The organism is Actinomadura rugatobispora (assembly GCF_055379765.1).
This window is the reverse complement of record NZ_AP029191.1, coordinates 1996468-2053526: the sequence shown is the minus strand read 5'-3', so window position 1 is coordinate 2053526 and position 57059 is coordinate 1996468. Positions and strand designations below refer to the sequence as shown.

Annotated in this window: 51 protein-coding genes, 2 pseudogenes and 1 riboswitch (1 of these 54 running past the window's edge); of the genes and pseudogenes, 33 read left to right on the top strand and 20 right to left on the bottom strand. The window is 73.0% G+C overall.

Annotated elements, in window-relative coordinates:
• Positions 1-116: the 5' end (the start) of a DUF1622 domain-containing protein gene (locus ACZ466_RS08555; RefSeq protein WP_464043139.1), read on the bottom strand. Its footprint begins 238 nt before the window's first position; 116 of the gene's 354 nt are visible here — the first part of the coding sequence; it begins with the start codon at positions 114-116; its stop codon lies off the left edge, out of view.
• Positions 117-324: 208 nt separating this feature from the next.
• Between ACZ466_RS08555 and ACZ466_RS08550 the strand changes: the two genes are divergently transcribed.
• Positions 325-843 carry a hypothetical protein gene (locus tag ACZ466_RS08550; protein ID WP_378282548.1) on the top strand — a complete coding sequence of 173 codons (519 nt, stop codon included), beginning with the start codon at positions 325-327 and terminating at the stop codon, positions 841-843.
• 182 nt (positions 844-1025) lie between these two features.
• On the opposite strand, the gene ACZ466_RS08545 is transcribed toward ACZ466_RS08550, so the two are convergent.
• Positions 1026-2138, bottom strand: coding sequence for a hypothetical protein (locus tag ACZ466_RS08545; RefSeq protein WP_378282549.1), 1113 nt, complete (start codon positions 2136-2138; stop codon positions 1026-1028).
• Positions 2139-2412: 274 nt separating this feature from the next.
• Here ACZ466_RS08545 and ACZ466_RS08540 point away from each other — a divergent pair, with 274 nt between their 5' ends.
• The 3 genes from ACZ466_RS08540 to ACZ466_RS08530 all read left to right on the top strand — a co-directional run bounded on the left by ACZ466_RS08540 (position 2413) and on the right by ACZ466_RS08530 (position 5423).
• On the top strand, positions 2413-3183 hold the full coding sequence (locus ACZ466_RS08540) for a hypothetical protein (RefSeq protein ID WP_378282550.1): 771 nt from the start codon (positions 2413-2415) through the stop codon (positions 3181-3183).
• Between the two features lie 378 nt (positions 3184-3561).
• Positions 3562-3804: a hypothetical protein gene (locus ACZ466_RS08535; protein ID WP_378282551.1), complete on the top strand. Its 243-nt coding sequence runs from the start codon at positions 3562-3564 to the stop codon at positions 3802-3804.
• Positions 3805-4043: 239 nt separating this feature from the next.
• On the top strand, positions 4044-5423 hold the full coding sequence (locus ACZ466_RS08530; protein WP_378282552.1) for a carotenoid oxygenase family protein: 1380 nt from the start codon (positions 4044-4046) through the stop codon (positions 5421-5423).
• Between the two features lie 115 nt (positions 5424-5538).
• Here the strand turns inward: ACZ466_RS08530 and ACZ466_RS08525 are convergent, their stop codons facing one another.
• The 5 genes from ACZ466_RS08525 to ACZ466_RS08505 form a co-directional block, all read right to left on the bottom strand.
• The gene (locus ACZ466_RS08525; RefSeq protein WP_378282553.1) at positions 5539-5730 is read right to left on the bottom strand and encodes a DUF397 domain-containing protein; all 192 of its coding nucleotides are present in this window, start codon (positions 5728-5730) and stop codon (positions 5539-5541) included.
• Positions 5731-5846: 116 nt separating this feature from the next.
• Positions 5847-6251: a hypothetical protein gene (locus tag ACZ466_RS08520; RefSeq protein WP_378282554.1), complete on the bottom strand. Its 405-nt coding sequence runs from the start codon at positions 6249-6251 to the stop codon at positions 5847-5849.
• A gap of 103 nt (positions 6252-6354) precedes the next feature.
• A complete protein-coding gene (locus tag ACZ466_RS08515; protein WP_464044009.1) occupies positions 6355-7509 on the bottom strand; it encodes an ISAs1 family transposase in 1155 nt (384 codons plus the stop codon).
• Positions 7510-7714: 205 nt separating this feature from the next.
• Positions 7715-7909: a DUF397 domain-containing protein gene (locus tag ACZ466_RS08510; RefSeq protein ID WP_378282556.1), complete on the bottom strand. Its 195-nt coding sequence runs from the start codon at positions 7907-7909 to the stop codon at positions 7715-7717.
• Positions 7887-8717, bottom strand: a complete 831-nt coding sequence (locus ACZ466_RS08505) for a helix-turn-helix domain-containing protein (RefSeq protein WP_378282557.1) — start codon at positions 8715-8717, stop codon at positions 7887-7889. Before ACZ466_RS08505 ends, ACZ466_RS08510 begins: the two co-directional genes overlap by 23 nt.
• Before the next feature lie 124 nt (positions 8718-8841).
• Here ACZ466_RS08505 and ACZ466_RS08500 point away from each other — a divergent pair, with 124 nt between their 5' ends.
• Complete coding sequence (locus tag ACZ466_RS08500) at positions 8842-9258, top strand: ATP-binding protein (protein WP_378282558.1); 417 nt, start codon at positions 8842-8844, stop codon at positions 9256-9258.
• A 56-nt stretch (positions 9259-9314) separates the two neighbouring features.
• Here ACZ466_RS08500 and ACZ466_RS08495 read toward each other — a convergent pair whose 3' ends face one another.
• Positions 9315-10640 (bottom strand): tetratricopeptide repeat protein, encoded by a 1326-nt coding sequence (locus tag ACZ466_RS08495; RefSeq protein ID WP_378282559.1) that lies wholly within the window; start codon positions 10638-10640, stop codon positions 9315-9317.
• Between the two features lie 93 nt (positions 10641-10733).
• Here ACZ466_RS08495 and ACZ466_RS08490 point away from each other — a divergent pair, with 93 nt between their 5' ends.
• On the top strand, positions 10734-12335 hold the full coding sequence (locus ACZ466_RS08490) for an FtsW/RodA/SpoVE family cell cycle protein (RefSeq protein WP_378282560.1): 1602 nt from the start codon (positions 10734-10736) through the stop codon (positions 12333-12335).
• Between the two features lie 2 nt (positions 12336-12337).
• On the opposite strand, the gene ACZ466_RS08485 is transcribed toward ACZ466_RS08490, so the two are convergent.
• Positions 12338-13945, bottom strand: a complete 1608-nt coding sequence (locus tag ACZ466_RS08485; protein WP_378282561.1) for a serine/threonine-protein kinase — start codon at positions 13943-13945, stop codon at positions 12338-12340.
• An 85-nt stretch (positions 13946-14030) separates the two neighbouring features.
• Here ACZ466_RS08485 and ACZ466_RS08480 point away from each other — a divergent pair, with 85 nt between their 5' ends.
• Complete coding sequence (locus tag ACZ466_RS08480; protein ID WP_378282562.1) at positions 14031-14981, top strand: alpha/beta hydrolase; 951 nt, start codon at positions 14031-14033, stop codon at positions 14979-14981.
• A gap of 10 nt (positions 14982-14991) precedes the next feature.
• On the opposite strand, the gene ACZ466_RS08475 is transcribed toward ACZ466_RS08480, so the two are convergent.
• Complete coding sequence (locus ACZ466_RS08475) at positions 14992-16692, bottom strand: serine/threonine-protein kinase (protein ID WP_378282563.1); 1701 nt, start codon at positions 16690-16692, stop codon at positions 14992-14994.
• A 65-nt stretch (positions 16693-16757) separates the two neighbouring features.
• A complete protein-coding gene (locus tag ACZ466_RS08470) occupies positions 16758-17363 on the bottom strand; it encodes a TetR family transcriptional regulator (RefSeq protein ID WP_378282564.1) in 606 nt (201 codons plus the stop codon).
• A 270-nt stretch (positions 17364-17633) separates the two neighbouring features.
• Here ACZ466_RS08470 and ACZ466_RS08465 point away from each other — a divergent pair, with 270 nt between their 5' ends.
• The 3 genes from ACZ466_RS08465 to ACZ466_RS08455 all read left to right on the top strand — a co-directional run bounded on the left by ACZ466_RS08465 (position 17634) and on the right by ACZ466_RS08455 (position 21833).
• Positions 17634-17906, top strand: coding sequence for a hypothetical protein (locus tag ACZ466_RS08465; RefSeq protein ID WP_378282565.1), 273 nt, complete (start codon positions 17634-17636; stop codon positions 17904-17906).
• Between the two features lie 228 nt (positions 17907-18134).
• The gene (locus ACZ466_RS08460; protein ID WP_378282566.1) at positions 18135-18410 is read left to right on the top strand and encodes a DUF6504 family protein; all 276 of its coding nucleotides are present in this window, start codon (positions 18135-18137) and stop codon (positions 18408-18410) included.
• 6 nt (positions 18411-18416) lie between these two features.
• The gene (locus ACZ466_RS08455; RefSeq protein ID WP_378282567.1) at positions 18417-21833 is read left to right on the top strand and encodes a DNA polymerase III subunit alpha; all 3417 of its coding nucleotides are present in this window, start codon (positions 18417-18419) and stop codon (positions 21831-21833) included.
• Positions 21834-21855: 22 nt separating this feature from the next.
• Here ACZ466_RS08455 and ACZ466_RS08450 read toward each other — a convergent pair whose 3' ends face one another.
• The 4 genes from ACZ466_RS08450 to ACZ466_RS08435 all read right to left on the bottom strand — a co-directional run bounded on the left by ACZ466_RS08450 (position 21856) and on the right by ACZ466_RS08435 (position 24934).
• Positions 21856-22536, bottom strand: coding sequence for a DUF4328 domain-containing protein (locus tag ACZ466_RS08450; RefSeq protein ID WP_378282568.1), 681 nt, complete (start codon positions 22534-22536; stop codon positions 21856-21858).
• 118 nt (positions 22537-22654) lie between these two features.
• Positions 22655-22987, bottom strand: coding sequence for a hypothetical protein (locus ACZ466_RS08445; RefSeq protein ID WP_378282569.1), 333 nt, complete (start codon positions 22985-22987; stop codon positions 22655-22657).
• Positions 22988-23031: 44 nt separating this feature from the next.
• The gene (locus ACZ466_RS08440; protein WP_378282570.1) at positions 23032-23685 is read right to left on the bottom strand and encodes a response regulator; all 654 of its coding nucleotides are present in this window, start codon (positions 23683-23685) and stop codon (positions 23032-23034) included.
• Positions 23686-23698: 13 nt separating this feature from the next.
• Positions 23699-24934, bottom strand: coding sequence for a sensor histidine kinase (locus ACZ466_RS08435; RefSeq protein ID WP_378282571.1), 1236 nt, complete (start codon positions 24932-24934; stop codon positions 23699-23701).
• Positions 24935-25195: 261 nt separating this feature from the next.
• Between ACZ466_RS08435 and ACZ466_RS08430 the strand changes: the two genes are divergently transcribed.
• From ACZ466_RS08430 to ACZ466_RS08420, 3 genes are all read left to right on the top strand, one after another.
• Positions 25196-25438, top strand: a complete 243-nt coding sequence (locus ACZ466_RS08430) for a hypothetical protein (RefSeq protein WP_378282572.1) — start codon at positions 25196-25198, stop codon at positions 25436-25438.
• A 145-nt stretch (positions 25439-25583) separates the two neighbouring features.
• Positions 25584-26378, top strand: coding sequence for a class I SAM-dependent methyltransferase (locus ACZ466_RS08425; protein WP_378282573.1), 795 nt, complete (start codon positions 25584-25586; stop codon positions 26376-26378).
• Between the two features lie 143 nt (positions 26379-26521).
• A complete protein-coding gene (locus ACZ466_RS08420; protein WP_378282574.1) occupies positions 26522-27319 on the top strand; it encodes an alpha/beta fold hydrolase in 798 nt (265 codons plus the stop codon).
• 31 nt (positions 27320-27350) lie between these two features.
• On the opposite strand, the gene ACZ466_RS08415 is transcribed toward ACZ466_RS08420, so the two are convergent.
• The 5 genes and pseudogenes from ACZ466_RS08415 to ACZ466_RS08395 all read right to left on the bottom strand — a co-directional run bounded on the left by ACZ466_RS08415 (position 27351) and on the right by ACZ466_RS08395 (position 31329).
• Entirely contained in the window at positions 27351-28076 is a 726-nt protein-coding gene (locus ACZ466_RS08415; RefSeq protein WP_378282575.1) for a thiamine pyrophosphate-dependent enzyme, read from the bottom strand.
• A 90-nt stretch (positions 28077-28166) separates the two neighbouring features.
• Positions 28167-28847, bottom strand: a complete 681-nt coding sequence (locus ACZ466_RS08410; RefSeq protein ID WP_378282576.1) for a thiamine pyrophosphate-binding protein — start codon at positions 28845-28847, stop codon at positions 28167-28169.
• Positions 28848-28956: 109 nt separating this feature from the next.
• Positions 28957-29977: pseudogene (locus ACZ466_RS08405) on the bottom strand (LLM class F420-dependent oxidoreductase).
• A 312-nt stretch (positions 29978-30289) separates the two neighbouring features.
• Positions 30290-30496 carry a DUF397 domain-containing protein gene (locus tag ACZ466_RS08400; protein ID WP_378282578.1) on the bottom strand — a complete coding sequence of 69 codons (207 nt, stop codon included), beginning with the start codon at positions 30494-30496 and terminating at the stop codon, positions 30290-30292.
• On the bottom strand, positions 30487-31329 hold the full coding sequence (locus ACZ466_RS08395) for a helix-turn-helix domain-containing protein (RefSeq protein WP_378282579.1): 843 nt from the start codon (positions 31327-31329) through the stop codon (positions 30487-30489). The genes ACZ466_RS08400 and ACZ466_RS08395 overlap by 10 nt, the downstream gene beginning before the upstream one ends.
• Positions 31330-31548: 219 nt before the next feature.
• Here ACZ466_RS08395 and ACZ466_RS08390 point away from each other — a divergent pair, with 219 nt between their 5' ends.
• From ACZ466_RS08390 to ettA, 20 genes and pseudogenes are all read left to right on the top strand, one after another.
• A complete protein-coding gene (locus ACZ466_RS08390) occupies positions 31549-32334 on the top strand; it encodes an ATP-binding protein (protein WP_378282580.1) in 786 nt (261 codons plus the stop codon).
• Positions 32335-32505: 171 nt separating this feature from the next.
• A riboswitch (cobalamin riboswitch) is annotated at positions 32506-32631 on the top strand.
• A 153-nt stretch (positions 32632-32784) separates the two neighbouring features.
• Positions 32785-35067 carry a magnesium chelatase subunit D family protein gene (locus tag ACZ466_RS08385; RefSeq protein ID WP_378282581.1) on the top strand — a complete coding sequence of 761 codons (2283 nt, stop codon included), beginning with the start codon at positions 32785-32787 and terminating at the stop codon, positions 35065-35067.
• Positions 35068-35074: 7 nt separating this feature from the next.
• Entirely contained in the window at positions 35075-35677 is a 603-nt protein-coding gene (gene cobO, locus ACZ466_RS08380; protein ID WP_378282582.1) for a cob(I)yrinic acid a,c-diamide adenosyltransferase, read from the top strand.
• Positions 35674-37050 (top strand): cobyrinate a,c-diamide synthase, encoded by a 1377-nt coding sequence (locus tag ACZ466_RS08375; RefSeq protein ID WP_378282583.1) that lies wholly within the window; start codon positions 35674-35676, stop codon positions 37048-37050. The genes cobO and ACZ466_RS08375 overlap by 4 nt, the downstream gene beginning before the upstream one ends.
• Positions 37047-38387 (top strand): precorrin-2 C(20)-methyltransferase, encoded by a 1341-nt coding sequence (cobI, locus tag ACZ466_RS08370; protein WP_378282584.1) that lies wholly within the window; start codon positions 37047-37049, stop codon positions 38385-38387. The genes ACZ466_RS08375 and cobI overlap by 4 nt, the downstream gene beginning before the upstream one ends.
• Positions 38384-38617 (top strand): annotated as a pseudogene (locus ACZ466_RS08365) (SAM-dependent methyltransferase); the annotation flags it as partial. The gene cobI and the pseudogene ACZ466_RS08365, both read left to right, overlap by 4 nt.
• 88 nt (positions 38618-38705) lie before the next feature.
• Positions 38706-39206, top strand: a complete 501-nt coding sequence (locus ACZ466_RS08360) for a cobalt-precorrin-4/precorrin-4 C(11)-methyltransferase (RefSeq protein WP_464043128.1) — start codon at positions 38706-38708, stop codon at positions 39204-39206.
• A complete protein-coding gene (locus ACZ466_RS08355) occupies positions 39203-39787 on the top strand; it encodes a hypothetical protein (protein ID WP_378282586.1) in 585 nt (194 codons plus the stop codon). The genes ACZ466_RS08360 and ACZ466_RS08355 overlap by 4 nt, the downstream gene beginning before the upstream one ends.
• On the top strand, positions 39784-41166 hold the full coding sequence (gene cbiE / locus ACZ466_RS08350; RefSeq protein ID WP_378282587.1) for a precorrin-6y C5,15-methyltransferase (decarboxylating) subunit CbiE: 1383 nt from the start codon (positions 39784-39786) through the stop codon (positions 41164-41166). The genes ACZ466_RS08355 and cbiE overlap by 4 nt, the downstream gene beginning before the upstream one ends.
• Positions 41163-42920, top strand: a complete 1758-nt coding sequence (gene cobJ / locus ACZ466_RS08345) for a precorrin-3B C(17)-methyltransferase (RefSeq protein WP_378282588.1) — start codon at positions 41163-41165, stop codon at positions 42918-42920. Before cbiE ends, cobJ begins: the two co-directional genes overlap by 4 nt.
• A gap of 49 nt (positions 42921-42969) precedes the next feature.
• Positions 42970-43566 carry a precorrin-8X methylmutase gene (locus ACZ466_RS08340; RefSeq protein WP_378282589.1) on the top strand — a complete coding sequence of 199 codons (597 nt, stop codon included), beginning with the start codon at positions 42970-42972 and terminating at the stop codon, positions 43564-43566.
• Positions 43563-44516, top strand: coding sequence for a sirohydrochlorin chelatase (locus tag ACZ466_RS08335; RefSeq protein WP_378282590.1), 954 nt, complete (start codon positions 43563-43565; stop codon positions 44514-44516). The genes ACZ466_RS08340 and ACZ466_RS08335 overlap by 4 nt, the downstream gene beginning before the upstream one ends.
• Positions 44506-45543: an Rv2231c family pyridoxal phosphate-dependent protein CobC gene (gene cobC, locus ACZ466_RS08330; protein WP_378282591.1), complete on the top strand. Its 1038-nt coding sequence runs from the start codon at positions 44506-44508 to the stop codon at positions 45541-45543. Before ACZ466_RS08335 ends, cobC begins: the two co-directional genes overlap by 11 nt.
• Complete coding sequence (cobT, locus tag ACZ466_RS08325; RefSeq protein WP_378282592.1) at positions 45527-46681, top strand: nicotinate-nucleotide--dimethylbenzimidazole phosphoribosyltransferase; 1155 nt, start codon at positions 45527-45529, stop codon at positions 46679-46681. The genes cobC and cobT overlap by 17 nt, the downstream gene beginning before the upstream one ends.
• Positions 46682-46816: 135 nt before the next feature.
• Entirely contained in the window at positions 46817-48082 is a 1266-nt protein-coding gene (cobA, locus tag ACZ466_RS08320) for a uroporphyrinogen-III C-methyltransferase (protein WP_378282649.1), read from the top strand.
• On the top strand, positions 48079-49902 hold the full coding sequence (locus tag ACZ466_RS08315; protein WP_378282593.1) for a GTPase family protein: 1824 nt from the start codon (positions 48079-48081) through the stop codon (positions 49900-49902). The genes cobA and ACZ466_RS08315 overlap by 4 nt, the downstream gene beginning before the upstream one ends.
• A complete protein-coding gene (locus tag ACZ466_RS08310; protein WP_378282594.1) occupies positions 49899-51602 on the top strand; it encodes a P-loop NTPase family protein in 1704 nt (567 codons plus the stop codon). The genes ACZ466_RS08315 and ACZ466_RS08310 overlap by 4 nt, the downstream gene beginning before the upstream one ends.
• A gap of 87 nt (positions 51603-51689) precedes the next feature.
• The gene (locus tag ACZ466_RS08305; protein WP_378282595.1) at positions 51690-52157 is read left to right on the top strand and encodes a single-stranded DNA-binding protein; all 468 of its coding nucleotides are present in this window, start codon (positions 51690-51692) and stop codon (positions 52155-52157) included.
• A gap of 1999 nt (positions 52158-54156) precedes the next feature.
• Complete coding sequence (locus ACZ466_RS08300) at positions 54157-55233, top strand: GGDEF domain-containing protein (protein ID WP_464043123.1); 1077 nt, start codon at positions 54157-54159, stop codon at positions 55231-55233.
• 107 nt (positions 55234-55340) lie between these two features.
• A complete protein-coding gene (ettA, locus tag ACZ466_RS08295) occupies positions 55341-57005 on the top strand; it encodes an energy-dependent translational throttle protein EttA (RefSeq protein WP_378282597.1) in 1665 nt (554 codons plus the stop codon).
• The last annotated feature ends 54 nt before the right edge of the window (positions 57006-57059 follow it).

Genomic DNA, 57059 nt, shown 5'->3' with positions numbered 1-57059 from the left:
GCGAGCCCGCGAGCCGCGGACAAGGTGGCGGCGAGCACTCCCACGACGATCGTCGCCACGCCGACCGCGTCGATGCCGTTGCCCGCCAGGTCCACGACGTGTTGGAACTCCACCACTCCTCCTCCGTCGCCTGCCCGGCGTTACCGCGATCTCCGACCCGTACTCGTCGAAGGGCGGTGGACGCCTGTCAGTGCCGGGGCCATGGCTCGATCAGCTCCTGAGCTGCACGATTCCGGCCGACTGGCAGCGGGTACCCGTGCTCCAGGTGTGCAAACAAGCCGATAAGGCGTCGACCATCGGACCGGGTGCTCTGCACAATGAACCATGACCGAAGATCGTGAGCATGCCGACCGCGTCGACGCGCTCGTCGCGCGGGTCATGGACAGGCCCGGCCGAGCGATCACCTTGAACCTGCCCCCGTACGAGGTGGGGGAGTTCGTCCGGCGCCTCGACATCGCCCTGGACAAGGTGTACGGCGACGACGTCTTCGACATCGCCGCGCGGCTGGTGCTGGGCTCGGCGTGCACGACCGCGGCCAAGGCCGTCGACCAGTTCGTCGCCGCGCTGCAACTGCCGTACACGGCGGCGCGGGGCTGGGGCGACTTCATGGAAGCCCTGGCCGACCGGCCGTCCTCGCGGGGCGAGTGCGTCGTCGTCGCCGACGCCTCCCAGCTGCTCAAGTACGAGGACTTCGACCGGTGGCGGGAACTGGTGCAGAGCCTGCGGAGCGGCCCCTTCTGCATGGGCGGCGGCAGCCGCACGCTGGTGCTGATCGACGACGAGTTCATGTGGCAGGACTGGGCGTTCACGTCCATGGCGGACATCGCACGCGTCGAAGCGTGACCTTGGCGAGTCCGGCCGTCCCATCAGGACGGCCCGGACTCGCCCCGGACGCCTCGTACACGGCGGCCTTGTCCCGGGCGACTGTGTCGCGGGCGCAGGCGCAGTAGGGCGTGCCGCCATCCGGCATGAAGTCCACCCGGCAGGCCGAGTGATCACGGCGCCGGACGGCCGAGGAGGGTCCCTCAACGGCACCGCTGGAAGACGGAGACGATATCGCCCGCGTGGACGCCCACATGGAGTCCGTCGATCGTGCCCACCGCGATGCGCGCTCCGAAGTCGGTGATATGGGTGAGCGTTCCGCGTCGGCCGGATCCGCCGGTGAGGGCGGCGCTGCCTTTGACCAGCAGCGTCGAGGATACGGGCTCGCTGAGATCGTCCTGGGCGGAATAGATGGTGGCACGTCCCGCCGAGCCGCTGCACGGAATGGTGGTCGCGCCCTGAGGCATCGCAGGTGCGGCTTTCGGATCCAGCGTGCGGGCCATCGCGACGACCTGAGCGGCCGTCGCGGCGTCTCCGGGTGTGCGCTGCCGGTTCCCGGTGAAGCGGCGGTCGAGTTTCGGCGTGCTGATCGTCAGCGAGAACAGGTCGCGGGTGTCGCTCATCTGAAGTTCGACGACGATGTCCTCGTCCAGCTTGAAGGCCGCGCCCCCGGCGGCCGCCTTGTCGCTCAGCCTGGTCAGGCGGTGAGCGAGCCACGATTCCAGCGCCTCCCAGCCGGCGGGCTCCTGTCCTTTGGCGGGGACGATCACCCCGCCGGCCCGCAGGCCGAAGCTCTCGCCCGTCTTCCGTCCCTGGCCCGCGAAGGCGGGTCGTGCTGAGACCACCGTTCCCGGTGCGGCGGAGAGCGCGTCCACCAGCAGGCGGTCGACCCGTCCGGCCAGGACGTCGGGGTCGGTGCCGGTGTCGCTGTTCCGCCACGAGTCGGGCTCGCGCATCGTGTCGTAGAGCGAGGGGTGGAGGCCGGTGAAGGTGCCCTGGGAGACCAGCGAGACGAATACCCAGCTGAAGATCATCAGGGGGCCCAGGCCGGGCGCGCGGCGGAAGAAGCGGGGCAGGCACAGCACCGCGCCCGCGCCGGCCGTCAGCCCGCCGACCAGGATCGCCCATCCCAGGATGAGACCCGGGTGGAGCGGCGCGGGGGCGTCCTCCTCGCCGACGGCCAAGGCCATGTCCAGCCGCCACCACATCCAGGGCAGCGCGCAGAGGAAGATCAGAAACAGTGACCCGAAGCCGCCGATGAGAACGCCCGCCTGGGCAGGGAGCCTGCGGGCCGCCGTGGGGGGCGTGGTCGTCATGCTCTTGATCGTGCATCACGGGTGCGGCGCTGAGCGGGGAACGCGGCTCTGTCCGGAGAATGTCCGGTCGGAGGATGACGGAGCCTCCGGCCCGGCCGACCCTCAACCGTCGGCGCGCGTTGGTTCGGCCGGGTGACCAACGTGGTCGAGCCGAATTCGCGGGCTGGGCCGACGTGACCGCGCGGGCGGGTGGCCCGGCGCCGGGGACGGCCGACGGGGTGGCGCACAGTGTGTCGTGATCAGGAGTTATTCCAGGCGGCCGTAGGTTGGCGGTGTGAGCGAGCAGGAGACCCGGAGTGACTGGCGTGGCGGCGCCACGCACGTGATGGTGCTGTCGGTGCTGCTCGCGGTGCCGGCGCTGAAGCTGGCCTGGACCCTCGGCAGCGATCATGCCGCCCGGGAGGTGCTGGACGCGACGGGCCCGGCGAACTGGCTCGACATCGTCACCGGCATGTGCCTGGACCAGCCGCTGCTGGTGACCGCGCTGGCCGTGGTCGTCTCCCGCACCACCTACGTCTACTTCGCCGGCCGGGGCGGGGCCGCCGCCCACCAGGACGTCCCGCCGGCCAAGTCCGCCGCGTACGCCGCGATCGTCCCGGTCGGCCTGGCCGTGGCCGTCGGCGGCGTCTTCGGCCTGTGGTGGGGCGTGGCCTGCGGTGTCCTCGGCTACCTCATGCGTGTCGGCGTGGTGGTCGAGTTCGCCACAGGCCGGCGTGAGGCCGCCACCGGCAAACGTGCCGGGACACGGGCCGAGACCTCCGCCCAGCGCACGGCGGATGCCGTGAGGATCATCGGGATCGTCCTCAGCCTGGCCGTGCTGCCCGCACTCGCCTTCATGGCCGCTTTGGACGGACGGTCCTGGTCCAGCGTGGTGTGGTGCGACGTCAACCTTGGCGCCGGCCCCCAGCGGGACCGGATGATCACGCTGCAACGGAGGCCCAGCGGCGTCGTCGGCTGGGACGTCAACCACGCCGAAGTGGCCAACGGCACCAACTGCGCCGCCGATCCCGACGACGTGATCCGCGCCCCGTGGTGGCGCGGCTGAACTCCAAGAACATGCCCTGGTGCGCTGCTTCCCGCGACGCCCTTCCGGCCAGGGCCGCCAGGTCGGCGTCCGGCAGCGGTTCGTCCGTCGGCCGGTTCATGTAGAGGTACTTGGGGACGAAGTCGTCCCAGTGTCGGCCCCCGGAAGCGGGACGGACGCTCAGGCGTCCCCGGCCAGGTTCACCGGCCGTGGCTCCTCCCGGTAGGGGAGCAGCCGCGCCACGCACTCCGCCCAGGTACGTGTCCGCTCTCCCATGCCGCGGAGCCCGTCATGCCTTGTAGCCGCGGTTGCGTCGCCTCCATCGTCTTCCGGATCAGGGTGCGTGACTCGGCCGTCCCGGCGGGCCACATAGGGTGCTGGCTGTTGGAGGTGAGGATCATGGATCCGCGACGCATCGCACTCAACCGGCGGCACAGCCAGGAGATGGGGTCGCTGTTCGCGCGATTCCTCGACGCCCATCCGGATGTCGAATCCGAGGTTCACGGGGCTCAGATGACCGACGAGCAGGACGCCGCGTGGACGGAGTTCAGTGCCGAGACCCTTCGTCGTCACCAGGCCGAGCGCTCGGCTCTCGCGGACGAACTCGAAGCCGAACAGCGCCAACGCGAGGTCCGTGACTGAACGAGCGTGCGCGGAGCTTGAAGTCTTGGCGCAGATAACGGCCTGACATCTGCGGTACCGGTCACGTTGAGCTGCCGCGTTGCCGAACGGAGAACGGCCCCGCCCAGGGTTTCCTGTGCCGCCCTCACCTGGGCCCTTTTCGGGCAGCCGAGGCGGGCGGAAAGAACAAGACTGTTGTCCGCGGGATTTCTCATGCACGGTTGTCGGCGTCTCCACCGCTTGCCGACAGGAGTTCCAACGTGTCCGAAGCCGTGCCGCTGCACCTGGCGGGCAACAACGCGCCGGTCCCCGAAGAGGTGACCCTGGAGCCGTCCAAGGTCGTCGGCGAGATCCCGGCCGAGCTGAGCGGGCAGTTCTTCCGCAACGGGCCCAACCCGCGTACGGGCTGGTCGCCGCACTCCTTCGCGGGTGACGGCATGATCCACACCATCGCGCTCGACGGCGGCAGGGCGTGCTGGTACCGCAACCGGTACGTGCGCACGCCGCTGTACGAGCACCCCGGCGAGTCGCGCTTCGCCCTCGCCTTCGACCAGGAAACGGGCCGGATCGACTACCGCGTCACCACGGCCAACACCCACCTGATCACGCACGCGGGCCGACTGTTCGCCCTGGAGGAGGGCGGCTTCCCGTACGAGGTGACGCCCGGCCTCGCCACGATCGGGGCGCACACCTTCGACGGGGCCCTTCAGAGCCCGATGACCGCGCACCCGAAGACCTGCCCGATCACGGGAGAACTGCTGTTCTTCGGCTACCGGCTGCGCCCGCCGTACCTGACCTGCTACCGCGCCTCGGCCGCCGCCGAGGTGGTGCAGACGCGGGTCGTGGACGTGCCGCGGGCGACGATGATGCACGACTTCGCCATCACCCGCAACCACGTGATCTTCATGGACCTGCCGGTCGTCTTCGACGCCGCCCAGGCCGCGGCGGGCGGGCCGCCGTGGCGCTGGGACGACGCGCACCGCGCCCGGTTCGGCGTGCTGGCGCGTACGGCCGGCGACGACGCGCCCGTACGCTGGTTCGACGTCGCCCCCTGCTACGTGTGGCACACCATGAACGCCTTCGAGGACCCCGAAGGCGACACGATCACCGTCACCGGCACCCGCGTCCCCACGCTGTGGCGCGGCGGCGCCGACGACCTGGAGGGCGGGCTCCCGGTCGTGTACCGCTGGACGCTGGACCTGAGGTCGGGCGCGGTCGCCGAGGAGCCGCTCGACGACGCGCCCAGCGAATACCCCCGGGTGGCCGACTCGATCCTCGGGCTCCCCCACCGCTACGGCTACACGACGAGCTTCAGCCTTGACGCCGAACCCGATCGGTCACAGATCTACGCCTACGACCTCACCAGCGGCGGCGTACGGGCGGCGCACCGCCTGCCCGCGGGCCACACCTGCGGCGAGGCCGTCTTCGTGCCCCGGGCGGGGACCGGTGAGAACGAGGGCTACCTGATGACGTTCGCCCACGACCGCGGCGCCGGTACGAGTTACCTGGCCATTCTGGACGCCGCCGACCTCGCCGCGCCCCCGATCGCCGAGGTGCACGTCCCGGTGCGCATTCCCGCGGGCTTCCACGGCAACTGGATCCCGGTCCGAGCATCGGGACACCAACGCGCTGATCGGTGACGGCCGACATCCCATCGCCGCTCTACACGGCGTCCCGCTCCCGAAGGCGACCCCCACATCCGGAAGGCCCGTCCGCCGTCAAACGGCCACGCCGTACCACCCAGGCCAGAGCCCGTCACACCTTGTAGCCGCCAGCCTTGAGCGTACCGATGAGGTTGGCGAATTCACTCCGAGTAAGAGACAGCCGCGCCCCACCCGGGTCCTTGGAGTCGCGGATGAGAGTGGCGTTGGTGGTGTTGGCCGAGACCTCCACGCATTCGGTGTTGATCTCTTCCTGGTTGTGGGTGCTCTTCCGCCACTGGGTCACGTTGTGTCACCGTCGGCTTTGATGGCACGGCCGTTTCAAGATCATGAGGTGAGAAGGGGGCGCCGTTGGCGCTCGGCCCAGAGTGGAGTTGCGGCGGAGATTCTGCTGGGCCTCGGTCAATGGCGGGTGTAGCGGAATGCACCCAAATAGTAGGGGGGCAGGTCGTCGACCCCCTCGGCTCCGGTCGCTAGCTCGAAACGACCTGGAGAACCCATATACTCGTGGTCGAACAGCATCCAGACATTGTATGCCTCGGTGATACCTAGCCCTTCAGCAGCCTGTACTGCGGCATCGAGCCAGGTCTCCCAGTAACTGCCCCCGGAGATCAGCGCCTGGCGGATCGGCTGCGGGCGGCCGATGGTGCTACCTTCCAGATAGTCGTGGTCATACCAGCCAATGACTTTGTTGTCCTCCCCGAAGCCGACGTTCAGCCAAATCGACACCAAGCCCTCCCGCCCCACGAGGTCGTCGTTAAAGAACACCTCATCATCGTCGTCGGACTGTGCGGGATCGTCGGTCATTTCGCCTCCAGGTCGGTTGCGCGGATATCCAGCGAACCTATCGCAGGCTTCCGACAAATGCGCACGCCGCGACCGCGTCGAGAAGTAGCGCGGCCGTTTGAGATCAATAGGCGAGGCCGAGGACGGTGAAGGGCCTGGTCATGTAGCGGCCGGCCCAGCGGGTGGCTTCGGTGATGCCGGTGCGTCCGGACAGGCGGAGGGCGCCGATGGCCAGGTTGCGCAGGGAGGCCATGACACGGGGACCGGAGCGGGTGCGGATGGTGGAGTGGGCTTCGCGGTAGAGGGTGTCGCGGATCCAGTGAAGTGCCTCGATGGCCCACTGTCCTTGGACATATCGGGCCAGATCCGCTGGGGACGCCTGTTGGGTGGCGAGGCTGGTGACGCCGAGTTGGGCGACGGCCGAGATCGGGGTGCCGTCGGTGGCAGTGACGTGGCGTTCGATGAGGAACACCTGGCTGACGTGCGGGAACGGCAGGTTGTCGGGGACCGGCAGAACCTGGGTGGTGCGGGTGGTGATCCGGCCGTGCCCGCGGTCGGTGGCGGTGTGGGCAATGCGGGCCTGGCACCAGGGCAGTGCGTCCAGCGCATCGACCAGGGCTCGCCGGTTCTCCTTGACCGGGAGCACGAACTCGCCGCCGCGGTCGCAGATGAGCTTGGCGGTGGCCTTCACCGTGTGCAGGGCGTCGGCCGTGATGACCTGGCCACTGAGGTCGAGCTGGCCGAGCATGGCCCGGGCGGCGGCTGGTTCCTTGGTTCTGGCGTCCGGCACCTGGGCTTGAGCCGCGATCACCGAGGTCTGTGCGTCAGGTCCGGCCAGGGCCGCCGGCAGATGCAGCTGGTTCCCGTCGGCCTTCTTGGCGCCGCGCACAGTCTTGCCGTCCAGCCGGATCTGCATCAATGCCGTTTCACCAGGGTCTTGTTCACCAGTGTCCTGCAGGTCGGTGCGGGCGGCCAGACCGCCCATCAGCCACCTGCCGATCGCGGTGTCGAAGGCGTCGGGATCGGCGTCGGTGAGCACCCGCCAGATCGTGGACTTCGATGGTGGTCTCGCCGGCGCGGCACCGGCCCGCATGTACAGATCCGCCAGCACCCCAGCAGGCACATCGGCGACCCACCCGGTGATCGCGGTGTAGCCCCTCATCCCAGCCACGACCGCCGCCGCGGCCAGCGCCAGGACCGCCGCGACCGGATGATCCCTGCCCTGGCCCGGCCGCCCATCCGACACCCCGCCCAGCAGTTCCAGCAGGTCACAGCACACATCTACGACGGGCGTCGAAACAATCGCCGCCGCCAGCCCCGGCTCGGCGGCGGCAGTGACACACTGAACCACGACGAAGCTCCAGCAATGACAGGATCTGTGAGAGGACCCATGTCATAGCCGGGGCTTCGTCCCATTTCCGGCCCGCCACGCCGCACGGGATCAGATCGCGACATCCCGCGACACGGCACAGCTCACCCAACACTCACGATCTTGGAACGGCCCTGGCTTTGATGGTGTGGATGAGTTGGGTGAATTCGCTCCGTGTGAGTGTCAGGCGGGGGCCCTGAGGGTTCTTGGAGTCGCGGATGAGTGTCGTCCAGGCGAGATTGATCGAGACTTCGATGCATTCGCCCTGTGCGTTGCTTTGGCTGTGTCTACTCTTCCGCCACTGAATCATCTGCAATCGTCTCCATCGTCTTGCGGATCAGGGTGCGGGAGGCGTCCTCTGACAGAGCTCGTGCCCTGATCAGATCGAACCGCAACCCAAGTTTAGCCACCCTGGTCGGCTCCTCGAGAAGTCTGCCCCCGAACTGGGCTTCCACGTAGCCGACCGACGTGTTGTCAGGCTTGGTCAGGAAGACTAGGGCGCCGTCCAGGCCAAAATACCAGCCTGCCTGTTCTCTGACGATTTCGATCGTGACGTTGGGGAGCTCACTCAGTGTGAGGAGATGTTGGAGTTGCTTCCTCATTACCTCTGCGCCACCTATAGGGCGACGTATGACGGACTCGTCGAGTATCGCGAAGAGGAAGGCTGGGTCAGCTTCTCGGGTGAGAATATCGCGCCTTGCCAGTCGTTTGGAAATGTCATCCTCGATCTGAGGGCTGGGCATGCCGTTCGATCTGACATGTTCCTCGGTCTGAAGTAGTCCGGGCATGTGCAAGGGCTGGAAGGTCTTGATCTGGATGGCTTCGAGTTCGTGGGTGAGGTAGGCCTCGAACCACTCGTGGACGTGTTCGCGTTGGGCGTGGGCCCATTGGGCCTGGAAGAGTTCGCCGGTGCCGAAGAACTCGTCGAACTGCTTGCACGTGTCGAGGTCGGGGAAGTTGCGCTGGGTCTCGTACGCGGTGATGGCCTCGCGGGAGAGGAACAGTTCCTTGGCGAGTTGCTCCTGGCTGAGGCCCTTGAGAGTGCGCATCGTGCGGAGGGTGTAGGCGAGTTGGGCGCGCAGGCTCTCGCGAGGGTCAATATGCGTACATGGGGGCATTTGGGGGGCTCCTTGCAGGTACGGGGGTGGGTACCATTCGATTGCGTTCCCAGAGTACGACGCGGATCGTCATTGTGGGTGGCCCGAACGAAAAGGAACCCGGCTCGCGCCCAGGACGAAACGAATGACGATCATGTATCAGGAGCAAGGAACCCCGCCCTCCGGCCTTTATGTGGAACGCGAAGTGCTCGCGGCGCCCTCGTCCAATGGGGTGCTGCGGGATCTGGCCAATGCCCATCTGGACAAATGGGGGCTCAACGGACTGGCCGACGATGCGCTCCTGGTGATTTCCGAACTCGTCAGCAATGCGATCGCGGCCGCGCCCGGGACGCCGATCGGATTCCGCATGATGCGGTGGCCGACGATGCTGGTGATCGAAGTGCGCGACTCCAGTACGGGACGGGTCGTGTGCCGCGAGGCGGACGCGCTGGACGAGTCCGGGCGCGGGATGTGGATCGTGGACCAGATCGCGCGGCACTGGGGGCAGCGGCCCGAAGGGGACGGCACCAAGACCGTCTACGCGCTCCTCGACCTGCCCTGATCACCTCCGAGTGGGCGCGGTCGTCCTCCCCTCCGTTGCCCGCTCGGAGGCCCACGTCAGAAGGGCGGGTTCTCCGACAGGTCGGGTGGAGTCCAGGACGGGACGACGGTCGTCCGCTGGTGCAGGGCGGTCATGGCGTCCTTGACGTGTCCCTGGCGGATGAGCAGTTCGGCCAGGGCGGTCGCGTTCGTCCCGGCATCAGAGCCCGTTCGCAGGACCTCGATGGCCTCGTCCAGTCGACCGGCATCGGCCAGGAGGCCGGAGATGAGCCAGGCCCCGTACCAGGTGGCCGCCTCGGGGTGGGCGCGTAGTTCTGTGACCGCCTCATCGGTCCGGCCGCAGTAGGACAGCAGCCAGGCGCGTTCGTAGGCCAGCTCCCACGACCTGCCGTCGAAGGCGTCGATGAACGCCAGCGCCTCGTCGAGGCGGCCCTCGTCGGCCAGCAGTGTTCCGAGCTTCCGGACGACCCACTCGGGGTCGCCGCCCATCGAGCGCGGCACCGGCCGGAGGACCTCGATCGCCTCGTCGGCCCGGCCGTGCCGGGCCAGCAGTTCGGCGAGCGCGAACGCCGCGTTCGGTGAACCGTCCGCGAGCGGCCGCAGCACCTCGACGGCGCCTTCCACGTCTCCGCGCTCCTCCAGAAGCTCGGCCAGACAGTAGGCCGCCGCTTCGCCTCCTTCCCCGGCGACGTACTCCCGCAGTTCGTCGTGCCGGCCGTGCCGCACGAGGAGGTCGGCGAGCTGATCGCGGTTGTTGACCACGCCCACGTGGCGGGTGTGCAGGAGAGCTATCGCCTCGTCGATCCGCCCCTGCCGCTCGCGGACCGTGGCCAGCAGGTCGACGGCGTTCGACGGCTCGGCGTTCCAGGGCTCCGCTTCGAACCTGTGGACGTCGGCGACGTACGCCTCCAGGAGGTGGGCGACTTCTTCGTCCCGGTCCGTTCCTGCGGTCACGTCGACCAGGGCCTGTGCGAGGAACCAGTCCTTGGTGTGCGGGTAGAGGAGGTCGAACGCCTCGGCGGTCCTGTCGTGCCGGGACAGGAGTTTCGCCAGGTCCGGCAGGGCTAGCCGATCACCGGCGTGGGGGCGGAGCAGGGCGATCGCCTCGTCCCCGCGTCCCCAGCCGTCGAGGAGGTCGGCGACGCTTCGGGCCGCTTTTGACCAGCCCGCGTCCACGAACGGCGCCAGGACGGCCAGGGCCGCGTCTTGCTGATCCCGTTCGATCAACACCTGCGCCCACCCGCGCGCGCAGTACCAATCCCCGCCTTGCGCTTGGACGCGCACCTCGTCCACGTGGCCGTGCTCGATCAGCAGTGAGACCAGCTCGGGCGGGACCCATCCGTCGTAGGTGCGGGCCCGTCGGTCCAACTCGGTGGCGTTCACGACAAGGGACGATAACGGCGGCATGGGACGCGCCGCCGGAGGAACAACCGAACATGACCGACCCCCGGCCGTCCACGGGGAGGTTGATCGCGAGTGAACAGGATCGGGGAACGGGTCAAGGCAGGGCCGCTGTTCCAGAAGAGCAACGCCGCCTGCCTGGGGATGCTCGTCTTCGCGATGGCGCTGACGCTGGCGGCCTTCGCCGAGGTCGGGCTCGCACGGGACGGGCGGCTCCCGCTGGGCCTGCCCCTCTACGGGGGTGCTCTGGCGCTGCTCGCCCTGATCGCGTTCATGGCGCAGGCCAGGTTCGCGCCCTACGCCGATCCGCTGCTGCTGCCGCTGGCGGTGGCGTTGAACGGCCTCGGGCTGGCGATGATCTACCGGCTCGACCTGGACACCAGCGCGGACAAGCAGGCGGCGCTGGGCACCGGGGAGGTGGCCAAGGACGCGGCCGACGCGCCCAGCCAGTTGATGTGGACGTTCGTCGGCATCGCGCTCTTCGTGGCCGCCGTGCTCATCATGCGGGACGGCGCCAAGCCCGGCGCCCGGCTGTCGTTCACGCCCAAGTCCACGCAGCGCTACACCTACCTGATCGGCCTCAGCGCGGTCGTGCTGCTGCTGTTGCCGATCGTGCCGGGCATCGGCGCGTCCATCAACGGGGCCCGGGTGTGGATCCGGGTGGGCGGGTTCTCGCTGCAGCCGGGCGAGTTCGCCAAGATCATGCTGGTCGTCCTCTTCGCCGGATACCTGGTCAACAAGCGGCATGCGATGTCGCTGATCGGCCGGCGGATCGGGCCGGTCAGCCTGCCGCGCGCCCGCGACCTGGGCCCGATCCTGGTGATCTGGATCGTCTGCCTGGGCGTGCTGTTCGTCCAGAAGGACCTGGGCACCGCCCTGCTGTACTTCGGCCTGTTCATCTCGATGCTCTACATCGCCACCCAGCGGACCTCGTGGGTGCTGATCGGCGTCGGGCTGCTGGCGGCCGGGATCGCCCTCGCGACCGTGCTGCCGTTCATGAGCCACGTGAACCAGCGGATCGACATCTGGCAGAACCCCAAGCCCTACTTCGACGGCGGCTGCCAGATCGGCGCCAGGGTCATCCCCGTCAACCCGGACACCGAGCTGTACAAGCAGGAGGCCGCGGCCTCCGGCCGGGACCTGGGGGCGGGGCTGCGCGCCTGCACGAAACTGCATGGCAAGTACGCCGACAGTGCGCAGTTGTTGCAGGGCCTGTACGCGCTCGGCGCGGGCGGGGTACTGGGCACCGGACTCGGCCAGGGGCAGCCGTGGCGCACTCCGCTGTCGTTCAGCGACTTCATCTTCGACTCGCTCGGGGAGGAGATCGGGCTCACCGGCTTGATGGCGCTGCTGGTGATGTACGCGTTGTTCGTGCAGCGGGGGATGAAGACGGCCGTCGCGGCACGGGATCCGTTCCTGAAACTCTTCGCGGGCGGGGTGTCGTTCATCCTGGCGCTCCAGGTGTTCCTCATCGTCGGGGGCGTCACCAGGCTCATCCCGCTGACGGGCCTGGCGACGCCGTTCCTGGCCCAGGGCGGGTCCTCGCTGATGGCCAACTGGATCCTGGTCGCGATCCTGGTCCGGATGAGCCACGACGCGCGCAAGCCCGCCCCGCAGGCGATCCAGGAGGAGGGCATGACCCAGGTCGTGAACGTGCGGCAAGCGCCCGAGCCGTGAGGTCAGTAAAGGATCTCGGCCATCTCGAAGTCGTCGAAGTCGACGCGCACCTCGGCGGCCCCGGTCTCCTGGGCGGCGATCAGCCCGACGTTGCCCTTGAGCATCGGGCGGTCGGTGTCGTCGATGTCGGCGGCGAGCTCGCCGTTCACCCACATCCGCAGCCAGATCTGGTCGCCGTCGGGCTCGCAGGCGATCTGGACGCGGTTGGGGCCGGCGGTGTCGAAGCCCGTGACCTCGCCGATTCGCGCCAGCTCCTTGGAACCGCGGTCCTTGGTGACCTTGCGGACCACCGCGCCCTGGCCGTCGCGGCGGACCAGGAACCGGTAGCCGCTGGCGCCGTTGTCGTACTGCTCGGCGCAGATCAGGCCGAACATCCCGTGCGGCGGGCCCTGCGCGGCCTTGACCGTCACCGTGGCCAGGACCGATTCGGGCATCCGCTCCCGGGTGACGGGCGACATCCTGAGCTTGACCGGGTTCATCCCTCCCGCGTCCAGCCCGTAGGTACCGCCCGGCTTGAACCCGAAGCCGATGAGCGAGCCCTCCTTGTAGTCGCTGTTGCCCCAGCCCGACCGCCGGTCGGAGAAGTCGTCGGTGAAGACGCTGCGCGTGTCGTCCGGGACCGCCTCGTCCGGGTCGCTGAGCCAGTCCCTGGCCTGAAAGATGGTGAAGGGGACCGCGAGCACGACGGCGACCGTCAAGATCAGCAGCTTGGGCGAGCCGGAGGGCCGCCGGCTTCTCGGGGCAGGCTCCTGTACGGCGGTCTGCTCCGGCGGCGCCGGGGCGGGTGCGGGTGCGGGCGGCTCCTGGCGTCCGGTGAGACGGGTCAGCAGGTCGCTCACGGTGGGACGGTTGCGCGGGTCCTTGTCGAGCGCGGCGGTGACGAGGTCGCGGAGAGCAGGGTCGAGGCCGTCCAGCACGGGCGGCTCGGTCATCACCCGCCGCATGATCGCCGGGACGGTCGAGTCGGCGAACGGCGACCGGCCCGTGCCCGCGAAGGCGATCACGCAGCCCCAGGAGAACACGTCGACGGCGGGAGTGATCTCCTCGGATCGGAAGATCTCCGGCGCGATGTAGGCGGGGGTGCCGACGAACTGCCCGGTGCGGGTGGGGCCGTCGACCGCGTCCAGCGCCCGCGCGATCCCGAAGTCGATCACCCGCGGGCCGGTGGGGGACAGCAGCACGTTGGCGGGCTTGAGGTCGCGGTGCACGATGCCCGCGTCGTGGATGGCGCCCAGCGCGGTCGCGATGCCGACCGCCAGGCCGTCGAGGCCGCCGCCGTGCAGCGGCCCGTTCTCCTTGACCGCCTCGTCCAGGGACGGGCCGTCGACGTACTCGGTGACGACGTACAGCGGGTCGCGGTCGAGTTCGGCGTCCAGCACGGGCGCCGTGCAGAAGCGGCGGACCCGCCGGGCGGCCGTCACCTCGCGGCGGAAGCGCTCGTGGAAGGCGGGCTCGTCGGCCAGCTCCGCGTTGATGACCTTGACCGCGACCGGCCGCCCCGCCGCGTCCTCGCCCTGGAAGACGGTGCCCATGCCGCCGCGGCCCAGCCTCCCGACGATCCGGTACTCGCCCAGCCGCCTGGGGTCGTTGTCGCGCAGCGGGCTCGGCATCGTGCGGCTCCTGGGAGGATACGGGGGCGGCAGGAGGTTAGATTTCCAGCCATGCAGGCCGGATTCAACTGAGGGGGCGCGATTCATGGACGTGACGACCGATGTGCTCGGTTCCGGGTACGAGGCGATCGAGCTGCCGCTCGGCGAGGACGCCGAGGGCGAGGTCGTCGCCACCCTCGTCAGGCGCCGCCGCACCGACCCCGGCCGCCGCGCCGTCCTGTACGTGCACGGCTTCATCGACTACTTCTTCCAGAAGCACCTCGCCGACTTCTACGTCGAGCGCGGCTTCGACTTCTACGCCCTCGACCTGCGCAAGTACGGGCGGTCGCTGCGCCCCCACCAGACGCCCAACTTCGTCAACAGCCTCACCGACTACTTTCCGGAGATCGACGAGGCGGTGCGGATCGTCCGGGAGGAGGACGGCCACGACGTTCTGCTCCTCAACGGCCACTCCACCGGCGGCCTGGTGGCGGCGCTGTACGCGGACCGGGTCAAGGGCCGGGGGCTGGTCGACGGGCTCTTCCTCAACAGCCCGTTCCTCGACATCAACGAGCCGCTGGTGATGCGGAAGCTGGGCGCGGGCCTGGCCAGGGTGCTCGGGCGGCGGTTCCCGGCGGCGAAGCTGCCCGCCGGGGTGTCCGACCTCTACCCGCGCAGCATCCACCGCGACCACGAGGGCGAGTGGGAGTTCGACCTGGAGTGGAAGCCGCTGCTCGGCTTCCCGGTGCGGGCCGCGTGGCTGGCCGCCGTGCGGCGCGGGCAGCTGCGCGTGCACGCGGGGCTCGGCATCGACGTGCCCGTCCTGGTGATGTCGTCGGACCGCAGCGTCAGGCCCAAGCCGGGGGTCGCCGACCTGAGCGGCGCGGACGCCGTCCTGGACGTGGAGCACATGGCGCGCTGGGCGCCCCGCCTCGGCCGCCACGTGACGCTGGTACGGATCGAGGGCGGCCTCCACGACCTGGTGCTGTCGGCCAAGCCCGCCAGGGAGCGGGTCTTCGCCGAGCTGGACCGCTGGATCACCGGCTACCTCGGCTGAGCCGGGACGCTCAGCCGAGGATCTTCGACAGGTCGAAGTCGTCGAAGTCCACCGCGGTCCTCTGGGCCGCGTTCCCGCCTCGCTCGATGAACAGCCCGGCCCAGCCGTGGGGCAGCGGCCGGTCGGCGTCGGTGTAGTCGATCACCTGCTCGCCGTTCACCCACAGCCGCAGCCTGATGTCCTTGCCGCCCTCGCCGGGCTCGCAGGCGATCTGCAGCCGGTTGGCGCCCTTCTCCTTGAAGCCGGGCACCGTGTCGACGTTGTCGAGTTCCTTGGTCCCCTGGTCGCCGGCCTTCTTGCGCAGCAGCGCGCCCTTGCCGTCGTTGCGGATCAGGAACCCGTACTGGCTGGAGGTCGACTCGTTGCCGCGGCACGTCAGGCCGTACCGGCTGTCGGGACCGCCCGCCACGACGGCGGTGGTCGCGGAGACCAGCATCCGCTGGGGCAGCTGCTCGGCCTTCTCCTTGGGCACCCAGCGCTCGCGGGACTGGTCGAGGCTGTTGGTCTCCAGGCGGTACCTGCCGTCCTTGTAGTCGTACTGGCCGGTGAAATCGCCCCAGCCGGAGCCCTCGTTGGAGAAGTCGTCGGCGAACTCGGTGGCCACCTGCTCCGGCGGCCCGTCCGAGCCGAAGACGGTGAACAGCAGCGCGGCGCCCGCGACGACGGCGGCCAGGGCCGCCGCGCCGATGATCAGCGGCCTGCGCGGGACGCCTGCGCCCCCGCGGCCTTCCGGCGCCCGGCCCGGCGGCCTCCACGGGGGCGGGGTGTCGCCGCGCGTGGCCCCGGCGGTCGGCGGGGGCGGCGTGGACGGCGGCGGCGGCGCGGTGGCGGGGCCGTGCCAGCTCGCCTGGACGGTCTCGGCGAGCCGCGCCGGGTCGGCCTGCGCGTGCCCGACCAGCCGCTGCAGCAGCTCCTGCACCGACGGGCGGCGCTGCGGGTCCTTGTCGAGCGCGGCGGCGACCACGTCCTTCAGCCCCGGGTCGAGGCCGTCCAGCGTGGGCGGGTCGTGCGCCACCCGGTAGAAGATCTCCGGGACGGTGCTGCCCGCGAACGGCGCGCGTCCCGTACCGGCGTAGGCGACCACGCAGCCCCAGGAGAACACGTCGGCGGCGGGCGTGACCTCCTGGCCGCGCAGCAGCTCGGGCGGCAGGTAGTTGGGCGTCCCGACGAACTGGCCGGTACGGGTCGGGCCGTCGGCGGCGTCCAGCGCCCGCGCGATCCCGAAGTCGATCACCCGCGGGCCGGTCGCGGACAGCAGCACGTTCGCGGGCTTGAGGTCGCGGTGCACGATCCCGGCGCCGTGGATGGCCGCCAGCGCGGTCGCCACCCCGACCGCCAGCCCCTCCAGGTCGGAGCCGGGCAGCGCGCCGCGCTCCGCGACCGCGCTCTCCAGGCTGGGGCCCTCGATGTACTCGGTCACGACGTAGAGCGGGTCGCGGTCGAGTTCGGCGTCCAGCACGGGGGCGGTGCAGAAGCGGCGGACCTGCCGGGCCGCGGTCACCTCGCGGCGGAACCGTTCGCGGAAGGCGTCCTCGCTGGCCAGCTCGCGGTTGATCACCTTGACGGCGACCTTGCGGCCGGCGTCGTCCGAGCCCAGGAAGACGGTGCCCATGCCGCCCCGGCCGAGCCGCGACAGCAGCCGGTACCGGCCGAGTTCGCGCGGATCCTCCGGCCGCAGCGCCCCGGAGTTCGCGCCCAGATGCGTGGTCATCGTCTGCAAACCTTAGCGGCAAGTCCTGGAATGTCGCGCTTGTATAGGGACGGCCGGAGCGGGCGTCAGATCCAGCGGGGCAGCTCGTCCCGGGCCCGCTTCATGACGGCCTCGACCCGGGCGGCCACCTGTGCGGGTTCCCAGACGCCGTGCCGGGCGCAGTCCTCGAACGCCACCCGGGCGGCGGCGGTGTGGAAGGCGACGATCAGCCGGGGCCGGACGTCGTCGGCCGGATCGGTCCCCAGCCGCCCCGCGACCAGCGTCACCAGCTCGCCCTCCGCCGCGGCGTGCCGGGCCATCTGCGCGGCCACCAGCGGCGGGTTGGCCTCGATCACCTGGCGGACCCTGCGGAAGCGGGCGGCGGCCTCCGGCTCGCTCTCGGCGATCGCCGCCAGCACCGCGCGCAGCGACTCGTACAGCGCGGTGAGGGGCCGCTCGCCGGGCGGGCGGGCGGCCAGCGCCTCCTTCATCACCTCGTCGTACTCGGCGAGGAAGCCGGTGACCACGTCCTCCTTGGTGGCGAAGTAGCGGAAGAAGGTGCGCTGGGACATCTGGACGGCCGCCACGATCTCGTCGATCGTCGTCGCCTCGTACCCCTTCTCCAGGAAGAGTTCGAGGGCCGCGTCCACCAGGGCCGTCCGGGTCCGCAGCTTCTTCAGCTCGCGCCTCACAGGGGTTGTGTATCACGGAGCGTGTGCGCGCGGGGCGCCGGTCCGCATCCCCACCTGGGGTGCTCCGGGAGGCGTAAGCATCCCGTGGCGTTTGGTAACGGGCAGGTCACGGAGAGTGAGGGCAGAATCAAAGACGAGGGCGCCACCTTCCCGGATTTCCCGAGGGGATCACCTGCCACGGGCCATGCTGGAGGGGCGGCGCCGGTTGTCGCCGCCCGGACGCCGCGCGTCGCCGGGCGGCCCGGGCCCCACACCCAGAGGCGGATGATCGTGGCAGTTGTCGGTGCGCAGGAGTTCGCCGAGGTCCGGCGCCATCACCTCGCGGTGCTCGCGTACGAGGTCGAGGGGCGCGGGCTGCTGTGGCGGCTGGCCGGCCCCGAGGAGTCGGTGCTGACCGTGCTGGGTCCGCGGACCCGCCGGCAGGCCATGGTGGTCGCCACCCCGGCCGGGGACGGCTGGAGCTACCTGTGGACGGGCGGCGGGATCGCCGATGTGACCGAGGTCATGGGCGTCGCCGACCGGCTCGCCCGGCTGCTCGGCTGAGCCGCTCGGCCGGGCCGTCCCACCAGGCCCTCACCCCGATCCGGTCTGTCCATTAATCGGCGGTTTGACCTGCGCTTTTGCGGGTAGGCGCCGGGAATATCCGTGGTGATCCCGCCTTGCCGCCCGGGGGTCGACTTCCCTAGACTCGGACGCGAACGTATGTTCGAGACAGGCCGCATGCCTTCCCCTGTGCGGTGATCGATACGACACAGAGGGCGGGGAAGGCGGATGACGCGCGTGTTCGGCGATCCGGTCGAGGTGTGGACGACCGACGGGCGCCCGGTCCGGTTCGTGTGGCGGGGCCGGCTCTACAGCGTCCGGCGGGTGCTGGAGCACTGGGTCACCACCCGGGACTGGTGGCGCGAGCAGCAGCCGGAGGCGGAGGTGACGGGGGAGCGGGAGTTCTGGCGGGTCGAGGCGACGCCCGACCGGGAGATCGGCGTGTACGAGCTGCGCTACGACGCCGCCACCGACGGCTGGATGCTGTCCCGGGTGTGGGACTGAGCAGCCGTGCACCTGCATGTCGCCTCCTCCTACTCGCTGCGGTACGGCGTCGCGCCCCCGCGGGCGCTCGCCGAACGCGCCGCCGAGCTGGGCATGGAGACCCTCGCCCTGACCGACCGCGACGGCCTGTACGGCGCCGTCAAGCACGTGCGGGCGTGCCGGGCGACCGGCCTGCGCCCCGTGCTGGGCGCCGACCTCGCCGTCCGGCCGCAGGCGGGCGCGAACGTGCCCGAGCCGGAGGAGCGGATCGTGGTCCTGGCCACCGGCGCCACCGGGTGGGCCTCGCTGTGCCGCCTGGTCACCGCCGCCCACGCCGAGGGCGGGCGGGGCGCCCCGGTGGTGACCCGGGAGCTGGTCGGTGCGCACTCCGGCGGGCTGGTGGTCCTGCTCGGGCCGCGCTCGGACGTGGGCCGGGCCGTCGCCATGCGCCGTCCCGACCTGGCCGCGGCGCGGCTGGCGGCCTGGCGGGAGGCCGCCGAGACGGTGGTCGAGATCGTCGACCACCACGGCAGGGGCGAGGGCCACCGCGCGGCGCGGATGCTCGCCCTGGCCCGGGAGGCGGGCGTCCCCGCCGTGCTGGGCAACGCGGTGCGCTACCGCGACCCGTCCGACTACCCGGTCGCGCAGGTGCTCGACGTGGCGCGCAGGCTGGCCCCGCTGCACCGCCGCCACCTGGACGACCAGACCGGTCACGCCTACCTCAAGTCGGTCCCCGAGATGCGCCGGGTCGCGGAGCTGAGCTGCGGCGACGAGGCCGCCGCGCTGCTCGCCGAGACCAGGCGGCTGGCGGAGCGCTGCGCCCTCGACCCCGGCCGCGACCTGGGCATGGACGACGTCCACCTGCCCGACACCGGCGACGACCCGCACGGGCGGCTGGTCGCCCGGTGCGAGGAGGGCCTGGCGCGGCGCGGCCTGGAGCGCTCGGCCGAGGCGGCCCGGCGGCTCGCGCACGAGCTCGGCATCATCGCCCGCAAGGGCCTGGCCTCCTACTTCCTCACCGTCGCCGAGGCCGCCCGGCTGATCCGCTCCCTGGGCATCCGCTGCGCCATCCGCGGCTCGGGCGCGGGCAGCCTGGTCAACTACCTGCTCGGCATCGGCGACCTCGACCCGCTCCGGCACGACCTGGTCATGGAGCGGTTCCTGGCCGACAGCCGCCCCGGCCTGCCCGACATCGACCTCGACGTGGAGTCGGCGCGGCGGCTGGACGCCTACCGGGCCCTGTTCGACCGGTTCGGCTCCGACGCCGTCGCGTGCGTGTCGATGATGGAGACCTACCGGGCGCGCAGCGCGATCCGCGAGGTGGGCGGCGCGGTCGGGCTGCCCCCGGCCGAGATCGACGCGATCGCCAAGGCGTTCCCGCGGGTGCGGGCCCGGCAGATCCGCACCGCCCTGCACGACCTGCCCGAGCTGCGGCAGAGCAACCTGGCGCACGGGCGGCTGGAGGTGCTGTTCCGGATCGCCGAGCGGCTCGACGGCCTGCCCCGCCACATCGCCATGCACCCCTGCGGCGTCCTGCTGTCCAACGCCACGCTCCGCGACCGCAGCCCGGTCGAGCAGAGCCTGCTGGACTTCCCGATGAGCCAGTTCGACAAGGAGGACGTCGAGGCCATGGGGCTGCTCAAGCTCGACGTCCTCGGCGTCCGGATGCAGTCGGCGATGGCGCACGCGGTGGACGAGATCGACCGGGCCGGCGGCGGCCGCGTCGACCTGGAGGCGATCCCGCACGACGACGCCGCCACCTACGCGATGATCCGCACCTCCCGCACGCTGGGCTGCTTCCAGATCGAGTCGCCGGGCCAGCGCGAGCTGGTCGGCAAGCTGCAGCCGCGCACCCTCGACGACCTGGTCATCGACATCTCGCTGTTCCGGCCCGGCCCGGTCAACTCCGACATGGTGTCGCCGTTCCTGGACGCCCGCCACGGCCGCCGCGCCCCCGCGTACCCGCACCCCGACCTGGCCGGGCCCCTGCGCGAGAGCCTCGGCGTGGTGGTGTTCCACGAGCAGGTCCTGCGCGTCCTCGACGTCATGACCGGCTGCGGGCTGTCGGACGCGGAGGCGGCCCGCCGCGCCCTGGCCGACGAGCAGGGGCAGGCCGAGGTCGGCGAGTGGTTCCGCGAGGCGGCCCTGGCCCGCGGCTACGACGAGGCCACGGTCGGGAAGGTGTGGCGGACGCTCACCGCGTTCGGCGCGTTCGGGTTCTGCAAGGCGCACGCCGCCTCCTTCGCCCTGCCCACCTACCAGTCGGCCTGGCTCAAACGGCACCATCCGGCGGCGTTCTACGCGGGCGTCCTGACCCACGACCCCGGCATGTACCCCAAACGGGTCATCCTCGACGACGCCCGGCACTTCGGCGTCCCGATCCTGCCGCTGGACGTCAACCGCTCGGAGGACGCCTGGCGGATCGAGCCGGTGCCCGGCTCCCCGGACGGCTTCGGGATCCGGGTCGCGCTGGGCGAGGTGCGCGGCATCAGCGACGCCGAGACCGGACGGCTCGTCGCCGGGCGCCCCTACCGCTCGCTGACCGACTTCTGGCACCGCGCCCGCGTCTCCCGTCCCGTCACCGAACGGCTCGTCCTGGCCGGAGGGTTCGACGCCCTCTACGGCATCGGCGGGTCCCCCGAACCGGTCGAGGGCGTGCCGTCCCGGCGCGACCTGCTCATCCGGGTCGGGGCGCTGGAGCGCTCGTCGGTGCGGCCGGGCCGGGGCGTGGTCGAGGGCCAGCTCCCGCTCGACGGCGCGGGAGCTCCCAGCCTCGACGGGGGCGGGACGTTCGAGCCGCTGGCGATCGGGGAGCTGCCGCCGATGACGCCCGGCGAGATGGTCGAGGCCGAGCTGGAGATCCTCGGCATGGACGTCAGCCGGCACGTGCTCTCGTTCTACGACGGGCTGCTCGACCGGCTCGGCGTCGTCCGCGCCCGCGACCTGCCCCGCCGCCGCGCCGGCGAGGACCTGCTGGTCGCGGGGGTCAAGGTCGCCACCCAGACGCCCGCGGTGCGGTCCGGGCAGCGGGTGATCTTCGCGACCCTGGACGATTCCACCGGCCCGGTCGACCTGGCCTTCTTCGAGTCGGTGCAGGACCGCTGCGCCGCCACCGTCTTCGGGTCCTGGCTGATGGTCGTGCGGGGGCGGCTGCGCCGTCCGGGCGAGCGGGCGGTGTCGCTGACCGGCTTCGACTGCTGGGACCTGACCGCCCTGTACGAGGCGTGGCGGGAGGGCGGCGACGAGGCGCTGCGGCGGGCGATGGCCCCGGTGCGGCGCGACGGCGGCCGGGCGCGCCCCTCGCCCCGCCGCGTCCTGTACGCCAACGGGTTCGCGATGTCCCCCTACTCCGACATCGGCCACGCGGGGGAGGCGGTCAAGCGGCCGCCGAGCCGGCTCTGGCACGCCAGCGGCGGCAGCTCCGGCCCGACCACCCCGTCCTGAATCCGTCCGAGGTTCTGGGGGCCTACGCGTCGCGGGCGATCTGGAGGCGGGTGATCTCGAACACCGACGCCATGCACAGCGCGGCGGCCAGCGCCTCGCAGGCCGCCGCCGCCACCCCCACGTGCACCGAGAACCGCGCCTCCGCCAGCGTGTGCACCCCGGTGACGGCGAACAGCCGGGCCAGGCCCACGCCCAGCAGCACGAACCCCCACCAGCCCGCGACCACCGCCCCGACCGCGTGCCGCTGGGTCGTGCGGAAGCGCCCGCTGTTGACCCACACGTCGTACACCAGCCGCGGCGGCACCCACAGGTTGGCCAGCGGGGTGATCCAGCCGAACAGCACCCAGGCGCGCCGGTGCCGGTGCGGGCCCGGGGACTGCCCGTACGCCCGCCACAGCCAGCCCAGGTACAGCAGCCCGGTGATCCCGGCCATGATCGCGCAGATCAGGAAGACGTCGGTGTAGGGCGCCAGCACGCGCTCGGTGACGACCGGGTCATAGGTGTCGTGGGTGGCCTGGTGCAGCGGCTGGAGCAACCGGACCAGGCTGATGCCCGAGCCGAGCGCGACGAAGGCGTTGAACCCGAGCAGCATGAAGACGGCGACGCCGACCGCGCGGAAGTCCCGGCGGCGGGCCCAGGCCCCGCAGGCCGGGCAGCGGGCGACCTCGGTAGGGATGATGTCGCCGCACAACGCACACGGCATGATCCACCTCCGGCCGCCGGGGACGGGGACTTTGCCGCCCGTTGTCGAGGATCCTACGTACGTTTGACCCGTGCCGCCCAACGGCGGTTCGCCCTCCGCCGAGGGAAGGCTGGCACGGTCAGGCCCGGAGGACCACGGGTGTGACGACCGCCACGGCCAGGACGGTGAGGACCGACCAGGCGGCCAGCCGGGGCAGCGAGCCCGACGCCACGAGCCGTTCGGGGCGCAGCCCGGTGGCCAGGATCAGCGCCCACCATTCGGCGGTGAGCGCGATCGTGCCGTACAGGGTGCCGAACCCCAGCACCGCGCAGAACAGCACCATGCCGGGGGCCGTCATGGCGTGCGCGGTCAGCGCGGTTCGGCGGGTGAAGCCGGACAGGCCGCGGCGCAGGCCCGCCGCGATCGCGCCCCAGCCGATGGCGGCGAGCAGCCACAAGCCCAGGAGCGCCACGGGAATGCCGTGGAATGACTCCGGTAGCAGTTCCTATCCCTTTCCTAGCCCTTCATGAGGCCCGTCTCCCAGGCCCAGGCGGCGACCTCGACCCGGTTGCGGGCGTCGAGCTTGCGCTGGACGCTCCCCAGGTGGGTCTTCACGGTGGAGAGCGAGACGAACAGCTCCCCGGCGATCTCCTCGTTGGTACGGCCCCGCGCGACCAGCCGTACGACGTCCAGCTCCCGCCCGGTCAGCGCCTCGCGGGGCGGGCGCGTCCCGGACGGGGCGGGGACGGCCAGCCGCTCCAGCAGCCGGACGGTGACCGACGGCGAGACCAGCGAGCCCCCGCCGGCCGCGGCCCGCACGGCCTCGACCAGCAGCGCCGGGCCGCCGTCCTTGAGGAGGAACCCGGCGGCGCCGCCGCGCAGCGCGCCGTAGACGTACTCGTCGGTGTCGAACGTGGTGACGATCACGACCCGGAGCGGGTCGGGCACCTCCGGGCCGGCCAGCAGCCGGGTGGCCTCCAGACCGTCCATCCGCGGCATCCGGATGTCGAACAGGCACACGTCCGGGCGCAGCCGCCGGGCCAGCTCCACCGCCCGCGCCCCGTCGGCGGCCTCCCCGACCACCTCCATGCCGGGCTGCGCGTCGATGATCATCCGGAATCCGGTGCGGACCATCTCCTGGTCGTCGGCGATCAGCACGCGGAGGGTCACGGCGCCGATTCTCTCAGCTCTCCCGGGGCCTCCGGACCTCTCCGGGGGCGTCGGCGCCCAGGGCGGGGACGACCGCGACGACCTCCCAGCCGCCCTCGGGACGCGGCCCGGCGCGCAGCTCGCCGCCGATCGCCACGACCCGTTCCGACAGGCCCGCCAGCCCGAACCCGCCGGACGGCAGGCGGCGCCCCCGGCCCCGGCCGTCGTCGCGCACCGCCACCTCCACGGCGCCGGGCTCGTGGCGCGGCCGGGCCACGCTCACCCGGACGGAGGTGGCGTCGGAGGCGTGCTTGCGCGCGTTGGTCAGCGCCTCCTGCACCACGCGGTGCAGCGAGGTGGCCACCTCCGGCGCCAGCGCGCCCAGGCCGGGGTCCACGGTCAGCGTGGCCGGGGGATCGGAGAACCGCGCGACCAGCTCCCGCACCTGCTCCATCCCGGCGAGGGGACGGGTGCCGCCCGCGCCGTCCGGGGCCTCCCCGGCAGGTCCGGCACCCTGGGACTGCTGGGCCTCGCGCAGCAGGCCGACCATGCGGCGCATCGAGGTCAGCGCCTCGGTGCCGGCGGCCTCGATGTCGCCGAGCATCTTGTCCAGCCGCTCGGGGTCCTGCGCGGCCGCCGTACCGGCGGTGTACCGGGCGGCCTGCGCCTGCACCACGATCCCGGTCACGTGGTGGGCGACGAAGTCGTGCAGGTCGCGGGCCAGTTCCAGGCGCTCGTCGCGGCGCGCGTCCGACAGCGCGCGGGCCCGCCGCGCGTCCACCGCCCGCAGGTAGAGCCCGGCGCCCAGCGCGATCCCGACCAGCACCGCCAGCGGCGCCGAGAACACCAGCCAGGCCAGCGGGGTCGCCCGCAGCGGCAGCACCACCACCGCACCGCCGACCAGCGCGGCCAGCGCGAGCAGCCGAGGCCGCGGCGCCCGCCACACCACCCGGGCGAGCAGTACCAGCAGCGCCGCGACCTCGATGAGGATGCTCGGATTGCCCGCCAGCCCGTCCGTGGCCCCCAGCAGGCCGGTGATGGCGAGCGACAGCACCGCCGCGGCCGCCGCCCACCGCTCGGCCCCACGGGTCAGCAGCGCGCCCGTCCCCGCGAACGCCGCCACCCCGATCGTCGCCAAGCCGAACACCTTCCCGCCCGTGCCGAGCACGCACAGGGCCAGGTACAGCGCCGCGCAGGCACCTATGGCGGCGCGCAGCAGGCAGCCGCCGACCGACCCGACGCGCTCCAGCCGGGGTCCCCACTCGTCCATGGCACCGCAGGGTACGGCTCCGGGCCGAAGCCCGGATCGGCCATTCGGCCGATGCCGCGGCCCGGCGGGTGCGGGGGGAACGCGCGTTCGAAAAAATGTCAGTGGCGGGGCGTAAGTTAGCAGCGTGATTCGGGGTACACCTCGGAATAAGCATCGAACCGGTGAGCTTGTTCGATGCGTACCTCCGGGTACATCCCGTTCCGGCGGAACGGGCCCTCAGGGGGAGGGCGCGATCGCCGGGTCGCAGAAAGGGGTAGTGCAGTGAGCGCAGCGACCGGCACCTTCCACCTCTCTCACCCGCGGCTTTACGGGCCCGCCGAGCGGACCGTCATCGAGCCGTGGCTCACCGAGCTGTCCCATCAGACCATGAACGCCTACGCCGACACCGCGCCGGTCCAGGCCGTGGCGGCACCGGCCGAGGAGGCCGCGCTGCTCGCCCTGGTCGAGGAGCTCCCCGCCGCCCGTCCCGCCGCGCGCCGCGGCGTCCTGGCCACGGCCGCCTAGCCCGCGCCGGCCGCCGAGAGAGCGAGAACGGGGAGGGGCGGAGACGAGCCGATCGTCTCCGCCCCTTCCCGTTTCCCATGTTCGGGTGTCTCATATACCAAGACGCATTTCTCAGATAGTGGGCGGCCGGTCTAGGGTCGGGAGCATGAGCTACGTCCACGGTCACCACGAGACGGTCCTGAGCTCCCACCAGTGGCGCACGGTCGAGAACTCGGCGGCCTACCTGGTCGGCCGCCTGCGTCCCGGGCTCGCGGTCCTGGACGTGGGGTGCGGGCCCGGGACCATCACCGCGGGCCTGGCCGAACGCGTCGCCCCCGGCACCGTCACCGCCGTCGACGCCGCCGCCGACGTGCTGGACCAGGCGCGGCGGACCATCGCGGACAGGGGCCTGGCCAATGTCGCGTTCGCGGTCGCGGACGTGCACGCGCTCGACTTCCCCGACGACGCCTTCGACGTCGTCCACGCCCACCAGGTGCTCCAGCACGTGCCCGATCCGGTGCGGGCGCTGCGCGAGATGCGCCGCGTGTGCCGTCCCGGCGGCGTGGTCGCCGCGCGCGACGCCGACTTCGGCGGGATGGTCTGGCACCCCAGCCCGCCCGGCATGGACGACTGGCTGCCGCTCTACTACACCGTGGCGCGGGAGGTAGGCGGCGAGCCTGACGCGGGCCGCCGGCTGGTGTCCTGGGCGCGGGCCGCCGGCTTCACCGACGTCACCGCGAGCGCGTCGGCCTGGTGCTACTCCACGCCGGAGGAGCGCGAGTGGTGGAGCGAGTCGTGGGGCGGGCGCATGCTCCGTTCGAGCGTGGCGGACCGGGCCGTGGCGGGCGGCCACGCGACCCGCGAGGACCTGCGGCGCGTCTACGCGGGCTGGAAGGAATGGGCCGCGGCCGACGACGGCTGGTACGCGGTCGTGCACGGCGAGATCCTGTGCCGCGCCTGAGCGCCACCGACCCCAACCGCTTTTCCGGCATGACCGGAAGGTCGGGTCAATTGACCGGGTGGTCGGCGGCCGCCTAGCTTCGGCCGCATGCGCACCAGGGACCCGCGCGGCGCCCCACGTGCGATGTCCGGGAGGGGAACCACATGATCAGACGGGTCCGGACGGCGCTCGGGACGGTGGCGGTGAGCGTGACGGGGGAGGGGCCGCCGCTGGTGCTGCTGCACGCCAACCCCGGCGACCACCGCGACTACGACGCGGTGATTCCGGCGCTGGCGCAGCGCTACACCACCTACGGCGTGGACTGGCCCGGCTACGGCGGGTCGGCCGGGGCGACGGCGGCGCCGTCCGCGATGGCGTACGCGGAGATCCTGCCGGAGATCGTGGACGCGCTCGGGCTGGACCGGGTCGCGGTGATCGGCAACAGCGTGGGCGGGTACGCGGCGGCGCGGTTCGCGATCGCCCAGCCGGAGCGGGTGACGGCGCTGGTGCTGGTCAACAGCGGCGGGTTCAGCGCGCTCAACCCCGCCACCCGCGGCTTCATCCGGCTGATGGGACGGCCGGCGGCGATGCGGCTGCTGGCGGGCCGGCTGCCGCGCTTCTACCTGCGCGGCCGCACCCAGGCGGTGCGGGAGATCATCGCCCGGGACGCCGCGCGGCGCGGCGACCCGGAGGCCAACGCGGTGGCCGCCGCGCTGTGGCGCAGCTTCGCCGCGCCCGAGCACGATCTGCGGTCCCGGGCCTCGGCGATCACCGCGCCGACGCTGCTGGTGTGGGGCAGCCGCGATCCGATGGTCGGCCTGGACGCGCCGGGCGTGCGCAGGGCGATCCCAGGCGCGGCGTGGCGGAGGCTGCCGACCGGGCACGCGCCGTTCGCCGAGGCGCCCGCGCGATTCCTGGGCGCGGTCATGCCGTTCCTGGACGAGGCCGTCGTCCCCGCCTGAGCCTCGGAAGGCCCCCGGGGCGGCGCGCGGGTCAGAACGGGCCGGTCAGGTCGCCGAGGGCGTCGGTGAGCTTCAGGTTGTGGGAGTAGTCGACCGGGACGGTGACGACCGAGACGCCGTCGCCGGCGAGCGCCTCGCGCAGCGTGGGCAGCAGCTCGCCGGCGGCGCCGACACGGTACCCCCTCGCGCCGAAGCTCTCCGCGTACTTCACGAAGTCGGGATTGGAGAACCTGATCGAGGTGCTGCGGCCCAGCTCCAGGTCCATCTTCCACTCGATCAGGCCGTACGCGCCGTCCTCCCAGATCAGCACGGTGATCGGGATGTCCTCCCGGACCGCCGTCTCCAGCTCCTGGGAGTTCATCAGGAAGGCGCCGTCGCCGGTGGCCGCCAGCACCCGCCGGTCCGGGCGGGCGAGCTTGGCGGCGAGCGCGCCCGGCACCGCGAAGCCCATCGACGACAGCCCGTTGGAGACCAGCAGCGTGTTCGGCTCGTAGGTCGGGTACGTGCGGGCCATCCACATCTTCACCGCGCCGGTGTCGGCCAGCACGATGTCATGGCGGCCCATCGCCCGCCGGATGTCGGAGACCACCCGCAGCGGCGACAGCGGGAAGCCGTCGTCGGCGGCGCCCCGCTCGAACTCCTCGCGCAGCATCCGCCGGATCTCGCGGCCGGTGCCGTTGACGTCGAAGCGGCGGTGCACCGAATCGGCCAGCGCGTGCAGCGTCCGGGAGATGTCGCCCTGGATGCCGACCTCCACCGAGTAGTGGTCGTCGACCTCGGCGGGGAACCGGTGGATGTGGATGATCTTCTTGTCGCCATCGGGGTTGATCTTGGCCGGATCGAACTCCTAGGCGAACCCCGTCAGCGCCTGCGACGCCTCGGCGCGGGCCGCGCCGTGCCCGGCCAGCACGATCGGCCGGCTCGCGAGCGCGATGACGTCGGCGGCACGCGCCACCTGCGCGGGCGAGGGCTCCTGCGGGCGCACCACGTTGACCGGCAGGGGGCCGAGCCCGGAGGGCACCTTGGCCGCCTCGACGTCCTCGGGAATGGCCAGGTAGACCGCGCCCGGCCGTTCGGTCTGCGCGGTCTTGAACGCCTTGCGGACCATCTCCGGCAGCGCCTCGGCGGTGGGCGCCAGCTCCGCCCACTTGGTGATCGGCCGGAACAGCGAGACCAGGTCGACGACCTGGTGGGACTCCTTGTAGATGCGGTCCAGCCCGACCTGCGCCGAGATCGCGACGACCGGCGTGCTGTTGGTGGTGGCGTCGGCCACGCCGAGCTGCAGGTTGATCGCGCCGGGGCCGAGCGTCGCCGACGCCACCCCGGCCTTCCCGGTCAGCCGGCCGTAGATCTCGGCCATGAACGCCGCGCCCTGCTCGTGCCGGACCAGGACATAGCGGATCGAGGAGTCGCGGAGCGCGTCGACGAAGTGGATGTTCTCCTCGCCCGGCAGGCCGAACACGTACTCCACGCCCTCGGCCTCGAGCGTGCGGACCAGCAGCCGGGCGGCGTCCTCCTGCGCGGACATCGTCGTCCTCTCCCCGTTTCGTCGATCTCGGCGGACATCCGCCTCAGCACCGGCGGCGCACGGGGCATTCCCGCCTGGACGCGGCCCGAACGTCCCCCGGAGGGACGGGTCAGCCGCGGACCAGGTCGCGCAGGGCGCGCAGTGTCGGCTCGTCCTTGGGCCCGCCCAGCAGCAGCGTGGTGACCGGGCTGTCGCGCCACAGCTGCAACCGCTCCTTGATCCGGCCGAGCGGGCCGAGCAGGGAGATCGAGTCGGCCAGCTCGTCCGGCACGGCCCGGATCGCCTCGTCCCGCCGCCCCGCCAGGAACAGCTCCTGGACGCGGGCGGCCTGCTCGCCGTACCCGAGCCGGCCGATCAGGTCGAGATGGAAGTTGCGGTCCTTGGCGCCCATCCCGCCGATGTAGAACGCCAGCGGCACCTTGGCGAACTCCAGCGCGGCGTCCAGGTCGTCGGTCACGATCGCGGTGACGGTGGCGGCGATCTCGAAGCCGTCCGGGCGGCCCGCCAGCGAGTCGCCGAAGACCGTGTCCACCTGCGCCGGGTCGATGAACATCGGCAGCCAGCCCTGCGCGATCTCGGCTGCCAGCGCGACGTTCTTCGGCCCCTCCGCGCCCAGGTAGACCGGGATCTCCGGGCGCGCTGGATGCACGATGGACTTCAGCGGCTTGCCCAGCCCGGCGCCGCCCGGGAACGGCAGCGGGTAGTGCGGGCCCGCGCTGGTGACGGGCTCCTCGCGGCGCCAGACCTGGCGGAGGATGTCGATGTACTCGCGGGTGCGGGCGAGCGGCTTGGGGAAGGGCACGCCGTACCAGCCCTCGACGACCTGCGGGCCGGACGCGCCCAGCCCCAGGATCACCCGCCCGCCCGACAGCGCGTCGAGGGTGAGCGCGTGCATGGCCGTGGCCGCCGGGGTGCGGGCCGACAGCTGCACCACGGCGGTGCCCAGGCTGATCCTCGAGGTCCGGGCGGCGTACCAGGTGAGGGGGGGTGAAGGCGTCCGAGCCGTACGCCTCGGCCGTGAAGACCGAGTCGTAGCCGAGCCGCTCGGCGGCCAGCACGGTCTCGGTGTGGTCCTCGGGGTCGCGCTGCCAGTACCCGACGTGGATGCCGAGCTTGAGATCCGCGGTCATCGGTCGCCTCCGCTCATTCGACGCTGTGTTTCACAACCCCGGCCCAGGGTGCTCGCCTGGCGGCTCGCACCCTGACCGAGGTTGGGCGAGCGCGGCATCGCTTCGCGATCTGCCCGGTGAGGCTCGCCTCCGGCGTCGCCTCACCGGGCAGGTAACGCGCTCGCGCAGTGGCTCGGCCACCTGACACACAGACTCTAGAACACGTTCTACTTCCTGTGCAGGGGCAGGGCCCGGCGAAGGGTGCCGGGCGGGCCGAGGGGCCGCGGCGAGATCGCCGCGACCCCTCGGGAAGAAGACCTTCCGAGTGCTCGCCTAGGCGCGCCGGACGGCCTCCAGGAAGCGGTGCCACTCGGACCGCGTGAACATCAGGGCCGGGCCGTGCGGATCCATCGAATCGCGCACCGCGCGGTGGTCGCCGGTGAGGGCGGCCACCTCCACGCACTGGTTGCCGCTGCCGCTGTGCGACGACTTGCGCCAGTGGGCTCGGGTGATATCGGGGGAGGGGTGGTTCACGTGCATCTCCTTGCTGCCTCGGCTATGAGGTGCGCGGATTCCTCGGGGGAGAGGGCCGCCTTCGTGATACGGGCGAAGCGGTCCCCATGTGTTGCTATTGCCTCGGCGCTTTCGAGATAAACGTCGCCCATGGTCCCCTCGACGTAGGCGATATCGGGGTCTGCGGGGTCGGGAAACGAAAGTATCGTGAAACGTCCGTCAAGTCCGGCATGTTCTTTTGCGTCGAACGGCAGCACCTGGAGGGTGATCCTGGGCCGGGAGGCCATCGCGCCCAGCTGGACGAGCTGTTCCGCCATCACCTCCGGCCCGCCGATCGGCCGGTGCAGCACGCCCTCGTCGAAGATCAGGTGCACCCGGGGCGCCTGCTCCCGTTCCAGCAGCGCCTGCCGGGCCCTGCGGGCGTCGATCCGGCGCTCGATGTCCTCGGGGGTGGGCAGCATCCGGCCCGCGGTGATCACGGACCGGGCGTAGTCCTCGGTCTGCAGCAGCCCGTGGATCAGCTGGGGGTCCCAGGTGCGGATCTGCGAGGCCTCGTCCTCCAGGGCCACGTAGCTGCCGGTGAACACGTCGGCATAGGCGGTCCACCAGCCGCGCTGGCCCGCCTCCCGCGCCAGGTTGATGAGCGCGTCCCGGGCGGGGCTGGGCACGCCGTACAGATCGAGTATGTCCGCGATGTCGTTGGGCTTGGGCCGGGTCTGCCCCGTCTCCAGCCGCGAGACGGTGGCCCGCGACCAGTCCAGCCGGTCCGCCACCTCCTGCAGGGTGAGACCCTGCGCCTCTCGCAGCCTGCGAAGCTCCCGGGCCAGCCGGCGACCGCGCACGGTGGGCCGATACGTCATGAGCCGAGAGTCTCCCGATTCGGTCCGTTCCGTTCAACACAAACGAGCATGCCGGTAACGCCAATCTTGCGAAGCGTGTTGCGTGAGTGAGATTCTCACGCGAAGCTGAGGAAACGTGATCGCCTGTGAGCGGAACGTAACGGGACAGTAGTGGCACAGGCCAGGCGAGTGGCAGTGTTGGCGAGTCCGGGCACCACGGACGTGATGCGGGAGGGTCCCGTGAAGACCTCACCAGAGACAGCCGGACCAGCGACGGCGGGCTCCGCGGACGGCGTCGCCGCCGCCGACGACTCCGGAGGCGGGGCGCCGATGCTCCGTTCCGCCGGTACGGCGGGCCGGAAGGGCGCCCGGGACGACGCCCGCGACCGGCGCGACCGCCGGGAGGGCCCCGACGGCCGAGGGGGCCGCCCCGGCCACGCGGGCCACGCCGGGTGGCGCGCCCGGCTGAGCGCCGCGGAGGCCCGCGTCGACGAGGTGGTGGTACCGGTCGTCCCGTCGGAGTGCCCGCCGCCGCTAGGGCGGGCCTGGGCGCTCCCCGAGGGGCCGGGCTGCGCCCGGTACGCCCGCTCGGTCCTGGCCGAGGCGCTGGCCGAGGCCGGAGCGTCCCGCGCGGCCATCGCCGACGCCAAGCTGATGGCCAGCGAGCTGGCCACCAACGCCCACCAGCACGCCGCCGACCGGGGCCCGCACGAGCTGTGGCTCTACGCCGGCGGCGCGTCCGGCGGCGAGCTGCGCTGCGCGGTGTTCGACCGCGACGCCGCCGCCCGCCTCCCCGGCTACTCCTGGACCTCCGGCGACTACGGCCGCGGGCTGAGCATCGTCCAGGAGCTGTCGGAGGGCCGCTGGGGCATGCTGCGGACCATGTCGCGGTGCCTGCCGAGGGCGCGCGGCAAGGCGGTCTGGTTCACCGTGCCCGCCGCCGTCCAGCTTCCGGCCGACCTGCTCCGCGCGCCCTACCGGGCCGTCGTCCCGGCCCCCGCGCCCGCGCCGCCGCCGCTCGGCTGAACGGCCGGGGGCGGGCGGTTCGCGCCTTCTCCACCTCGGCCGCCGGCGCGCGGAGCCGGCGGTAGAACACGTTCCCGGCACGCCTCCGGACACGGGTGCCCGGACGCTCTCACCCCACCGCGACTTGGGCGGTTCCTACCGGTATGCCATCCTGTGCAGGCGACGGAAGCGGAGGAACCCGGTGCGAATCCGGGGCTGTCCCGCAACTGTGACCATGGGGAGCTCCCCCTCGCGTTCGGCCACGGCGGCGACGCTGGAAGGCTGAGGGGGAGTGGCGATCCGGGAGCCAGGAGACTCCGGCCGTCGGAGGGACGCGGGCGACCGCGGTGAACCGAGTGACACCACTCGCGGGCACCGCCGAGCCTCTGGGGGCGTCCCTTGGAAGGACAGCCACGGGCGTGGACACCCGAGGGAAGGACGATGAGGCATGCCGCCCTATCTGATGGGCCGATGAGCCGCGCGGGCGCCGACGGGCAGCCCCACCAGGCGCGCTACCCCTTTTCCGCCGTCGTCGGCATGGACGACCTCAAGCTCGCACTGCTGGTCAACGCGGTCTCTCCGGGCGTGGGCGGCGTGCTGGTCCGCGGTGAGAAGGGCACCGCCAAGTCGACGATCGTGCGGGCGCTGGCCGACCTGCTGCCGTCGGTGCCGGTGGTGGCGGGCTGCCGGTTCTCCTGCGACCCCCGCGACCCCGACCCGGCCTGCCCGGACGGCCCGCACGCCGTGTTCGACGGCGAGCCGGACGAGGACGGCGCCTTCGACGCGGCCCCCGAGCCCGCCGATGAGCCGGCCGACGACACCGGCGCCCGTGCGGCCGCTCCCGCGGCTCCGGCGCCGGTCGGGCCGGCCGGAGCCGAGCAGCGGCCCGCACGGCTGGTCGAGCTGCCCGTCGGCGCCTCCGAGGACCGCCTCACCGGCTCCCTGGACATCGAGCGCGCCCTCACCGAGGGCGTGAAGGCGTACGAGCCCGGACTGCTGGCCGCCGCGCACCGCGGCGCGCTGTACGTCGACGAGGTCAACCTGCTGCACGACCACCTGGTCGACCTGCTCCTGGACGCCGCCGCGATGGGCGAGTCGCACGTCGAGCGCGAGGGCGTCTCGGTCCGGCACGCCGCCCGGTTCCTGCTGGTCGGCACCATGAACCCGGAGGAGGGCGAGCTGCGCCCGCAGCTGCTCGACCGGTTCGGGCTCACCGTGGAGGTCGCCGCGACCCGCGACCCCGCCGAGCGCGCCGAGGTCGTGCGGCGGCGGCTGGACTACGAGCGCGACCCGGTCCGCTTCGCCGCCCGCTGGGGCGTGGCCGAGGCCGAGCTGGCCGCCCGGATCGCCTCCGCGCAGTCCCGGCTGCCCCGGGTGGAGCTCACCGACGCCGCGCTCCGCCAGATCACCGCCGTCTGCGCCGCCTTCGAGGTGGACGGGCTGCGCGCCGACCTGGTGACGGCCCGGGCCGCGATGGCGCTGGCCGCCTGGCACCGGCGCACCGTGGTCACCGCCGAGGACGTGCGGACCGCGGCCCGGCTGGCGCTGCCGCACCGGCGCCGCCGCGACCCGTTCGACGCGCCGGGCCTGGACGAGAAGAAGCTGGACGAGATCCTGGAGGAGCACGGCGACGACTCCCCGGACCGTCCCGGAGACGCCCCACCCGAGCCCGAGCCCGAGCCCCGGCCGGAACCGGCGTCGGCCGAGGCCGAGGAAGGGCCCGGCGACGACGGGTCCGGGCCCGCCGACGGCGACGAGCCCGACGACGACGGGCCGGGCGGCGGCCCCGGCGGCGGACCGGGCGGCCTCGATGGCGGCGGGGGCGGGGGCGGGGGCGTGCTGAGCGTCCTGGACGCCCTGCTCAACGGCCGTTCGGTGAACGACGGCGAGCGGCCCGCCGACGAGCGCCTGCCCACCAAGGAGCGGGACGCGGGCGAGGGCGAGCCCGCCCAGGCCGGCGCCACATTCAGGCCCCGGCTGTTCACCGTGCCGGGTACCGGCACCGGCGCGCCCGGCCGCCGCTCCAAGGCGCGCAGCCCGTTCGGGCGCGTCTCCGGCGCCCGGCCCGGCGCCCGCGGCCTGCACCTGAGCGCCACGCTGCACGCCGCCGCCCCGCACCAGCACGCGCGCGGCCGGACCGGTCCCGGGATCGTGGTCGAGGCCGGCGACCTGCGGGAGGCGGTCCGCGACGGGCGCGAGGGCAACCTGGTGCTGTTCGTCGTCGACGCCAGCGGCTCGATGGCGGCGCGGCGGCGGATGACCGCGGTCAAGGGCGCGGTGCTCAGCCTGCTGATGGACGCCTACCAGCGCCGCGACAAGGTCGGGCTGATCACCTTCCGGGGCACCGCGGCCGAGCTGGCGCTGCCGCCGACCTCGTCGGTCGAGGCCGGCGCGCGGCGGCTGGGCCGGCTGCCGACCGGGGGCCGCACCCCGCTGGCCGCCGGGCTGCTGCGGGCCGCCGAGACGCTGCGGGTGGAGCGGGTGCGCGACCCGTCCCGCCGGCCGCTGCTGGTGGTGGTGACCGACGGCCGCTTCACGCACGGGCCCGACCCGTCCGCGGCGGCGGGGCTGCTGGCCGCGGCCGGGGTGGCGTCGGTCGTGGTCGACTGCGAGTCCGGGCCGGTGCGGCTCGGCATGGCGGCCGAGCTGGGGACCCGGCTCGGCGCGGAGACCGTGCGGCTGGAGGACCTCGCCGCCGGCGGCCTGGCCGGGGTGGTCAGGGACGTCAGGAACGCGTCCGGGAAGGTGGCGTGAGCACGCGATGCCGCAGGGAAAGCCGGAGTACGTGCCCGAGGACGGGCTCACCACCAGGGAGCGCCGCAACCGGCCGCTGGTGATCGTGCACACCGGCCCGGGGAAGGGCAAGTCGACCGCGGCCTTCGGGCTGGCGCTGCGCGCCTGGAACCAGGGCTGGCCGATCGGGGTGTTCCAGTTCGTGAAGTCGGCCAAGTGGCGGATCGGCGAGGAGCGGGCGCTGCGCGTCCTCGGCGACAGCGGCGAGGGCGGCCCGGTGACCTGGAACAAGATGGGCGAGGGTTGGTCGTGGATCCAGCGTCCGGGGACCGAGGCCGACCACGAGGCCGACGCCCGGGAGGGCTGGGCGCAGATCAAGCGCGACCTGGCCGCCGAGACGTACCGGTTCTACGTGCTCGACGAGTTCACCTACCCGATGAAGTGGGGCTGGATCGACGTCGACGACGTCCTCACCGCGCTGAAGGACCGGCCGGGCGCGCAGCATGTGGTGATCACCGGCCGGGACGCCGATCCGCGGCTGCTGGAGCTCGCCGACCTGGTCACCGAGATGGGCAAGGTGAAGCACCCGATGGACCGCGGCCAGAAGGGCCAGAAGGGCATCGAGTGGTGAGTCCGGTCCCTCGCCTGGTGGTGGCGGCGCCCGCGTCGGGCAGCGGCAAGACGACCGTCGCGACCGGGCTGATGGCGGCGCTGGCGGCCCGCGGCACCGCCGTGTCGCCGCACAAGGTCGGCCCCGACTACATCGACCCGGGCTACCACGCGCTCGCCACCGGCCGCCCTGGCCGCAACCTCGACCCGTGGCTGACGTCGGAGGACCTGGTCGTCCCGCTGTTCCTGCACGGCGCCGCCGGGGCGGAGGTGGCGGTCGTCGAGGGCGTCATGGGCCTGTTCGACGGCGCCGCCGAGCAGGGCGGGTTCGCCTCGACCGCCCATGTGGCCGGGCTGCTGGACGCGCCGGTGGTGCTGGTGGTGGACGCCGCAGCGGCGGGCCGTTCGGTGGCGGCGACCGTGCACGGCTTCCGGACCTACGACGAGCGGGTGCGGCTGGGCGGCGTCATCCTCAACCGGATCGGCTCGGACGGGCACGAGCGGATGTGCCGCGAGGCCGTCGAGGAACTGGGCGTGCCGGTGCTGGGCGCGCTGCGGCGGCGGGACGACGTGGCGACGCCGTCCCGCCACCTCGGGCTGATCCCGGCGGCCGAACGCAGCGTGGAGGCGGTCGCGACCGTCGAGCGGCTCGGTGACCTGGTCGCCTCGTCCTGCGATCTCGACGCCCTGACGGCCCTGGCCCGGAGCGCCCCGCCGCTGCCCGCGTCGGCGCGGTGGGAGCCGGGCGCGCAGGTGGCCGCGCCCCCGCCGGGCGGCGGGCGGCCCCGGATCGCGGTCGCGGGCGGCCCGGCGTTCACGTTCGGGTACGCGGAGAACGAGGAGCTGCTGGAGGCGGCGGGCGCCGAGGTGGTCCGGTTCGACCCGCTGCGCGACGAGCGGCTGCCGGACGCCACGCGCGGCGTGGTGATCGGCGGCGGCTTCCCCGAGATGTACGCGCCCGAGCTGTCGGCCAACGAGCCGCTGCGGCGCGCCCTGGTCGCGTTCGCGTCCGGGGGCGGCCCGGTGTACGCCGAATGCGCCGGGCTGCTCTACCTGGGCCGGGAGCTGGACGGCGAGCCGATGTGCGGTGTCCTGGAGGAGGTCACCGCGACCATGGCGCCGCGGCTGACCCTCGGGTACCGGTCGGCCGTCGCCGTGTCGGACTCGGTGGTCGCCCGTACCGGGGAGCGTGTGCGGGGCCACGAGTTCCACCGCACCGTCACCGAGCCCCGCCACGGTGGAACGGCGGCCTGGCAGTGGTCGACCACCTCCCCCGAGGGTTTCGTCCAGGGGGATTGCATCGCCTCGTATCTGCATCTGCACTGGGCGGGGGAACCGTTGTTCGCCGAGCGGATGGTGCGGGCGAGCCAGGCCGAAGAAGGAGAGGACGCTTGACGACCTTCGATGCGGCCTTCGGCGCGGAGGGCGGCGGCCTGGAGGGCGGGCGTGCACGGCTGCGCCCGTTCGCGCCGGGCGACGCGGCCGCCCTGGCGGAGGCGATGGGCGCGGGCGAGGACTTCCTGCCGCCCAACGTCCCGGCGAGCGGCGACGCGCTGGACTGGTGGCTGGCCGAGGGCGTGCACGGCGCCGCCCGTTCGGGTGAGGGCCTGCAGGCGGCGGTGGCCGATCGCGCGACCGGCGAGCTGCACGGCACGATCGGGTTGTACCGGGTCGACTGGACGGCGCGCGCGGCCGAGGCCGGGTACGGGATCCGCCCGGCGGCACGCGGCCGCGGGCTGGCCACCGACGCGCTCCGCACCCTCAGTGAGTGGGCTCTGCGTCCCGGCGAAAGCGGCGGGGGCGGGCTCAACCGGGTCGAGTTGCGCGTGGACGTCGGCAACCACGCCTCCGTCCGCGTCGCAGAGAAGGCGGGCTTCCGGCATGAGGGCGTGCTGCGCGCCACCGGGCGAGACCCCGAAGGCCGTCCCGTCGACCAGTACGTGTTCAGTCTCGTCGCCGCCGACCTGGACGCCCGGCGCGAGGGCGCGCGCGGTCCCGGGAAGCTGATCGGCGTCGGCGTCGGGCCCGGCGATCCCGAACTGGTGACGGCCAAGGGCGTGCGCGCGCTGCGGGAGTCCGACGTCGTCCTGGTGCCGGTCATCGCACTGGACGAGGAGGGCCGCGCCGAGTCGGTCGTCCGCGCCTACACGGGCAAGGCCGAACGCGTCGTGTTCGCCCTCAACGACCGCGGCGGTGTCACCGAGCGCCGCGCCGCCGCCTGGGACGCCGCCGCCGAACGCGTCGTCCGGGCGTTCGACGAGGGCGCCGCCACCGTCGCGTTCGCCACCATCGGCGACCCCAACGTCTACTCGACCTTCACCTACCTCGCGCAGACCGTCCAGGCCCTGCGGCCCGGCACCGAGGTCGCGACCGTGCCCGGGATCACCGCCATGCAGGACCTGGCGGCCCGGTCCGGCACCGTGCTCGCCGAGGGCACGGAGTCGATCGGGCTGGTGCCGCTGGCCGGAGGCCCGGGGGCGCTGCGGGCGTTCCGGGCCGCGCTGGAGACGGGCGACACCGTCGTGGCGTACAAGTTCGGCTCGGTCGCCGCCGAGGTGGTCGAGGCGCTCAAGGAGACCGGACGGCTGGAGGACGCCCGCTACGGCGCCCGCCTCGGCCTGCCCGGCGAGGAGATCCGGCCCGCCCGCGACCTGGCCGGGCCCGTCCCCTACCTGTCCACGCTGATCGTGCCGGGCCGCCGCGACGGCGCCCGGGGAGGAAGGCTGCGATGACACCCCCCTCAGGTCCCCGCGGCCGGGTGCTGTTCGTGGGCGCCGGGCCCGGCGCCGCCGACCTGCTCACCTTCCGCGCCGCCCGCGCCATCGCGTCCGCGGACGTGGTGATCTGGGCGGCCAGCCTGGTCCATCCGGACGTGCTGGAGCACGCCCGGGACGGCGCCGAGATCGTCGACTCCGCGCAGCTGCCGATGGAGGGCGTGCTGCCGTACTACGAGCGGGCCGTGGCGGAGGGGCTCACCGTCGCCCGCATCCACTCCGGCGACCCCGCGCTGTGGGGGGGCGCTCCAGGAGCAGCTCGACCGCTGCAAGGAGATGGGCCTGGAGACCGAGGTCGTCCCGGGCGTGTCCAGTTTCAGCGCGGTCGCGGCCGTGGTGGAGCGCGAGCTGACCATCCCCGAGGTCGCCCAGTCGGTCGTGCTGACCCGGCTCGGCGGCGGCAAGACCCCGATGCCGCCGGGGGAGGAGGTCCGCGCGTTCGCGCGGCACGGCACCACGATGGCGCTGTTCCTGTCGGCCGCCCGGTCCGGGCAGCTCCAGGAGGAGCTGCTGGAGGGCGGCTACCCCGAGGACACCCCGTGCGTGGTCGCCTACCAGGCGACCTGGCCGGACGAGCTGGTCGTCCGATGCACCCTGGGCGAGCTGGAGGCCACGGTCAAGGAGCACCGGCTGTGGAAGCACACGCTGGTGCTGGTCGGGCCGGCGCTGGCGGCGGGCGGCACCCGGTCGCACCTGTACCACCCGGGCCACTTCCACGGTCACCGGCGTGCCGAGCCGTCGGCGCGGCGGCGGCTTCGGGAGGCTCGTCGGCCATGAACCCAACAGGCACGGCACGATCGGACGGCGGCACCGGCGGCGGCAGCGGTGGTGGCGGGGCGGTAGCGGCGATCGCGGCACAGGGCGAGCGGACCCTCGTGCTGCACGGCGCCGGACCGGCCGGCCGCACGGCCGCCAGGATGCTGCCCAAACTCCCCGAGGTCTGCTTCGTCGAGGTGGGCGCCGGGACGGCCGCGCGCGGCGACGTGGACGAGGCGCTGCGGCAGGCGGTCGAGCACGGCCTCCGCCAGCTGATCCTGCTCGCCACCGCGGACGCCCTCGCCGCCCTCGAACCGGTGGACGGTCTCGCCGGCATCACCGCCGACATGGGCGGGTCCGCGGAACTGGCGGACGCGGTGGCCGCGGCTGGATCCGCGCGGCGCGCCTACGAGCTGTGGGAGGAGGCCAGGCTGCTCGGGCCGTGCGGGCGGGAGCTGTGCCGCCGCGTCGCCGACGACCTGGAACGCGCCGCCGCGGCCGTGCGGGAGGGCTCCGAGGCGAGCCCGATCGCGGTGCAGGTCGTGCTGATGGACTTCGGCGGCGAGCGCATGGTCGGCATGTACGGACGGCTGAGCCGATGACCTCCCCGGCCTCGTCGTCGTCCCTGACCGTCCTGGGGCACGACGGCTCGCCCCTCTCCGCCGAGGCCCGCGAGCTGCTGGAGCGCGCCTCGCTCGTGGCCGGCGGCCGCCGGCACCTGGCGGCGGTGCCGGTCCCGCCCGGCGCCCGCACGATCGTGATGGGCGAGCTCCGGGCCGCCCTCGACGCGATCGACGAGGAACTCGACCGCGAGGACGGCGACCACCACGTGGTGGTCGTGGCCAGCGGCGACCCCGGGTTCTTCGGGATCGTCCGGGCGCTGCGCGAGCGCGGGCGGCGGCCCCGGGTGCTTCCGGCGCTGTCGTCGGTGCAGCGGGCGTTCGCGCGGGCCGGGCTGTCGTGGGACGACGCCCTTGTCGTCTCGGCGCACGGCCGCGAACTGCGCCGCGCCGTGAACGCGTGCCGGGCCCATCCCAAGGTCGCGGTGCTCACCGCGCCGGGCGCGGGCCCGGCCGAGCTGGCGCGCGCCCTGTTCCCGCAGACGCCGCGCACGTTCGTGGTGTGCGAGGACCTCGGCGGCCCGCGCGAGCGCGTGGTGCGCGTCCGTCCCGCCGAGGCCACCACCCGTCCCTGGCGCGACCCGAACGTGGTGCTCGTCCTGGACCAGCGCCGGATCGCGGCGGCGGCCGCCTACGGCGAGCGCGGCTGGATCGCCGGGGCGCGGCCCGGACCGGCGCGGTGGGCGCTGCCCCCGGCCGACTTCGCGTACGGCGCGCCGTCCCGCGGCGCCGCCGGGACGGGCGCGGAAATCAGGGCGTTCGCGCTGGCCAAGCTGGGCCCCCGGGTCGGCGACATGGTCTGGGACGTCGGCGCGGGCCGCGGCGAGATCGCGATCGAGTGCGCCCGGTTCGGCGCGGCGGTCGTCGCCGTCGAACGGGACGAGGCGGCCTGCGAGGGGATCCGCGCCAACGTGCGCGCCCACCGCGTCAAGGTGGCCGTCTCGCGCGGCACGGCGCCGGCCGTCCTGGAGCACCTGCCCGAGCCCGACGCGGTGTTCGTCGGCGGCGGCGGGCCGGACGTGGCGCGGGCCTGCGCCGCCCGGGCCCTGCGCAGCGTGGTCGTCGTGGTCGCCGACGCCGACCGCGTGCAAGGCGCCATCGACGCGCTCAAGGGCGAGTCGCTCGCCACCCAGGCCGTAAGCCTCTCCGCCGCCCCGTTCGGCGCGGCGCCGGCCGCGCCGGTCTACGTCGTGTGGGGCGAGCGCGCCGGCACCGCGACCGGCCCGGAGGGGCGGCGCGGGCGGGCGGTGCCGCAGCGGCCCCCGGCGTCCGCGGCCGTGACGGTCGCCGAACTCCCCGAAATGGATGTGGACGAAGTGGACGGTATGGACGGCGAGTCTGCGAGCGGGAGCGTGCGGTGATCGGAGTCGTCGCGGCGACGGCCGGGGGCCGTTCAGCGGCCGGGGCGCTGGCGGCCGCCTGGCCGGGCGAGGTGCGCTCGTTCACCGATCTGAAGGCGTCCGAGGCGCTCCGCGAGGCCTGGCGGACCTGCGACTCCATCGTCAGCTTCCTCGCCGTCGGCGCGACCGTCCGGGTCCTGGCCCCGCTGCTGGAGCACAAGACCACCGACCCGGCCGTGGTCTGCGTGGATGAGAGCATGCGGTTCGCGGTGGCGGTGCTGGGCGGCCACCACGGCGCGAACCTGCTGGCCAGGCGGCTCACCGGGGTGCTGGGCTGCGAGCCGGTCGTCACGACCGCCAGCGACCGCACCGGTGTCGCCCCGCTCGACTCCTACGGCGCGGACCTGGGCTTCACCGTCCACAACCCGGACCTGCTCGCCCATGTCGGGGCCGCGGTGCTGTCGGGGGAGCCGGTCGCGCTGGAGGGCGCGGACGGCTGGCCGCTGCCCGCCCTCCCGCCGAACGTCCGCGTCCCCCCCTCCGCGCAGGATGAGCGGGAGGAGCAGGACGAGCCCGGGACCGGGATCCTGGTCACCGACGGCGCCGAGATCGCGTGCATGTGCCACGAGGGCTGGTTCGGCAACCGGCTGGTGTACCGGCCGCCGTCGCTGGTGGTGGGGGTCGGGTCGGCGCGCGGCGTCACGGCGGCGGAGGCCGGCGAGCTGATCGACCTGACGCTGGCGGGCGCCGGGCTCGCGCCGGAGTCCGTCCGGTGCCTGGCGACCGTGGACCTCAAGGCGGACGAGGAGGGGATCCTCAAGGCCGCCGAGGAGCGCGGCTGGGAGGTCGTCACGTTCCCGGCGGAGGTGCTGGCGGAGGTCGAGGTCCCCAACCCGTCCGAGGTCGTGCGGGCCGAGGTCGGCACGCCCAGCGTCGCCGAGGCCGCGGCCCTGCACGCCGCCCGCTCGTTCGGGCGGAGCGCCGAACTCGTCGCCCCCAAGCACAAGTCGGCCAACGCCACGGCCGCCGTCGCCCGGCTGGCCCCCAAGGGGCGGCTGAGCATCGTCGGGCTCGGGCCGGGCGCCCGCGACCTGCTCACCCCCCGCGCGCACGAGGCGCTGCGGCGGTCGTCGGTGGTCGTGGGCCTGGACCAGTATGTCGACCAGGTCCGCGACCTCCTCCGCCCCGGCACCAGGATCGTCGAGAGCGGCCTGGGCCAGGAGGAGGAACGGGCCCGTACCGCCGTCGAGGAGGCGGAGGCCGGGCGGGCGGTCGCGCTGATCGGGTCCGGGGACGCGGGCGTGTACGCGATGGCGAGCCCAGCGCTGGAGTTCGCCTCGGACCGCGTCGAGGTCGAGGGCGTCCCGGGGATCACCGCCGCGGTCGCCGCGTCCGGCCTGCTCGGCGCCCCGCTCGGCCACGACCACGCCTACATCTCGCTGTCCGACCTGCACACCCCGTGGGAGATCATCGAGCGGCGGGTGCGGGCCGCGGCGGAGGGCGACTTCGCCGTCTGCTTCTACAACCCGCGCAGCCGCGCGCGCGACTGGCAGCTGCCCGCGGCCCTGGAGATCCTGGCCGCGCACCGGCCCCCGGACACGCCGGTCGGCCTGGTCCGCAACGCCTCCCGCCCGGACGAGACCGTCACCGTCACCACGCTCGGCGGGCTCGACCCCGAGGCGGTCGACATGCTCACGGTGGTGCTGGTCGGATCGAGCCGCAGCCGGACCGTGGCCGGGCGATTCGTCACCCCCAGGGGGTATCGATGGGCCTGACCGTTCCGTCCGTCCCCCCGTTCGTCCCCTCTCCTGCCGAGGAGCGCCCGTGACCGTTCGCCGGCCCCACCCGATCGAGGTCCGCTCGTTCGAGATCCTGCGGTCGCGCGTCGACCTCTCGCCCATGCCGCCGCTGTGGCGGGCCGTGGCCGAGCGCGTGATCCACGCCAGCGCCGACCTGGAGTACGCCGTCGACCTGCAGACCCGCGAGGAGCACCTGGAACGCGGCTGGGCCGCGCTGCGCTCGGGCGCCCCGCTGGTCACCGACGTCGCCATGGTCGCCGCCGGGATCACCGCCCGCGAGACGCTGTGCCACGTCAACGACCCCGCGGCGGCCAGGATGGCCCGCGCGGCGGGCATCACCCGGTCCGCCGCCGCGGTGCGGCTGTCGTACGCCGAGGTCGGCCCCGGCGCGGTCTGGGTCGTCGGCTGCGCCCCCACCGCGCTGTTCGAGCTCATCAACCGCCGGGTCGCCCCCGCCCTGGTCATCGGGCTGCCGGTGGGCTTCGTCGGCGCCGCCGAGTCCAAGGAGGCGCTGCGCGCCAGCGGGCTCCCGCAGCTCAGCAACGTCTCGGAGAAGGGCGGCTCGGCGGTCGCCGCGGCCGCCGCCAACGCCTTGCTCTACCACGAGGGGGAGTCACGATGACCGTGCCCGCGGAGCCGGGACCGCCGCTCCTGGTGGTCGGCCACGGCACCCAGGACAAGGACGGCGTCGCCGACTTCGGCCGGTTCGTCCAGCGGCTGCGCCGCCGCATGCGCCCGGCCGTGGCCGGGGGCTTCATCGAACTGTCGCCGCCCCCGCTCACCGAGGTCGTCGCCGGACTGTACGGGGACGGCCACCGCAGGGTCGCCGCCGTGCCGCTGGTCCTGGTCGCGGCGGGCCACGGCAAGGGCGACATACCGGGCGCGATGGCCCGCGAGCTGGTCCGCCATCCCGGGCTCTCGTACACCTACGGCCGTCCCCTCGGACCGCACCCCACCCTGCTCACCCTCCTGGAAGAGCGCATGGAGGCGGCCCTGAGCGGCGCGTCCGGAACCGCCGCCGACGGGCCCGCGGCCGTCCTGCTGGTGGGACGCGGCTCGACCGACCCCGACGCCAACGCCGAGGTCCACAAGGTGGCCAGGCTCTTCTGGGAGGGACGCGGCGCGGGCGGGCCCGACCAGGGGCACGGGCTGATGTGCGTGGAGCCCGCGTTCATCTCGCTGGCCCGCCCCAGCGTCCCCGAAGGGCTCGAACGCCTGCGCAGCCTGGGCGCCCGGCGGATCGTCGTGCTGCCGTACTTCCTGTTCAGAGGCGTGCTGCCGGACCGCGTGGCGGACGAGGCACGGGCGTACGCCGCCGGGCACCCCGCCCTGGACATCCGCTGCGCCGAGGTGATCGGCGACTGCGAGGGACTGGCCGACCTGGTCGTCGAACGGTACGAGGAGGCCCTGGCCGGCGACATCCGGATGAACTGCGACACCTGCGTCTACCGGATCACCCTGCCCGGATTCGAGGACCGCGTGGGCGCCCCCCAGACGCCGCACCACCACCCCGACGACCCCGCGGACGGCCACGGGCATGGGCACGGGCATGGGCACGTCCATGCACACTGACGGATCGGCGGACGAGGACATCGACCTGCGGCACCACGGTGACACCGAGGTCGGGGAGGGGCTCCGCGACTATGCCGTGAACGTCCGCACGGGCATGCCCCCCGACTGGCTCGCCGACCGGCTGCGCGCCGCGATCTCCGACCTCGCCGCCTACCCGGACCCCTCGGCCGCGCGGCGGGCGGCGGCCCGGCGGCACGGGCGGGCCACCGAGGAGGTGCTGCTCACCGCGGGCGCCGCCGAGGCGTTCGTGCTGATCGCCCGAGCCCTGAGGCCCCGCCGCGCCGCGGTCGTCCACCCGCAGTTCACCGAGCCCGAGTCCGCGCTGCGCGCGGCGGGCCACGCGGTCGAACGGGTCGTGCTGGGCAAGGACTTCGCCCTCGTCCCGTCCGCCGTCCCCGAGGACGCCGACCTGGTCGTGATCGGCAACCCGACCAACCCGACCTCCGTCCTGCACCCGGCCGCCGCCATCGCCGGGCTCGCCCGTCCCGGACGCACCGTCGTGGTGGACGAGGCGTTCATGGACTGCGTGCCCGGCGAACCCGAGAGCCTGGCCGGACGGCTCCCCGGCGGCGTGATCGTCGTCCGCAGCCTCACCAAGACGTGGGGGCTGGCCGGGCTGCGCGCCGGGTACGTGCTGGCCGAACCGCGGCTGATCGCCGCGCTGGCCGAGGCGCAGCCGCTGTGGGCGGTGTCCACGCCCGCGCTCGTGGCCGTCGAGGAGTGCTTGGCGCCGGCCGCCATTGCCGAGGCGGAGGCGTGGGCCGCCCGGATGGGCGCCGAACGCGACCGGCTGGCCGCCGAGCTGGCCGGGCGCGGACTCTACGTCGTCCCCGAGGCGCGGGCTTCGTTCCTGTGCCTGCGGGTGCCGGACGCGCTCGGCATCCGCGCCCTGCTGCGGGAGCGCGGCTTCGCCATCCGGCGCGGCGACACCTTCCCCGGGCTCGGCCCCGACTGGCTGCGTGTGGCCGTACGGGACCGGGCCGCCAACGACGCCCTCCTGGAGGTGCTGGGTGAGCTGGGAATCTGACCTGACCGCGGAGGCGGCCGCGTCCGTGATCGAGGAGACCGTCGCGGCCGTCGGCCCGCTCGACGAGGCGGCGATGCGGGACGCCCGCGAGCACCAGGCGCGCCTCACCAAGCCGCCCGGCTCGCTGGGCGTGCTGGAGGACCTGCCGGTACGGCTCGCCGGGCTGGCCGGGACGTGCCCGCCGCCGCTGCCCGAGCCCGCCGCGGTCGCCGTGTTCGCCGCCGACCACGGCGTCCACGCCCAGGGCGTGAGCCCCTGGCCGCAGGAGGTGACCGCGCAGATGGTGGCCAACTTCCTGGCCGGCGGCGCGGTCGTGAACGCCTTCGCCGCGCAGGTCGGCGCCACCGTCACCGTCGTGGACGTGGGCGTCGCCGCCGACCTGCCCGCCGCGCCCGGCCTGCTCCCGCGCAAGATCGCCCCGGGCACGGCCGACCTGACCCTGGGCCCGGCGATGACCGCCGGGCAGGCGCGCCGGGCGATGGCGGTCGGCATCGAGACCGCCCGCGACCTGGCCGGCTCCGGCGCCCGCTGCCTGCTCACCGGCGACATGGGCATCGCCAACACCACCGCGTCGGCCGCGCTGATCGCCGCGTTCACCGGCCTGCCGGCCGAGCGCGTCACCGGCCGCGGCACCGGCATCGACGACGCCACCCACGCCCGGAAGGTCGAGATCGTCCGCGCCGCCCTGGCCCGCCACGCCCTCCCCGCAGGGGACGGCGACACGCCGGACGGCGGCACCGAGTACGGGCTGCGGGTGCTGGCCGCGGTCGGCGGGTTCGAGCACGCCGCCCTGGCGGGCTTCATCCTCGGCGGCGCGGCGCTGCGGGTGCCCGTGGTGCTCGACGGCGTGATCGCCGGCGCCGCGGCCCTGGCCGCCGCCGCGATCGCCCCCGACGCCGTGGCCGCCTGCGTGGCGGGCCACCGTTCGGCCGAGCCCGGCCATTCCGCTACCGTGGACCACCTGGGGCTCCGCCCGCTGGTGGACCTGGAACTGCGGCTCGGGGAGGGCACCGGCGCGCTGCTGGCGCTGCCGCTGGTGCAGAGCGCGGTACGGGTCCTGCACGAGGTCGCCACCTTCGACTCGGCCGGGGTGAGCGGAAAGGGCTCCGGGCAGAGTCACGGCATGATCACGGAATGAGTCACGCTCGGCTATCGACTGGGCGGGAGCCCTCTCCATGAACGCCTCAACGCGAGTACCTTTGGTCCACATGGACACGTGTCCGTCACCGGCGGCCGCGAACAACCCCACAGCCCCGATCGAGAGAACACCCACGTGCCCCCGTACCTGCTAGGCCTGCGACTCGGCGGGCGACGCGTCCTCGTCGTCGGCGGCGGCAGGGTCGCACAGCGCCGGGTGCCGGCGCTGCTGGCGGCCGGGGCGGACGTGGTGATGGTCGCCCCCGAGATCACCCCCTCCCTGGAGGACCTGCTCGTCCAGGCCGCGCCCGGCCGGGACGGCGGCACCGGCACGGTCACCTGGCTGCGCCGGCCGTACGAGAAGGGCGACTGCGCGGGCGCCTGGCTGGTCCAGGCCGTCACCGACGACGCCGAGGTCAACGCCGCCGTCGCCGACGAGGCCGAGGCCGACCGGATCTGGTGCGTGCGCGCCGACGACGCCGACGCCTCCCCGGCCTGGACGCCCGCGAGCGGCCGGGTCGGCGAGACCACCGTCGGCGTGCTGGCCGGGGGAGACCCCCGCCGCGCCGCCGGGATCCGCGACGCCGTCGTCGACGGCCTGCGCGACGCGACCCTCGAAGCGCGGCACTCCCGGCACAAGCCGGCCGGCGTGGCGCTGGTCGGCGGCGGCCCCGGCGATCCCGGGCTGATCACCGTGCGCGGGCGGCAGCTGCTCGCCCAGGCCGACGTGGTCGTGACCGACCGGCTGGCCCCCCGCGAGCTGCTGGACGAGCTGCCCGCCGACGTCGAGGTCGTCGACGCCGCCAAGATCCCCTACGGGCGCACGGTCACCCAGGAGCGGATCAACGACTACCTGGTCGAGCACGTCCGGCAGGGGAAGTTCGTGGTCCGGCTCAAGGGCGGCGACCCGTTCGTGTTCGGGCGCGGCGCCGAAGAGGTCCTGCACTGCGCCAGGCACGGCATCCCGGTCACCGTCGTCCCGGGGATCACCAGCGCGGTCGCCGTGCCGTCCGCGGTCGGCATCCCGGTGACCCACCGCGGCGTCACCCAGGAGTTCCACGTGGTGTCCGCGCACGTCTCCCCAGGTCATCCGGCCTCCACGGTCGACTGGCCCGGTCTCGGCCGGGCCCAGGGCACGCTGATCCTGCTGATGGCGGTCGAGCGCATGGCGCTCATCGCCGAGGCCCTCATGCGCTATGGTCGGTCAACTGAAACGCCGGTCGCCGTGGTCCAGGAGGGCACGCTCCCGGGCCAGCGGGCGCTGACGGCGACCCTGGGCACGGTGGCGGGGGAGATGGAGGCCGCAGGGGTGCGGCCACCGGCGATCGTGGTCGTGGGCGACGTGGTCAACGTGGCACGAGAGATCGACATGATTCGAGCGGACATGGGACGGGATCCGTGACACCCCCGGCAGAGCAGAGCGCGGTTCACGACGAGAAGGCGGGCGCGGTCCCCGGCCCCCGTGGCAGGTCCGGCACGTCCCGTGCCGCCCCCGGCGGAGGGTCCGGCGACACGCCCGACGAGGCCGGCATCTCGGTGCGCCAGGGCAAACTGGTCCGCGCCCTCGGCGCCCTGCGCGACGAGCTCGGCGCGTTCGAGTTCCTGCTGGACGTGCCCGGCGTGGAGGAGGCCCGCGAGGCCCAGTTGCAGCTGAAGAACCAGCTCGACGACTACGTCCTCCCGCGCATCCAGGCCGCCGGCACGCCCATGCTCGTCGTCCTCGGCGGCTCCACCGGCGCGGGCAAGTCCACCCTGGTCAACACGCTCGTCGGGGCGCGGGTCAGCGCCACCGGCGTGCTCCGTCCCACCACCAGCAGCCCCATCCTGGTCTGCCACCCCGACTTCACCGACTGGTTCCTCGAAGGCCCGATGCTGCCCGGCATGGGCCGCGTCCGCGGCCCCGCCCCGGACGCCATCGCCGGCGACCAGCTCGTCATCATCGGCAGCGACGCGCTGCCGCCCGGCCTCGCCCTCCTCGACAGCCCCGACTTCGACTCGGTCTTCGAGGACCACTACGAGTTCGCCACCAAGCTCATGGCCGCGGCCGACCTGTGGCTGTGCGTCACCACCGCCGCCCGCTACGCCGACGCCCAGGTCTGGGAGATGCTCCAGCGCGCCCGCGAGAACGGCGCCACCATCGGCGTCGTGCTCTCCCGGGTGCCGCAGGGCGCCGGCTCCGAGGTCGTCGACCACTTCGGCGAGATGCTGGTGGAGCACGACGTCGGCGAGGCCCGCCGCTTCACCATCCCCGAAACCCGCGTCGAGGACAGCCGCCTGCCCGAGGAGGCCGTCGAGGACATCCGCGAATGGCTCGTCGGCGTCGGCGAGAACGCCGACGACCGCACCGTCGTCATCGGCGACACCCTCGTCGGCGTGCTCGACAGCTTCCGCACCCGCGTCCCCGAACTGGCCAAGCAGGTCGAGGCCCAGGTCGAGAAGCGCGCCGAACTGGCCCGCGAGGTCGAGTCCTCCTACGGCACCGCCCTCGCCGAACTCGACGAGGCCACCCGCAACGGCTCCCTCCTGCGCGGCGAGGTGCTGGCCCGCTGGCAGGACTTCGCCGGCACCGGCGACCTGCTGCGCTCCCTGCACGTCCAGCGCGGACGCCCCAAGCGGGGCCCCAGCCGGCGCCGCCGCACCAGCCCCACCCGCGTCCGCGCGCTCAAGGCCGCGCTGCGCGGCGGCCTCGAATCGCTCATCCTCTCCTCCGCCGAGCACGCCGCCGACCAGGTCATCGTCCGCTGGCGCGACCACCCCGCCGGACGCCAGGTCCTGGACGGCCCCGTCACCGGGCTCGGCCACGCCTCCCCCGAACTCTCCCGCCGCGTCACCCGGGCCGTCAGCGCCTGGCAGGACCACGTCCACGAACTGATCCGCACCGAGGGCGTCACCAAGCGCTCGGTCGCCAAGGTGCTGTCGTTCGACTCCGAGGCCGTCTCCCTCGTCCTCATGATCGGACTACTCGGCTACGGCACCTCCGAGGTCGCCGTCGAGGGCGGCACCAGCGCCGTCCCGCAGCGCCTCCTCAAGGCCCTGTTCGGCGCCGAGTCGCTGCGCGGCATGGGCGCCAAGGCCCGCGCCGACCTGCGCAGCCGCATCGGGATGCTGTTCGACGAGGAGTCGATCCGCTACGGGCAGGCCATCGACGCCGCCGGCATCCCCGACGAGACCGTTCCCGTCCAGCTCTACCAGGCCACCTACAACCTCGAGGTCGCCCGATGACCACCTCGGCCATCCCCGCGAACGCGCCGGGCCCTTCCGGCGCCTCCGGTAGGCCCGCCCCACCCGCCGCCCCGGAGGCCGCCGCCGAACCCGGCCCCGGCGGCGTCGCCACCCGCCTCGACAGCCTGGAACGCCTCGTCCGGTACGGCACCGGCCGCCTCGACCGCGACCTCATCGACGACGCCGGGAAGCTCCTCGACCGCGCCGGGCAGCGCCTGCGCCTGTCGGGCGACCACACCGTCGTCACCCTCGCCGGCGGCACCGGCAGCGGCAAGTCCTCCCTGTTCAACGCCGTCTGCGGACTGGAACTGTCGCCCACCGGCATGCGCCGCCCGATGACGTCCAAGGCGCACGCCTGCGTCTGGGGCCTCGACGGCGCCGGGCCCCTCCTCGACTGGCTCGACGTCGACAAGCGCCACCGCTACGCCCGCGCCAGCGCCCTCGACCTGGACCGCGCCGACAGCTCCCTGCACGGGCTCGTCCTGATCGACCTGCCCGACCACGACTCCATCCAGGCCGTCCACCGCGCCGAGGTCGACCGCTTCGTCACCATCGCCGACCTGCTGGTCTGGGTCGTCGACCCGCAGAAGTACGCCGACGCCGCGCTGCACCGCAACTACATCGTCCCGTTCGCCCGGCACGCCGGCGTCACCCTGATCGTCCTCAACCAGGTCGACCGGCTCCAGTCCTTCGAGATCGACGACTGCGTCGCCGACCTGCGCCGCCTCCTGGAGGCCGAGGGCCTGGCCGACCCGCGGATCGTCACCACCTCGGCGGTCAGCGAGCGCGGCGTGCGCGGGCTCCGCGACGTCCTGGTCGACACCGTCGCCGCCCGCCGCGCCCGCGGCGAACGGCTCGACGTCGACATCGACCGGGTCGCCGAACGCCTCGCCGCCCTCCGCGGCCCCGCTGAACCCCCGTCCGGCATCGGCGCCGACCGCCGGGCCGAGCTCGTCCAGGCCCTCACCGACGCCGCCGGCGCCCCGGCCGTCGCCGAGGCCATGGAGAGCGCCTACGAGCTGCGCGCCGCCGACTTCGTCGGCTGGCCCGTCAGCGCCCTGGTCACCCGCCTGCGCAGCGACCCGCTGCGCCGGATGCGCCTCACCGAGCTCCGCGAGGAACTCCGCAACGCCTTCACCGGCCCCATCGGAGCCCAGCAGGGCGACGTCGACACCGCCCTGCAGGGCGTCACCGACGGCGTCACCGGCGACCTGCCCGAACCCTGGGCCCGCTCGGTCCGTGCCGCCGCCCGCTCCCACGCCGGCGAACTCCCCGAAGCCCTCGGCGCCTCCCTCATGGACGCCCTGCCCACGTTCAACCAGGTCCCCGGCTGGTGGTGGCTGGTCAAGACCTGGCAGTACTTCCTCGTCCTGGTCAGCGGCCTGGGCGCGCTGTGGATCGCGCTGCTCCTGATCTACGCCGTCGTCGGCGCGGACGGCCCCGGCGCCCTGCTCGGCGAGACCGGCCTCATCCCGTACGTCCTGATCCTGGTCGTCTGCACGCTCGGCATGGGCGCCCTCACCTCGTCCGCGTGCCGCAACCTGGTGGCGCTGTCCTCGGCCAAGCACGGCCAGCGGATGGAGACCCACATGCGCGAACGCATCGAGCAGATCGCCGACGAGAAGGTCCTGGAGCCGGTCGCGGCCGAACTCGACCGCTACGCCCACTTCCGCTCCGAGGCCGCCAACCTCCTCGGCTGAGTTATCCACAATCCGCACATCCCCTTTCACCCACCGTCATCCTGCGCCACCGTTGAGAGCACGCACCTCAACAAGAGTGGAGCAGCCATGAACGAGGCCCAGATCACCGTGGTCGGCTGGCTGGCCGCCGAGCCCTACTTCACCGTGACCGGCAACGGCACCCCGTTCCTGTCGTTACGAGTCGGCTACACCCCCCGCCGCTACGACCGGCAGAGCGCCCAGTGGCAGGACATCGAGACGATGTTCCTTACGGTCAACTGCTGGCGGTCCCTGGCCGACAACGTCAATGCCTCCGACCTGAGACGCGGCCACCCGGTCGTGGTGACCGGCCGCCTCCGCATCCGCCAGTACGAGAGGGACGGTCAGTGGCGCTTCTCCGCCGAGGTCGAGGCCACCACCCTGGGCCATGACCTCAGCCGCGGCACCGCCGCCTTCCGCCCCGTCCAGCGCGGCGGCGCCCTCACCGACGAAGACCGCCGCGAAGCCCAGGATGCCGCCGACCAGTGGGCCCTGACCGCCACCGACCAACCAGAAGAAGACCCCAAGGCCGCCTAACCTCCCACCGCGACTCGAACCACCCAGACCGCCCCCCGCTAACGCCTCCCCACCACGACCTGACTCGTACCCGAGACCACCACAACCCGCCCCGCCTCATACCCGAACGACTCGTCCCAGTGCGTGCCACAGGCTCGCGCTCGCTCAGACCGCCTTGTGCCGAGTAGTGGGCCTAGTGCTTGATTGGCTAGCGCCTGGAGAGCCCGCGTCTGGCCGCGCGACTCGTGCTTCAAGGGCTGGCGCTTACCTGGCTTGCGTCGCAGGCTCCTGCTTCACGGGCTCGCGTTTGGCTGGCTCGCGCCGCGCCGCGCCGGCTCGGGCTGGCTCGTGCCCGACCGCCGCGGGCCGCACCGGCTCGCGCATGACCGTCCATGCCTGGAGGGAAGGCTCGGACCGGTGTGTGTCACGGGCTCGCGCGTGACCGGGTCGCGTCTCATCGGCTCGTGCTCGGTCAGACCGGCTCACACGCGAACGCCTCACCGGCGCGGCCTGGCTCGTGCCCGACCGGTGCGGGCCGCACCCGGCTCACGCCTGGACGGCTCGAGCCGGTGCTTGTCTCGCGCCTCATCGGCCTGCGCATGACCGACTCGCGTCGCACCAGCTCAGATCTCGTGCTGAGCGCGCACCAGCTCAGATCGACTCGTGCTGAGCGGCTCGTGTCTCGCGGCCTAGTGCCTGGCCAGCCCGCGTCTGGCCGGCTCGCGCCGCGCCGACTTGTACTTCAGGGGCTGGCGCTTGCCTGGCGTGCGTCGCACCGGCTCGTGCGCAAAGGGCTGGTGCGTGCCTGGCTCGCATCGGGCTGGCTCGTGCCTGACCGGCGCGGGCCTCACCGGCTCGCGCCGCACCGGCTCATGTCTGGAGGGCTCGGACGGGTGCGTGTCACGGGCTCGCGCGTGACCGGGGCGTCCTCACCGGCTCGTGCTTGGTCAGATCGGATCACACACGCCGGTTAATGCCTCACCGGCTCGGACTGGTTCGTGTCTGACCGGTAGGCCGCACCGGCTTGCGCCGCACTGGCTCATGCCCTGGACGGCTTGCGCTGGGCCGGCTCATGCCTGGACGGCTTGCGCCGTGTCGGCTCGGGCTGGTTCGTGCCTGGGCGGTTCGCGGTTGCCGGGGCTTGGGAGGGCGGTGTCGCTTCGCGATCAAGGTGGGGACGCTTGCCTTCGGCGTTGGTTCGCTGCCCGGGTAGGGCGTTCGCGTGGTGTTGGAGGTCGCTTCGCGACAGGCGCCCCTGGCTGTCCGGCGGCCGATGCTGGCCAGGGCGGTCGGCTCGGGCGTGTGCCCGGGGTGTGGGAGTGATCGCGTTGGGTGAACGCGCGGCGCGCGGGCTCCGTACAAGGCGAAGAGAAGGGAGGAAGCGTGGTGACGGAGAGACGTGGGCTGGAGATGGGGCCAAGGGTGCCCCGGAAGTCAAAGAGACAAGAGATGAAAGAACGGGCTGGTGGGCGCAGATGACGCTGCACGGGTGCTTCCCTGCGGGGCTTGCGGGCCCCGCAGGGTGGGCGGAGGGGGGATCGAACCCGGGATGCGGGGGCGTCGGCGGGTGGCCGGCTGGTGCCGGCCGGCGCCCCCGCGCCGTCGGGGTGGCAGACGCGTTATATCCAGGAGACGCCGCGCATGGTGTATTCCCCCTCAGGATGTGCGGCGGACAGCGATTTCGCTGGTCCTACGGTGGGTCACGTCTCGGATACCCACTTGTGCGTTATCGAAGGTACCGGTTTCCAGCCCCCTCCGCACACGTTGCAATTATCGTGTTACACAACGTGAGGCTTAGGGGGGAAGGATGACGGCTGTGCAGTCGTCCGCCGAGGATCGCGGCGGAGAACTCACCCGAAGGCCGCAACGGCGGGCGGTGCCGATGCGTCCGTCCCTGCTGGCCGTCTACGTGCCGGTGGTCGTTGCCGTGCACCTGGCGCTGACCGTCGCCGGGCTGATGAGCACCGTCCCGCGGCCGAACGATCTACTGACATTTGGTGCGCTGCTGGCCTGCGGCGCGGTGTGCATCGAGGCGACGCGGCGGCTCGGGATGCCCGCCGGGGTCGCCCGCGACATCCTGTCGGCCTGGTGGCTGCCGGTCGCGCTGCTGCTCCCCCCGGTCTACGCCCTGCTGATCCCGATCCCGCTTCAGCTGCTGCTGCAGTTCCGGGTGCGGCGGTCGCTGCTGTACCGGCGGGTGATGGTGATGGCGGCGCATGGCCTGGCGGGCGCGTGCGCGTCGCTGGTCTTTCACCTGGCGGTGCCCGAGCCGCTGGACGGCCGGCCTCTGTGGGTGATCGGCGGGATCACCGACCTGCTGGTCGCCGTGGGCTGCGCCGCGCTGTTCACGGTGCTGAACACGCTGCTGGTGGTGATCGCGGCGCATGCCGCCAACCCCGAGGGCCGCTGGCGGGACGTCCTGTGGAACCGCGAGACCCTGCTGCTGGACGTGGTCGAGCTGTGCGTGGGCGTCTCGGTCGCGATCCTCGCCACCCTGTCGCTGCTCCTCCTGCTGCTGGCGCTGCCCCCGGTCGTGCTGCTCCAGCGCAGCCTCATGCACCAGCAGTTGCAGGCCGCGGCCCGTACCGACGCCAAGACCGGGCTGCTCAACGCCGCCGCCTGGCAACGCGAGGCCGACACCGAGCTGGCCCGGACCCAGCGCACCCACGACCCGCTCGCCCTGCTGCTGATCGACATCGACCACTTCAAGCGGGTGAACGACACCCACGGCCACCTGGTCGGTGACGAGGTGCTGGTGGGCGTGGCCACCACCCTGTGCGGCCAGCTGCGCGACTACGACGTCGTGGGCCGGTTCGGCGGAGAGGAGTTCGTGGTGCTGCTGCCCGGCGCCGACACGGTGGAGGCCTGCCGGGTCGCCGAACGGCTGCGCGGCAGGGTCCGGCGGCTGGCGGTGCCCGCAGAGGAGGGCACCGTGGGCGTGACGATCTCCGTCGGGGTGGCGCTGTTCCGGATGCACGGCCAGGACCTGATCGAGCTGCTCGCCGCCGCCGACCTCGCCCTTTACCGGGCCAAGCAGTCCGGTCGCGACCGGGTCTGCCTGCCCGCCCTCGAGGGACCGAAGGCGTCGGAGAGCTGACCCGGCCATGGCGATGATCTCCGCTGGCCATGGGGCGATCACGCGGCCGGACGGTGCTTGGCCGCGGCTGCAACGAATGGTGCCCGAGACCCCCTAGGCTTGACGATATGGCGGAGTACATCTTCACGTTTCAGCGCGTGCGCAAGGCGCACGGTGACAAGGTCATCCTTGACGACGTCACCATGAGCTTCCTGCCGGGGGCCAAGATCGGTGTCCTCGGCCCCAACGGGATGGGCAAGTCGACGCTGCTGCGGATGATGGCCGGCCTGGAGCAGCCCTCCAACGGTGACGCCCGTCTCATGCCCGGTTTCACGGTCGGCATGCTGCAGCAGGAGCCGCCGCTCAACGAGGAGAAGACGGTCCTCGGCAACGTCGAGGAGGGCGTCGCCGAGACCAAGGCGCTGCTCAACCGGTTCAACGAGATCGCCGAGAAGATGGCGACCGACTACTCCGACGAGTTGATGGACGAGATGGGCAAGCTGCAGGAGCAGCTCGACCATCGCAACGCCTGGGACCTCGACAGCCAGCTCGAGCAGGCCATGGACGCGCTGCGCTGCCCGGCGGGCGACCTGCCCGTGACCCAGTTGTCGGGTGGGGAGCGCCGCCGCGTCGCGTTGTGCAAGCTGCTGCTGGAGCACCCCGACCTGCTGCTGCTGGACGAGCCCACCAACCACCTTGACGCCGAGAGCGTGCAGTGGCTGGAGCAGTACCTGGAGAAGTACGAGGGCACCGTCCTGGCCGTCACCCACGACCGGTACTTCCTCGACAACGTGGCCGGCTGGATCTGCGAGGTCGACCGGGGCCGCCTCTTCGGGTACGAGGGCAACTACTCGGCCTACCTGGAGAAGAAGGCCGAGCGGCTCAAGGTCGAGGGCAACAAGGACGCCAAGCGCAAGAAGCGCCTCCAGGACGAGCTGGAGTGGGTCCGGTCCAACCCCAAGGCCCGGCAGACCAAGAGCAAGGCGCGTCTGCAGCGGTACGAGGAGATGGCGTCCGAGGCGGCCAAGACCCGCAAGCTGGACTTCGAGGAGATCCAGATCCCGCCGGGCCCCCGCCTGGGCAACACGGTGATCGTCGCCGAGGACCTCACCAAGGGCTTCGAGGACCGGCTCCTGATGGAGAACCTGTCCTTCAACCTGCCGCCCAACGGCATCGTCGGCGTGATCGGCCCCAACGGCGTCGGCAAGACCACGATGTTCCGCATGATCGTCGGTGAGGAGAAGCCCGACAACGGGGCGCTGAAGGTCGGCGAGACCGTCCAGATCTCCTACGTCGACCAGGGGCGCGGCGGGATCGACCCGGCCAAGTCGGTGTGGCAGGTCGTCTCCGACGGCCTTGACCACATCAAGGTCGGCCAGGTCGAGATGCCGTCCCGCGCCTACGTCGCCGCGTTCGGCTTCAAGGGCCCCGACCAGCAGAAGGCGTCCGGCGTCCTGTCCGGCGGCGAGCGCAACCGCCTCAACCTGGCGCTGACCCTCAAGCAGGGCGGCAACGTCCTCCTCCTGGACGAGCCCACCAACGACCTCGACACCGAAACCCTGAGCTCGCTGGAGAACGCGCTCCTGGAGTTCCCGGGCTGCGCGGTCATCACCTCCCACGACCGGTGGTTCCTGGACCGCATCGCCACCCACATCCTGGCGTGGGAAGAGGGCTCGAACTGGTTCTGGTTCGAGGGCAACTTCGCGGACTACGAGAAGAACAAGATCGAGCGCCTGGGCGCCGACGCCGCCCGCCCCCACCGCGTCACCCACCGCAAACTCATGCGCGACTGACGCCCCGTCCATCCGAGAACGCCGCGGCCCGACCTTCCGGGCCGCGGCGTTCCA

Bases quoted from the DNA above. Each gene is read 5' to 3' on its own strand.
- ACZ466_RS08335 (WP_378282590.1), top strand. From the start codon at position 43,563: ATGACCGTGCCCGCGGAGCCGGGACCGCCGCTCCTGGTGGTCGGCCAC.
- cobC (WP_378282591.1), top strand. From the start codon at position 44,506: ATGCACACTGACGGATCGGCGGACGAGGACATCGACCTGCGGCACCAC.
- ACZ466_RS08480 (WP_378282562.1), top strand. From the start codon at position 14,031: ATGGACGTGACGACCGATGTGCTCGGTTCCGGGTACGAGGCGATCGAG.
- ACZ466_RS08410 (WP_378282576.1), bottom strand. From the start codon at position 28,847: ATGTCCGCGCAGGAGGACGCCGCCCGGCTGCTGGTCCGCACGCTCGAG.
- ACZ466_RS08545 (WP_378282549.1), bottom strand. From the start codon at position 2,138: ATGACGACCACGCCCCCCACGGCGGCCCGCAGGCTCCCTGCCCAGGCG.
- ACZ466_RS08485 (WP_378282561.1), bottom strand. From the start codon at position 13,945: ATGCCGAGCCCGCTGCGCGACAACGACCCCAGGCGGCTGGGCGAGTAC.
- cobO (WP_378282582.1), top strand. From the start codon at position 35,075: ATGCCGCAGGGAAAGCCGGAGTACGTGCCCGAGGACGGGCTCACCACC.
- ACZ466_RS08505 (WP_378282557.1), bottom strand. From the start codon at position 8,717: ATGCCCCCATGTACGCATATTGACCCTCGCGAGAGCCTGCGCGCCCAA.
- ACZ466_RS08420 (WP_378282574.1), top strand. From the start codon at position 26,522: ATGATCAGACGGGTCCGGACGGCGCTCGGGACGGTGGCGGTGAGCGTG.
- ACZ466_RS08520 (WP_378282554.1), bottom strand. From the start codon at position 6,251: ATGACCGACGATCCCGCACAGTCCGACGACGATGATGAGGTGTTCTTT.
- ACZ466_RS08460 (WP_378282566.1), top strand. From the start codon at position 18,135: ATGACGCGCGTGTTCGGCGATCCGGTCGAGGTGTGGACGACCGACGGG.
- ACZ466_RS08395 (WP_378282579.1), bottom strand. From the start codon at position 31,329: ATGACGTATCGGCCCACCGTGCGCGGTCGCCGGCTGGCCCGGGAGCTT.
- ACZ466_RS08510 (WP_378282556.1), bottom strand. From the start codon at position 7,909: ATGATTCAGTGGCGGAAGAGTAGACACAGCCAAAGCAACGCACAGGGC.
- ACZ466_RS08355 (WP_378282586.1), top strand. From the start codon at position 39,203: ATGAACCCAACAGGCACGGCACGATCGGACGGCGGCACCGGCGGCGGC.
- cbiE (WP_378282587.1), top strand. From the start codon at position 39,784: ATGACCTCCCCGGCCTCGTCGTCGTCCCTGACCGTCCTGGGGCACGAC.
- ACZ466_RS08385 (WP_378282581.1), top strand. From the start codon at position 32,785: ATGAGCCGCGCGGGCGCCGACGGGCAGCCCCACCAGGCGCGCTACCCC.
- ACZ466_RS08360 (WP_464043128.1), top strand. From the start codon at position 38,706: ATGGGCCTGGAGACCGAGGTCGTCCCGGGCGTGTCCAGTTTCAGCGCG.
- ACZ466_RS08435 (WP_378282571.1), bottom strand. From the start codon at position 24,934: ATGGACGAGTGGGGACCCCGGCTGGAGCGCGTCGGGTCGGTCGGCGGC.
- ACZ466_RS08305 (WP_378282595.1), top strand. From the start codon at position 51,690: ATGAACGAGGCCCAGATCACCGTGGTCGGCTGGCTGGCCGCCGAGCCC.
- ettA (WP_378282597.1), top strand. From the start codon at position 55,341: ATGGCGGAGTACATCTTCACGTTTCAGCGCGTGCGCAAGGCGCACGGT.
- ACZ466_RS08425 (WP_378282573.1), top strand. From the start codon at position 25,584: ATGAGCTACGTCCACGGTCACCACGAGACGGTCCTGAGCTCCCACCAG.
- ACZ466_RS08500 (WP_378282558.1), top strand. From the start codon at position 8,842: ATGACGATCATGTATCAGGAGCAAGGAACCCCGCCCTCCGGCCTTTAT.
- ACZ466_RS08310 (WP_378282594.1), top strand. From the start codon at position 49,899: ATGACCACCTCGGCCATCCCCGCGAACGCGCCGGGCCCTTCCGGCGCC.
- ACZ466_RS08475 (WP_378282563.1), bottom strand. From the start codon at position 16,692: ATGACCACGCATCTGGGCGCGAACTCCGGGGCGCTGCGGCCGGAGGAT.
- ACZ466_RS08535 (WP_378282551.1), top strand. From the start codon at position 3,562: ATGGATCCGCGACGCATCGCACTCAACCGGCGGCACAGCCAGGAGATG.
- ACZ466_RS08450 (WP_378282568.1), bottom strand. From the start codon at position 22,536: ATGCCGTGTGCGTTGTGCGGCGACATCATCCCTACCGAGGTCGCCCGC.
- ACZ466_RS08400 (WP_378282578.1), bottom strand. From the start codon at position 30,496: ATGCACGTGAACCACCCCTCCCCCGATATCACCCGAGCCCACTGGCGC.
- ACZ466_RS08550 (WP_378282548.1), top strand. From the start codon at position 325: ATGACCGAAGATCGTGAGCATGCCGACCGCGTCGACGCGCTCGTCGCG.